Genomic DNA, 51,064 nt, shown 5'->3' on the forward strand with positions numbered 1-51,064 from the left:
ATAAGTTATATCGCTTACAGGCAACATTTCTTCTCCTCTATTTTACTTACGGATACACCATTTGCAACTGCAAGTTTCGAAGTAGAGAATCTTGTGGAGGACGAAGAGATCGATACCGTTTACACCAAGACTTTTGCTTCCAGCATTCCTTTGGAACTAAAGGCTGGTGAACTTAATTACAATATGAACTGGTATTATGGTCCTTCAGATTACAAGATCCTGAATGATTATGATAGAAACCTGGATGAAATTATCCCACTAGGTTGGGGAATCTTTGGATGGATCAATAAATATCTATTCATTCCATTCTTTGCATTTTTAGGAGGCGTTCTTCCAAGTTACGGTCTGGCAATTATTGCCATGACGATCGTGGTTAGAATTGTTCTTTCTCCGGTGACTTATAAATCTTATTTATCACAGGCTAAGATGAAGATCTTAAGACCAGAGATCAATGAGCTAAATGAGAAGTACAAGGATAATGCGATGAAAAAGCAGCAGGAAACCATGAAGCTGTATAGCAAAGCAGGTGCCAGTCCTATGAGTGGATGTTTGCCAGCGCTTATGCAGATACCGGTATTCTACGCCTTGTTCCAGTTCTTCCCGAGTGCATTTCAGCTTAGACAGAAGAGTTTCTTATGGGCAGATGACCTTTCCAGCTATGATGTGATCGCAGAACTTCCATTCCATATCCCATTCTATGGAGATCATGTGAGTTTGTTCCCGATACTTGCTTCTGTTGCTATATTTATCTATATGATGATGACTACCGGGCAAAGCATGCAGGCGAATCAACAACCAGGCATGCCTAATATGAAGTTCCTTATGTATCTGTCTCCATTGTTTATGTTGGTATTCTTCAACAACTATGCGAGTGGACTTTCCTTATATTATTTTACTTCGAACCTTATTACGATTGGAATCATGTTAGTGATCAAATACGTGATCGTAGACGAAGATAAGATTCATGCTAAGATCCAGGAAAACAAGAAAAAACCTAAAAAACAGAATAAGTTCACCCGAAAGTTCCAGCAAATGATGGAGCAGGCTGAAGAGCAACAAAAGAAACAAAAGGGTAAATAATTTCTTCTGAAGTATATTTAATGAAAAAGCCTCCGTAAATGCGGAGGCTTTTTTTTTGTTTTGAGTTTCTATTATAGTGTAGGTAAAATAACAGTGTCTATTGCATGAATCACTCCATTTGTAGCCTGAACATCTGTAGCGATGATCGTTGATGTTCTTCCGTTTGCATCAGTAATGGTTGCAGTATCACCAAGATTTATAGTGAAATCCTCACCCTGAAGTGAAGTAACTACGATACCATCTTCAAGTTCATCTGAAGTTACATTCATATCTATTAGAACATGGTAGCTAAGCACTGTGGCCAGCGTATCAGCATCAAGATCTCCAAGTTCCTCAAGCTCAAGTTCAGTTAAAAGATCTCCAAAAGCTGTATTTGTAGGGGCAAAAACAGTAAAAGGCGCTGGAGAATCAGAAGCTTGTAGAGTGGATACAAAAGTATAAGAATCCTCTCTGGTCAATGCAGCAACTAAAGTATCAAAAGTAGGATCTGCAAGAGCAAAAGTTACCACATTAGGTAATCCAATTACATCGCTTACAGCATGTATGACACCGTTATCCACTTCAACATCTGCAGTTTCAACAGTACTCACCCCATTAATAACCACACCATTTTCAGTATTGATATACATACTTAAATTCTCACCATCAGGTCCGGCTGTAGACATACTTTCTATATAACCGGTAGATAGATCTGAAGACATAATCTCGCCCATTTGTACATGGTTCAAAAGAACCTGGGTAAGAACATCTGTTGGCACATCTTCCAGAGCATCAAATCCATTTTCATCAAGGAAAGCAGCAAATGCATCATTATCTGGAGCAAAAACAGTATAAACATCATCTCCAGTAAAAGTAGAGGTCAATCCAGTAGCCTCTAAAGCGGCTAAAAGTGAAGAGTAATTTTCATTAGCAACCACAAAATCTGCTATGGTATTTGATTCTACCACATCATCTGTTGGGTCGGGAGTTTCCATGACATCGTCTGAAGTCATGAAGTCATCGTCTTCATCACATGCTGTAAAACTGAAACAGATTGCCAGCAATAGAATACTAATTTTTGAGTTTTTGAAAATTGATTTCATATCATTTGAATTTTAGTTAAAATTTTTGATCAATTAAAGCTACTACTGAATTTTTAATGATTCTGTTTAATCTTTGTTAAATTTCATTAAACAGCTTAAATTCTGATGATCAAACACTTACATATTACATCATTCAATGAAATCGAAAAAACTTTCTCTATATTTGAAAAACTTAAATACCTATTTATGAAGAAGATTTTAATATTATTATTATTCACAGGAATCCTTGCTTCCTGTAGTGATGACGACGACGCAGGAGTGGATAATGGCGAATCGATCCTGGGAACATGGTTTCTTGTTGAAGCTAATAATGTGCCTGGTTTTTCGATTAATGAATGTTCCAGCCAGTCATATCTTAGTTTCATGGCCGATAACACTGCTGACTCAGAATTTTTCACAAATGCTGGTGGGGAATGTGAATCTGAAACTTCTACAGGAGACTGGAGCAGTTCTTCCAATTCACAATACACTTTTACAGTTCCCGGTTTTGGAGAACTTACTGGTAATGTATCATTTGATGGTGATCGTTTTACGTTTACCCCAAATGACCTTCCTACTTCATCGCTTACTTTTGAAAAATAATTTTCACCAAAATTTTATTGAAAAGGGTAGCTTTTGCTACCCTTTTTTATTTCGTAATTTTGCGGCTTCTTATCCGACTCTTATGTGAGTCAAAGAAAAGTTACGATACCTATGAAAAAAGTAGTGGTTGGTTTGTCCGGAGGTGTAGATTCCAGTGTTTCAGCATACCTGTTGAAAGAACAGGGATATGAAGTGATTGGTCTTTTTATGAAGAACTGGCATGATGATACGGTGACCATCTCAGATGAATGCCCGTGGCTGGATGATAGCAATGATGCGATGCTGGTGGCAGAAAAACTAGGTATCCCATTTCAAACCGTAGACCTAAGCGAACAATACAAGGAACGTATCGTTGACTATATGTTCAACGAATACGAAAAAGGTAGAACTCCAAATCCAGATGTACTATGTAATCGCGAAATTAAGTTCGATGTTTTTATGAAGATCGCACTGTCTCTAGGTGCTGACTACGTCGCTACTGGGCATTACTGCCGTAAATCTGAATTTGATAAGGATGGAGAAACTATTTACCAGCTTATGTCTGGAATGGATTCCAACAAAGATCAGTCTTATTTTCTCTGTCAGTTAACCCAGGAACAGCTTTCTAAAACCCTGTTTCCTATTGGAGAACTTCAGAAATCTGAAGTAAGAAAGATCGCTTCAGAACAGGATCTGGTAACTGCTGATAAAAAGGATTCTCAGGGACTTTGCTTTATTGGTAAAGTAAGACTTCCAGATTTTCTTCAGCAGAAATTAAAACCGAAAGAAGGAGTTATCGTAGAGGTTTCTTCCGAAGATGATATTTACAACGAGGAAGAATTAAGCTTTTCATCTAAAAAAGAGGAACTGCAGTTTCTATCTAAAAAATACAATTATCGCAAAGATCAGGGCAAAGTTGTAGGAAATCATCAAGGTGCACATTATTTCACAAAAGGACAACGAAAAGGTCTGGCTGTAGGTGGTACTCCGGAACCTTTATTCGTGATCGATACCGATGTAAATGAGAATGTGATCTATACGGGACAGGGCAAGAACCATCCCGGGATTTACAGGCAGGCTTTGTTCATTTCAAATGATGAAGTGCACTGGGTTCGCAAGGACCTGGCTATAGACCATGGAAAAGAGATGAAAGTTAAAGCTCGAATTCGATACCGCCAGCCTTTGCAGGAAGCAGTTTTACATCAAACTGAAAATGGCATGTATGTAGTTTTCGAAACACCACAAGCCTCTATTACCGAAGGTCAGTTTGTAGCCTGGTATAGTAAAGATGAACTGCTGGGTTCTGGGGTAATTTCGTAACTTACTTGCCTGCAGGCAGTTTGCTATGAAAAAAATATTCCTACTTATCTTTTTTATTTCCAGTTGTGCTTTCGCACAGGAACACGCTTTGGTTTATTTTACAGGCAAACCTAATGCAGTTGAAGCACTCGAAACTCCCGAAAATCTTTTTTCTGAAAGAGCTTACGAGCGCAAATTATTGAGAGGTACGACTATTAACTTTCTTGATGTACCGGTTCATGAAGCTTTTATTAGCGATCTTAAAACAAGATCTGGTTTCGAAATTAAGGCTAAATCCAAATGGTTTAATTGCGTTTACGTAATAGGTGAACGAAATTCAATTAAGATTTTAGAAAGTCTGGATCATGTTGCCAATGTCCAGTTCCTCGAAGAACTTTCTAACAGGAGTCAAAGCATTCCGCATAAAAGCAACGAGAATAAGCTTGAAACAGAAATAGATTTCAATTATGCTTCAACCGCTAACCAGGTCAGAATGCTTAATCTTCAGAATTTACATAAGCAGGATCTAACAGGAAATGGAATGATCATCGCCGTGATGGACTCCGGTTTTCCAAATGCAAATTCTCTGGTATCGTTTCAGAATTTAAGAAACAACAACAATCTACTGGGAGGATATGATTTCACGAATCGCTCCGCCAATTATACCGCAAGTACGCTGGATAACCATGGTACACTGGTACTTTCTACCATGGCTGCTTTTAGAGAGAATCTTTATGTAGGCACTGCGCCAGATGCTTCATTTTATCTTTTTGTTACCGAAGTTGCTGCTACCGAAACTCCAGTTGAAGAAGCCTATTGGGTGGAAGCAGCCGAGAGAGCTGATAGTCTGGGCGTCGATATTATCAACACTTCTCTGGGATACACTCTATATGATAATCCGGCATATAGTTACACTCCGGAAGATATGGATGGGCAGACAAGTTTTATTTCCAGAGGAGCTAATATGGCTATGCAAAAAGGAATGCTGGTGGTCACTTCAGCGGGAAATCGTGGAGACGAAAATTATTTTAATATCATTAGCGCTCCTGCAGATGCTAATGTGCTTGCCATTGGTGGAGTTGATCCTACAGAGAACTATGCACCATTTAGTTCTGTTGGGCCCACCGCAGACGGGAGAATTAAACCAGATGTGGTCGCTCAGGCTATTGAGGTCGCAGCAATCAACGAAGATGATAGGCTCGTTGGTGTGAATGGTACATCATTTTCCAGTCCGATCATGGCAGGAGCCATTACTTGCTTCTGGCAATTAAACCCGGAATGGACAAATTTCGAGGTGATGCAATTAATTAGAGATCTTGGGCATATTAGCAATTCTACTAATAATTTTCTGGGGTATGGAATTCCAGACTTTTCAACTACCGCGAATCCTGTAGCTCCTAATTCTTCGGAATTGATTTTATATCAAAACCCGGTAGAAGATTTTCTGAAATTTGCCGGACCAGAATCCAATTATAATATCCGCATTTTCAATACCGCAGGGAAAATGGTCTTGAACGAACGCAGCGTTTCCTCAGAAATTAATCTTTCCGGCTTTTCTCGTGGTATTTATATTGCTATGTTTGAATCTGAAAACACGACTGAAAAATTTCTTATCATCAAAAAGTAATGAGTTTTAAGCAAAATAGAATCACTGAACTTTTCAATATTGAATATCCATTAATACAAGCGGGAATGATCTGGGCAAGCGGCTGGAAATTAGCTAGTGCAGTCTCTAATGCCGGAGGCCTTGGTATTATTGGAGCGGGTTCCATGTATCCTGAGATCCTTAAGGAACATATTCAAAAATGCAAAAAAGCTACCGATCAACCTTTTGCGGTGAATGTACCGATGCTCTATCCCGATATTGACAAGATCATGGATATTATTATTGATGAGGGTGTAAAGATCGTATTTACTTCTGCCGGGAATCCTAAGACCTGGACTTCTCACCTACAAAGTCATGGAATTAAAGTAGTACATGTAGTAAGCAGTGTGAAATTTGCAGTGAAATCTCAGGAAGCTGGCGTAGATGCTATTGTTGCTGAAGGATTTGAAGCAGGTGGTCATAATGGCCGTGATGAAACTACCACTTTTACATTGATTCCTATGGTTCGAGAAAAGATCAATATTCCGCTAATAGCAGCGGGAGGAATTGGTAATGGAAAAGGAATGTTTGCCGCGATGGTTTTGGGAGCTGATGCTGTTCAAGTTGGGAGCAGGTTCGTAGCAACACCTGAGGCAAGTTCTCACCAGAATTTCAAGGAAATGGTAGTGAAAGCGAAAGAAGGCGACACTGTACTCACCCTGAAAGAACTTGCACCCGTCAGATTACTGAAGAATAAGTTTTTTAAAGATGTTCAGGAACTTTATACAAAATCTCCAAGCAAAGAAGATCTTACTACATTACTGGGTAGAGCCAGAGCAAAGAAAGGGATGTATGAAGGCGATCTGGAAGAAGGTGAACTTGAAATAGGTCAGATTTCAGGATTGATCAATGAGATCAAACCTGCTGCTGAAATTGTAAAGGAAATGATTACTGAATTTGAAGAAACTAAAGTCGCTTCACAACAATTTTAAAGCGCGTAAACTTCATATTCCGCTAATTGAGAAGCCACAAATTTTCTCCAACGTAACTCTGCTTCCTTATTTTCACTATGTGAAGTCTCTTTATCAAAACGATTCTGCATGGCGACTCTTTCAGCTTCCGTGATGTTATAGAGTTTTTTAAGATCCTGTCGTATCCTTCTACCTATTTCATATTCAGCAAGTCGCTTTCTCAGTTTGCGGGCATGTAATTCAGTTATATCAAAATGCAGTTGTTCATGAGCGAGTAGATATGCTGGATTATTCACATCCTTCACCCAGCTGAGATCCGGATAAAAATTACTTTTCACTTCATGGGTAAGCTCGGGCTTACCAGTACTCGTACTATAGTTCCAGGAATAGCTCATCCCGGAATTCGTGTTTGCTGAAAAATCTATATTATAATCTGGTGAAGCTTCAAAATTTTGCCAGTTAAGACGATCTATACTTGCCCATTCAATTTTTCTTTTTTCCTGTGAACAACCTATCTGGACAATTCCGAAGAGAAATAAGGCGAGAAGAAATTTCCTCACGAATACTTGAAATTTACCGGCTTTTCGATATCTGCATGCAAACTATGATAGACCGGGCAAGTAAGTGCCGCGTTCTCCAGGATCTTCTTCTCCTTCTCATCAAAGCTTCCCTTTATAACTATATTGATCTCAATTTTAGAGATCCTTCGTGGCTTATCGGTCATGACCTTGGTAACCTCAGCGGTAGTACCTTCAATTTCCATTTGATGATCACTGGCCTTAATACCCATAATGGTAAGCATGCAGGAAGCGAGTGCCGTTGCCACCGTATCTGTTGGTGAGAAAGCCTCGCCTTTTCCATGATTGTCCACAGGAGCATCGGTGATCATCTTCGATCCGCTTTGCAAATGTTCAGCTTCTGTTCTTAAATTTCCGAGGTATGTAACTTTAGAGGTCATTTGCTTCCGTTATAGTTAGATCTTCATTCAGGTTTAAAATATAGATCGCATCATTGATGTATCCACCTTCGGGCTTCATCAAATAATGAAATTTGCTCTCATAATATTCTGTATAACCTGGGTATTTTTCGAAGCTTTCGTATAGATCTTCCGCAGAAGCCAGTCTTAATAAGATATCCATTGTTAGATCATATCCACGCATCGCGTACTGATTTGGCTGAACTTTGAATTTCTTAGCGTAGTCTTTTACAAACTCATCATCCTGCTGGGTATCAAATTCTTTATCTACTGAAGGATAATGAAGTTTCAATTTTCCAAGATGATTGTTGGAGATCACATCGCTCTCATAACCATTATTCTTATTGGTAGTAAGTAACGTGATCTTATTATTTCTTGTTAACCTATTTAAAGCAGCAGCAACACTACTTATAAGGTTCATATTTTCAGACTCCAGAATTACCCAGTTTTCTCCTGAAGACATTACTTCTGCCAGTTTTGCTTCGGAAATAAAATTATCTGATGGGTTTACTGTTCTCGCTGAAGGTACCGCGCTCATCAACTCATTTTTGATGGCAAAAGATTTTGAATCGGCAATCACGATAACATTTTTCCCAGCCGCATTTCTAGCGATATAGTCAACCATTTTTGATCTTAGGAATTCCTCGCTTGGTCGGGACTGGAATAAGTTTCCGTAGCCTTTCATACTGCGATTACTAAGTGGATTGATCACAGGAATGTTCCTGTTCTCCAATGCTCCGGCCACAGTTTCTGTAACATCCTGAATAAGCGGACCTATCACAGCATCTACATTATCAAAATTATTCGTTCTTAAAATGTTTGAAGCTTCGCCAGTACTTCTTCTGGTATCATACACCTTAAGATTTGTAGAAATACCCATGCTTTTCGCTTTCTCCACAGCCATTAGAACACCACTATGGAAATCAAGGGAAATTCGTATCACTCTTTCATTAAGAATAGCGTTACGATAGGTAGGAATTGAATCGGCATCAACCTTATCCAAATGGAACGGCAGCATTAAAGCGATCTCCTTAGTATCGCGATTATCGATAAAAGTTTTTAGATCTACTTTAGACTGCGAACCTGCTTCCATACCAGTATACTGGTCATTCTCCTCATCTTCAGAATTTCCATCCTTTTTTGGAACCTTAAGTACCATCCCAAATTTCAATCCTTCAGTTAGTGCAGGATTCAATCTAATCAAAGAATCCTGAGATACCTCAAACTTTTTCGACAGTCTGTATAGTGTTTCCTGCGGTTTCACTTCATAAAACCGAAAACGATCATCCGTAATAATAACCGGTTCCTCATCCAATACAGCAGTACCAACGCGAATCATCATTCCAGGCTGTAATATTTCTACTTTCGGATTCATCTCGTCCAGCTCCTTAAGTGTCATCCCATACTTTCTCGCAATCCCATATTTGGTTTCCTGCGGAAGTACGATATGTTCTCTTGTCTTGAAATTTTGCGAACTACTGGAAACTTTAGTATTTACAGGTTTCTCGACCGGAGCTTCTTTTGACTGATTTTGTGATGCTGGTTGCGGAGTATTAGTTACCACCACATTTTGGGCAGGAATATTACCCACAGGAATTTGAATGGTTTCGCCTATCTGGAGCTTCTTGGAATATAACTGCTTATTGTACCTTTTAATATTATCGATACTAACGCCGTATTCCTTAGAAAGACTATAAAGTGTCTCCTTTTTCTTTACCTGGTGATCTTTAAATGAAACAGAGGTAGCTGAACTTTCAGTATTTGTAGCGACTTCAGTTTTGTTTTCAGAAATTGGAATAACGAGTTTTTCATCGATCCCTATCCCGTTCTTTGCTTCCGGGTTGTATTTATAGATATCCTCCTCTTCAATACTATAAGACTGGGAGATACTAAACACAGTTTCACCTTTTTTCACAGTATGATATTTATACGACTGCGCGTTTGCAGACATACTTATCACCTGGAAAAGGAAACATAACACAAATAGGTACTTCATTCTTTTATCTTTTTTGAGATTTTATTCCCACTCTATAGTTGCAGGTGGTTTGGAGCTAATATCATAAACTACTCTATTAACGCCCTTCACCCGGTTGATTATTGTATTCGAAGTCTTTTGCAAAAACTCGTAAGGTAAATTCACCCAGTCTGCAGTCATACCATCTGTGGATTCCACTGCTCTCAATGCTACGACCTGCTCGTAAGTCCTTTCATCACCCATGACTCCTACCGACTGTATAGGTAGTAAGATTGCTCCTGCCTGCCATACTTTGTCATACAACATCCAGTCTCTTAGTCCCTGTATAAAGATATGATCTACTTCCTGAAGTATTCGCACTTTTTCTGCCGTTATATCACCAAGAATTCTAATCGCAAGTCCCGGGCCTGGAAATGGATGTCTACCCAGTAATACTTTGTCTATCCCAAGTTCCTTTCCTACTCTTCTAACTTCATCTTTGAATAGCATTCTTAGCGGCTCTACCACTTTCAGCTTCATGAAATCGGGTAATCCTCCCACATTATGATGTGACTTGATCGTTACTGAAGGGCCATTAACTGAAACCGACTCGATCACATCTGGATAGATAGTTCCCTGTGCCAGGTAAACAACATCCTTGATCTCGTGAGCTTCATCATCGAAAACTTCAATAAAAGTATTCCCAATCGCTTTTCTCTTTTCTTCAGGATCTGATAGACCTTTCAATGCATCCAGAAATCGTGCCGAAGCATCCACTCCCTTTACATTGAGCCCCATGTCCTTGTACTGGTCCAGTACACTTTCGAATTCGTTCTTCCGAAGAAGACCATTATTAACGAAAATACAGTACAGGTTTTTGCCAATAGCCTGGTGTAATAAAACAGCAGCAACTGTAGAATCTACACCTCCACTAAGACCCAGAACTACCTTGTCTTCTCCAATCTTCTCCTGTAATTCTGAAACTGTTAGATCAACAAAAGCGCCAGGCGTCCAGCTTTGCTCAGTACCAGCGATCTTTACAAGAAAGTTCTCCAATAATTGTTTACCATCTGTGGAATGATAAACTTCTGGATGAAACTGGATTGCGTAAGTCTCTTCCCCTTCAATTCTGTAAGCTGCATTCAGCACATCTGAAGTACTCGCCAGTCTTACCGCATTTTTAGGAAGGTTTATAATAGAATCACTGTGACTCATCCAAACCTGTGAATTCTCTTTGATATCTTCAAACAACAATTCTGCATCCTTAATCACTGAAAGATTCGCTCTTCCAAATTCCCTGGTATCTGAAGGTTCTACTTTTCCACCGAAAAAGTGGGCAAGATATTGAGCTCCATAGCAAACTGCCAGCATAGGCAATTTACCTCTAATCTGTGAAAGATCTGGATGCGGGGCATCTTCTGCTCTTACAGAAAATGGACTTCCTGAAAGGATAACCGCTTTAAAACCTGATAAATCTTCTGGAATTTTCGAGTATGGATAGATCTCGCAATAAATGTTCAGTTCCCTTACACGCCTTGCGATAAGCTGTGTATACTGCGAACCAAAGTCTAGGATGAGTACGTTGTTTTGCATGCGCAAAAATAGGAATTTAGGTAAAAAAGCCGGCAAAGGAAGATGGAAAATTTCTATATTTAAAATGCATTAAGACTCTGCCAAATATGAAATATTTAAGTGCTATAATTTTTGCCATTGCGATCATGGTTGCAGCCTATTTTCTGGGTGATGCTTACGTTTCCAGAGCGAATCCCGATGGTGTCATTTCGGTGACGGGTTCGGGTAGTGAAAACTTTGTTTCAGATCTGATAGTGTGGGAAGGTAGATTCAGCAGAAATTCTCCAAATCTAGAAGCGGCTTATAATCAACTTGATCAGGATAAAAATATTGTCAGATCCTATCTCATAGGAAAAGGGATCAAGGATGAAAACATCGTCTTTAACTCGGTTCAAACTAATGAGCAACAAGAGAATCAGTATCAAAATGGTAATTATGTGGGTAGTATTTTCAAAGGTTACGAACTAATGCAACCGGTGAAAATTGAAAGTAGCAATGTAGAGCTCATCGAAAATGTGTCACGTGAGATCACAGAATTACTAAATAAAGGCGTCCAGTTCAATTCCTCTCCTCCCAGGTATTACTATACCAAAATAGCCGATCTCAAAATTGAAATGATCTCTAAAGCTACGGAGGATGCCAGACTACGTGCAGAGAAAATCGCAGCGAACAGCGGAGAAAATCTAGGCGATCTAAAAAGTGCCAATATGGGCGTGTTTCAGATCACGGGCCAGAATAGCGGCGAGGATTTTAGCTGGAGTGGTGCATATAACACGGCAGATAAAAACAAAACCGCATCGATAACAATGCGGCTTGAATATGAAATAGATTAGCTACTAGTCTAAAGTAGCCAAGATCTGCTCAATATCATCTTCAGTAGTATCAGGATTAATAAAGCAAAATCTCACAACACTTTCATCCTTCCACAGAGATGGGGTGACCAGTGCAAATCCTGAATTATGATTCTTGTAGGTCCAGTCTCGGTAATCTTCCGCAGACCAGCCTTTTCTCTTAAATAAGACTACAGATAAACTTGCCGGTCTTACCAAATCAAGCAAATCATTCTGTTCCACTTTGGAAGCGGCAATATTTGCAAGTTCTATCCCTCGTTCGATAGCTTCTTTATACTTGTTAGTTCCATGCATCGCCAGTGAAAACCATAATGGCATCCCTCGTAATCTACGGGTAAGCTGGATCTGGTAATCTGCAGGATTAAATCCTTGAGCTCCCTCATCCTTGAATATCTCAAGATAAGCGCCCTTTTGAGAATGCGCTTTTTTCGCAAGTTCCAGATTCTTATAGATCACTGCGCCACAATCGTAAGGAGAAAACAGCCATTTATGAGGATCTATAGTAATACTGTCTGCCTGCTCTATGCCTTTGAACAAATGTCTAACCGAATCTACCGCCAGTGCTCCACCTCCATAAGCACAATCTACATGTAACCAGATATTTTCTTCGGCACAAATATTTGCCACTCCTTCCAGATCATCTATGATCCCGGCATTGGTTGTTCCACCCGTTGCTACCACGGCGAAAAGTCTGTTTCTATCCTGTTCGCTTAAATTTTCCAATTCCTTCTGAAGTGCAGTTCCCGATAAAAATTCTTCATCTGACTTCACCAGATGAACATCTGCATCCATTACTTTCGCCATGGATTTTATTGAAGAATGTGCTCCTGTTGAAGTGATCAAAAGCGCTCTCTCTCTAGCGTGAGCTGGCCTTTGTTCTCTCCACTCCTCTCTTGCGGTAACTAATGCTGAAAGATTTGCAGCTGTACCACCACTTGTAAAAACACCAAAGGCAGTTTCCGGTAGACCGGTTAAACTTACCAGCCATTTCATCGCCTGGTTTTCACAAAATATCCCTCCAGCTCCTTCCATCCAGTATGAACCATGAATACTGGAAGCTGAAGTTACCAGGTCAAACATGATCGCAGCCCTCGTTGGTGCGGCAGGAACAAACGCCAGGTGCCTTGGATGATCGATAGGTACCGTTGCTTTGACCAGTACGTTCTTAAATAACTGGAATGCACTTTCACCTCCAATACCTTCAGGAGTTATAGTTTCTCCAACCAACCTTAAAAGTTCTTCCTCCTTCTTCGGTGCGCCAAGTTCCGGAGTTACATTAGATATACGATCAATGGCATACTTCATAACATCCAGCGTCATTTCAACCAGATCCATATCTATGGTATGCATTCTATTCTTTTCCAAAAGTGATAATTTTAAAGTTTGCGTCTAAAGGATCTAATTCTGCTAAAAGGCGCTCGATAAGTTCCTGACCGTATTCATCGTAATATTCAGAGAAATTTGTTTGCCGCTCCTGCAAACTTCTGTTTGGAAATAGATCATTCTGCAGCGCGGCGATTCGCTCTACTTCATCCTTTAGTTTTCTTCTTTGAGCTTGCAGGAGCCGGTTTTCGAGATTGTCAAGACCTTTAAGCTGCTTTACTTCCTGCGCTTTTACTGCACCAATAAAAGATTTATCGGTTTTCTCAGCCAGCTCATACATTTGTTGAAATTGCTGAATCAAATGCTCTTTCTGTTCTGAAAAATCAATGTTGATATTACTGATTTTCCGAACCTTGCGATTGATCAGTTCATGTTGTTTCAGAAATAATTCCTTCAGTGAAATATCGAGTTTTCTGCGTTTGGCATTTTGTTTAGCATTTTGCAGTAATGCTGAATTCCGAAGTAATAACATTGGAAAAACCACATCTTCAGCTTCAAAATAATTCTTTAGCTGCAACCAGTAAGCAAGTTCTCCTCCTCCACCTATATAGCAAAGATTTGGAAGCAGCACTTCCTGGTAGAGTGGTCGCATCATGACATTTGGACTAAAACGTTCCGGATGCGCATCTACTTCTGCAAGTATTTCTTCTTTGCTCCAGCTTATCTCTGTTTCATGAACGTAATACCGCCCATCTTTTTTAACGATACGTTCCCTGATCTCCTCGTTAAGATAAAATAAATTGATATCTCGCGGATTTACCTGTACTTTATAGTCCAATTCTGCCAGAGAATCTATGGCAGTTTGCGACGCTTTTGAGGAAGACTCCTCAAGTAATTCATTCTTAATATGGCTGGAAAAATGCTTTTTTAATCGGGAATCTCCAGCTGCGATGATGACCAGACCTTCTTTACTAAATAACCTGTTCGCCAGATAGCGCGTGGCATCGGTCAGGTTATTATGCTCCAGATATGCTTTCTGGAACATCTCCCTCAATTCTTTGGCATTTGTTCCTCCACCAATCTCAGCAGAAAATAGCTTAAAAACTTCCTCAAGTCCTTCCGTAGAAAGCTTACCAACAGCAGTCGCTCCTGCCCGCTTTTCGGCATTGTTCCATTTGAATTTTTTTCCGTGGAGATTAAAGAAATTGATCTCTTCAAAATCATGATCCTCTGTAGCCATCCAGTATACCGGCACAAAATTATTTTCCGGATGTTTTTCTTTCAACTTCCTGGTAAGACTGATCGTGGAAACTATCTTGTATAGAAAATAAAGCGGACCCGTAAAAAGATTAAGCTGATGACCAGTGACCACTGTAAATGTCTTTTCTGAAGATAAAAGATCGATGTTGCCAGATGTCATCTCAGAAACTTTAAGACCTGAATACTGCTCTTTTAGAACTTCCACCAGATCCTTACGAATATAATTGTTATAAGATTTGGATTTCTCATCAATCTGAGCCCTGAAATTTTCAATTTTAGGAAAACGATGATACAAATGTCCCAGACTTTCCTTTTCTGAAAGATAATCCAGGATTAATGGAGTAAAATAATTGGTATCGGGATAAGCTATATGATCTGTAGACATCAACCTGTTTATAATTGCCGTAAAGATAAAACCTTTTAAGAAGGAAACTAAATCGAGACCAGCCGCATATTTATTCTTTACGATTAACTTAACATCTATAAAGTTCATAAATTCCGGTTATCAATCAAAAACCAGTAGTTCATGATCTTAAAACGACTAATTTTCGCCCTTTTAATTATATTCTCATTTGCTTCCTGTTCAAGTGATGATGACGCTCCAACGACAGATCGCAGAAGCATTGAAGATCTCGAAGCAGATTTTCAGGCCTTGAACCTGCAACCAGGGATTAACGACGTATCGCTGGAAAACCTTAACGGGAGTTCATGGAATTTTAGAGTGATCATCCCGGAAAATGCTTCGTCTTCTGAAAGACCTCTTGTGCTAACTCTTCATGGTGCAGCAAGCGGAAATGCAAATGCTCATAAAAACACTGCCTGTTATGCCGAGCCTGGATTCGCAGCCTTGGATCCAATTATTGTAAGTCCCAATGGAGGAACGCAGCTTTGGAACAGTGCTTTTAACCAGGATCTCGTTATCGGTCTTATGTATCTAACTCAGAAATATTTGAATGTTGACAGAAATAAAACCGTGGTAACAGGTTACAGTAATGGTGGAAATGGTAGCTGGTTCTATGCTGAAGTTTATCCGGAAATCTTTACTGCATCTATCCCAATAGCCAGCAGTTACAGTACTTTCAGTTCTAACGGCAGTGTTAGGACCATAGAAACTCCACTCTATGTTATTCATGGGGAGAACGACGAATTATTTCCTGTTGCTGAAACTCAGGAATGGGTTGCTGCAACCAAGGAGGCTGGCACAAATGTAACTCTGGAAGTAGCTCCTGGTCTAACGCATTATGAGTCTTGTAATTATGTTCCATATCTGCAAAATGCTGCTAGTTGGCTACAGGATGAAGTTTGGGATTAAATCGCGATTTTTTTTACTTAATTTTGGATGCATTCACTTTTGAAAATCTAAAATTTTGAAAATCAGATTCTTTTTATTCTTTCTCATTGTAATTACTACAACAATAACTGGACAGGAGGTTCAAAGTCCGTCGCAGTTTCTTGGTTACAAATTGGGCTCTCAGTTTAGCAGGCACGCAGATATCGTGGACTATTTTGAGCATGTAGCTGAAAATTCTGATCTGGTAAATTACCAGCAGTACGGCCTTACCAACGAACGTCGACCACTTACTTATGCCATTATTTCTTCGGAAGAAAATATACAGGACATGGAGTCCATCAAGCGGAAGCATTTTGCGAATGCCGGGCTAACCGATGCTAATGAAACTTCTGATAAAGCGATCGTATGGCTAAGCTACAATGTACATGGTAACGAAGCCTCCAGTACCGAGGCTGCAATGAAAACTCTATACGAGCTCGTTACTGGAAAGAAAGAACTTTTGGAAAATACAGTGGTAATCATTGACCCTTGTGTCAATCCCGATGGTCGTGACCGTTATGCAAACTGGTACAACCAGGTAAAAGCAACTCCTTATAATACTAGTCAGTTTTCTGCTGAGCATGACGAGCCATGGCCCGGAGGAAGACCTAATCATTATCTTTTTGATTTAAATCGTGACTGGGCCTGGGCAACGCAGGTAGAAACAAGACAACGTTTGAAAATTTACAATCAATGGATGCCGCATATCCATGTAGATTTCCACGAACAGGATATCAACGACCCTTATTATTTCGCTCCTGCTGCTGAACCATTTCATGAGATCATTACCGACTTTCAGCGTGATTTTCAGACAAGAATTGGAAAAAATCATGCGAAATATTTCGATGATAATGGCTGGTTATATTTTACAGGAGAACAATTTGACCTGCTATACCCAAGCTACGGAGATACGTATCCAACCTATATGGGTGCCATTGGGATGACCTACGAACAGGCTGGTCATGGTCGTGCTGGTTTGGGGGTTCAAACCAACGAAGGTTATATGCTAACTTTAAAAGATCGCATTGAACATCATTTTACTACTGGAATTTCCACGGTGGAAATGGCTTCAGAAAATGCTACTGAACTGGTTTCAGAATTTGCAGATTTTTTTACAGAAGGTAATTCAGAATTTAAAACCTATGCAATGAATGGCGAGAAGGATAAGATCAACGCTTTAACTGATCTGCTTGACAGGCACGAGATCAAATATAGTTTTGCCAATTCAGGAAATATTAAAGGTTATTCTTATCAGGATTCAAAAAGTGGAAATCTTGAATCTTCTGAAAAAACGTTATTGGTATCTGCGAATCAGCCAAAATCGAAAATGATCAAAGTGCTTTTCGAACCTAAAGCCAAACTTGTGGATTCTCTTACGTATGATATTACCGCCTGGAGCTTGCCTTATACTTACGGACTGGAGACCGTTGCCAGTTCGAAAACCATTGATGGTAATCCTAATAATCCTGAAACCTTCAAGCAAAATACAGCGAACGCTAAAGCTACAGCATTCCTTTCAAAATGGAATAGCATGGAAGATGCGAGATTTCTGGCTGAACTTATTAGAAATGACATCAAGGTTCGATTCAGCGAAAAACAATTTAGAAATTCCGGAGCAGATTTTAATCCCGGCAGCCTTATCATTTCTAAAAGTGATAATTCAGCTATTGAAAATTTTCAGCAGAAGGTGGTAGAGATCGCCAATAACATGCAACGAAAACTCGTAGCCACTAATACAGGTTTTTCAGATAAGGGACCCGATTTTGGTTCAGGTAATATAAAGATCATTAATAAGCAAAAAGTTGGACTCCTTAGAGGTGAGCAGGTTTCTTCGCTTAATTTTGGAGAGATCTGGTACTTTTTCGAACAGGATTTGAAGTATCCGGTAATTCCATTGGAAACGGGTAATCTTTCTTCCAGTATACTGGACGAACTAAATGTGCTGGTGATACCTTCAGGGAATTACTCCAGTTTTCTTGATGAGGATACTTTAAAAATGCTTGAGAACTGGGTTCGTGGTGGGGGAAAAATCATTGCGATTGGGGATGCTGTTTCTGCATTTGCAGGTAAAGACAATTTTGGGATCGAAGCAAAAGAATCTAAAAAGGATACACTAAAAACTGCCGATAAACTTATTCCCTATTCACAGCGAGAAAGAGAATATGTGAAGAATATGATCACCGGTAGTATCGTAAAAACTTCGGTAGATCCAAGTCACCCATTGGCATTTGGGTATGACGATACTTACTTCAGCTTAAAACTTAGCGGTGATAGTTATGAGCTTCTAAATTCAGGCTATAACGTGGCTTACATTCAGAAACCTGAAATCGTTTCAGGATTTGCCGGTAGCGAAGCTCAGAAAAAGCTTGAGAACTCACTTATTTTCGGTGAAGAAAATATAGGTAGAGGTAGTATTATTTATATGGTGGACAATCCACTATTCAGAGCTTTCTGGGAAAACGGAAAGTTATTTTTTACCAATGCATTATTCCTAACAAATAATAGAGGATATGATTACTAATATGAAAATGAGACAATTTTTATCTGCTTTATGCTTTTTTCTGGTGGCGAATACCATGGTTGTTGCCCAGGGAGGAACGAATCAGTTTTCGGTGGACTTCGAAACTTTCACCCTTGAAAACGGACTAAAGGTGATACTGCACGAAGATAAATCAGACCCTGTCGTAGCAGTAGCTCTTACCGCTCACGTAGGTAGTGCCCGGGAAAAAGAAGGCAGAACAGGATTTGCGCATTTATTTGAACATCTTCTGTTTCTGGAATCTGAGAACCTTGGAAAAGGTGGACTGGACAAACTCTCCGCCAGAATTGGTGGTAGCGGTGCCAATGGCTCTACAAGTCGTGATCGCACCAATTATTTCCAGACCGTACCAAAAGATGCGTTGGAAAAAATGATCTGGGCAGAAGCAGACAAACTTGGATACTTTATCAATACGGTTACAGAACCGGTTCTTGCCAAGGAAAAGCAGGTTGTTAAAAATGAAAAGCGCCAGGGAGTAGATAACAGGCCTTATGGACATACTTTTTATGTGATCGACAAAAACCTGTATCCAGAAAATCATCCCTACAACTGGCAGGTGATTGGAAGTCTGGATGATCTTCAGAACGCAACCTTGCAGGATGTCAAGGATTTTTATAACAAGTGGTATACTCCTAACAATGTAACCCTAACCATCGCTGGCGATTTTAATAAAGACCAGGCAAAGGAATGGGTCCACAAATACTTTGATGAGATCCCGCGTGGAGAGAAGATCGAAGAACAGGAAAAGCAGCTTGTTAGTCTCGATAACACTAAAAAAGTATACCACGAAGACAATTTCGCGAAACTGCCTGAGCTTACACTAGCCTGGCCTTCAGTATACTCGTACCATCCAGATAGCTTTGCATTGGAAATATTGACCAGCTACCTGGCTGATGGTAAAAATGCTCCTTTGTATAAGAAGATTGTGGAAGAAGCCAAACTTTCTGGTAATGTGAGTATGTTCAATTACACTTCTGAACTTTCGGGGCAGTTATTGCTTCAGGTTCGGGCATATGACGGAAAGGACCTTGACTCTGTTCAGTCTGTAATCGAGGAAGGACTTGCCGAATTCGATAAAAATGGCATTCCGCAGAAAGACCTTAAGAGAATTAAAGCCGGTTTAGAGACAAATTTCTACAACTCCATTTCAAGTGTTCTTGGAAAAGGTTTTCAATTAGCACAGTATGATATTTTTGCAAATGATCCCAATTTCATCAACAAAGAGATCGAAAAATTACTGGCGGTTTCTTCGGAAGATGTTATGAGAGTCTTCAGAAAATATATAAAAGACCAGCATTATGTTGCCACCAGTTTTGTTCCAAAAGATCAATTGGATCTTGCTCTGGAAAATTCAGAAAAAGCTGAAGTAGTAGAAGAAAAGATCGTGGAAGGTGCTGAAGATGATTTCGATGCAAAGCAGGCAGTAGATTATCCAAAAACAGCCTCTAGCTTTGATCGAACCATTGAACCTCCATATTCAGCAAAACCTGAACTGGAAATTCCGGAGATCTGGAAAACGACAATGCCAAGCGGACTAAAAGTGATGGGTATTACTAATACAGAAGTCCCACTCGTACAGTTTAGCCTTGAAATTAAAAGCGGACAGTTGCTGGAATCTATGGAGAAAGCAGGAGTAGCAAATCTTCTGGCGAACTTGATGAATCGTGGTACCGCAAAAAAAACTCCGGCAGAGCTGGAGGAAGCAATCGAACTTTTGGGAGCGCGTATCTATGTAAGTTCTTCGGAAGAAAAAATTAGTATCACTGGAAATACACTGGCAAAGAATTACGCCGAGACGATGAAACTTGTAGATGAGATGCTGCTTCAACCACGTTGGGATGAGTCAGAGTTCGAACTTATTAAACAACAAACCCTTAGCAGGATCAAACAGCAGGAAGGAGATCCTAACAATATTGCTTCGAATGAATTTCGAAAACTTGTGTATGGTGAAAACAGTATTCTTTCCATGAATGAAATGGGAACTACAGAAAGTGTGGAGAATATCACGCTGAACGATCTAAAAGCTTATTATTCTGAAAATCTTTCACCCTTAAATGCTACCTATCTTGTAGTAGGTGATCTGGATCTCGAAAAGGCGAAGAATTCACTAAAAGCAATTTCGGCTTCCTGGCCTCCAAAAACTGTAGATTTCCCGGAGATTCCAGAATTTGAAGCACCTGAAAAATCTCAGATTTACTTTTATGATGTTCCGGGTGCGAAACAATCTGTTCTAACATTCGGTGCTCCGGCATTGAGCGCTAGTGATAAGGATTTTTATGCAGCAGAGGTGATGAATTACAGACTTGGTGGTGGAAGTTTCGCATCCAGGCTTACGCAGGAACTTAGAGAAGGAAAAGGCTATACCTATGGAATTCGTTCCAGGTTCGAAGATAGATCTTACATTGGCCCTTTCCTTATTTCCAGTGGTGTTCGATCCAATATAACCTATGAAGCAACTGAATTGATCCGCGACATTCTTACAGATTATGCCGATACTTTTACTCAGGATGATCTTGAGGTTACTAAAAGCTATATGACTAAAAGCAACACCAGGAAATTTGAAACTCTGGGCGCAAAATTAAATATGCTCAAAGAAATTAGCGATTATGATTATAACGACGATTATGTTGCTGAACAACAGCAGCAGGTAGAGGAAATGACGGTGATGGATATTCAGGAGCTGGCGAAGAAATATATTGATCCTAAAAAAATGTATTTCCTTATTGTTGGTGATGCTGAAACTCAGTTAGAGAAACTGAAGGATCTTGGATATGGTGATCCAGTTTTGCTAAACGAGGACGAATAGTAAATAATAAGATATATAAAAAAAGCAGGAACTTCCGTTCCTGCTTTTTTATGGTAATCGTCAGGAATTTTAGAATAACAGCACATGGAGTTATCTATAGCAAAATATCTGCCGATGGTATCTTTTTCTTAATTTCAGACCGAAGAGATAATTGAATATAATGCCCGCTGCTTTTTTACTCCGAAAATGATCATTAATTGTCTGATTCAGTTTTATTTTCACAGCGAAGAAAACCGGCTACATATTATCAAATTTCCCTCTTAGTTTAGCTATATCTTCTTCAGAATATCCCTTAAGCGAAGCCATAGTTCCCTGCGCATTTTGAGCTTTGATGATTAGATTCTCTCGGGTTACTGTTACATTAATAAGGCTACTTAACTTAAAAGAATAAAATTTTCCGAAGTTTTGCTGGTAATTCAAAACAGTATCGTTCCACTCTATAAACTCTCCCTTTTTGTGTCCATATCGGTAGTTTTGATAAAAATAGAGCAGCCCAATGATGAGATATCCAAAACTCATAAAATAATTGAAAGTACCGTCTTCCTCTACTAATATTTGAGAGACCAGGTAAAAAATGCTCATTAAAGTCCAGAAAGCACCAAATAATAAGAACTGGTTCCTTCTAAAAAAACTTAGCTTTCTGCTTATACGCTGCATCAGGCGGAGTGTTTTAGGTTTGTAAATTCGGGATAGGCAGATCTCAGTTTCGCTATATCGGTTTGTGAAAATTCTCTGATCTCGAAATAAACACCATCAGCAGGGCCAGATTTGATGAGCAGGTTTTCTTCACTAATTATAAAGTCATCCACCGCTGTCCAGGAATACGATTTCTTACCATTGATTTGATCCTGAAGCACGATCTTCTTACTGTCCCACTTGATAAATTCCTTTCTATTCTCTCTTCGGAAATAACCAACTACAGCGGCTATAATTCCTAATGGTAAATAAGAAAGATAAAATGAATCACCTATACTGAAGTATGCTGCGATACCCATAAGGACATAGAAACCACCAAGAAAATATGGCATATTCCCTCTAAGAAAATGTGGAGTTTTCTCTATTTTATTCAAATCTAGGTTTTTAAATTAGACTGTGCGGATCTTAAGTTCTTTACGAACAGGCTTCCTGGTCTCTACGTTAATTGGCTTTGCGTAAAGATCAAAGTCGGCAGCATCTGTAATTTCAACTTCGTAAAAATCACCGGTCTTCAAATATACTGTCGTGGCATCTATCAAAACCTCATTATCAACATCTGGGGAATCTGCTTCAGTTCTACCAATAAAGTAATTGCCTTCTTTTCTGTCTATGATGACGTTAAAAATCTTCCCGATCTTTTGCTGATTAAGTTCCCAAGAGATCTGTGACTGAATTTCCATGATCTCGTTTGCACGCTCCTGCTTCACTTCCTGTGGAACATCGTCTACAAGATTAAATGCATGAGTGTTCTCTTCATGAGAATAAGTAAAACAACCAAGTCTTTCAAAACGCATTTCCTGGACCCATTCTTTCAATTCCTGGAAATTTTCTTCAGTTTCACCCGGATAACCAACGATTAGTGTAGTTCTAATCGCCATTTCTGGAACAGTTGCTCTAAATTTCTTAAGCAAATTAGTGGTTTTATCATGAGTGGTTCCTCGACGCATGGACTTCAGAAGATCATCATTAATATGCTGTAGAGGAATGTCAAGATAATTACAAACTTTAGGTTCTCGGTTCATTACATCGAGAACATCCATTGGGAACCCCGTTGGAAAAGCATAATGCAAACGAATCCACTCAATACCTTCGACCTTTACGAGATTCTCGAGCAATTCCGCCAGATTTCTCTTTTTATATAGATCCAGACCGTAATAGGTAAGATCCTGAGCGATCAAAATAAGTTCCTTCACCCCGTTCGCAGCAAGTTTCTCCGCCTCTATCACAAGGTTTTCGATTGGTGTCGACTTATGTCCACCACGCATTAATGGAATAGCACAAAATGAACATGGACGGTCACAACCTTCAGCAATCTTGAGGTATGCGTAATTTTTTGGTGTAGTAGTTAGACGCTCGCCAATAAGTTCATGCTTGTAATCGGCTTCCAGAGCAGAAAGCAGTCCTGGCAGTTCAGTAGTTCCAAAATATTGATCCACATCTGGAATTTCCTTCTGAAGGTCTGGTTTGTATCGCTCACTTAAACAACCAGTTACAAACACTTTATCTACAGAACCTTCCTGCTTTTTCTCAACGAATTCCAGAATTGTATTAACCGACTGTTCCTTTGCGTTATCAATAAAACCACAGGTATTTATCACTACGATATTACCTTCGCCTTCATGAACCACATCTTTATCATTCGCCTGAAGCTGCCCCATCAAAACTTCTGAATCGTAAACATTCTTGCTACAACCCAGAGTTACTACATTAATTCTATTCTTTTTAAGCGATTTCGTCCTCATAATATATTGCTTTCTAAATGCTTAACAGATCTGAATCCAGAAATCTAAGCGGGTGCAAAGATAAGGTGTAAAATTTATACACCTAATTTTAAGCTGAATAAACTAATTGGGATTAATTCAGGTTTCTATAGGTCGCGAGTGGCCTAAACTTTCTGCTAAGATCCAGAGTAGAAAATATTGATTTAGTGCTTTGACTATCAAAAACGTTCCTGCAGCTGAAGCATCCACTCTACTTCGTAATAGCGTACGATACTTATTAAGATAACTCCGGCAATTACATATGCCCAGTGATACTTGTTATATTTTACCATATAACCGCCAACCAGTCCAAAAACTAGATAGGGCAGAGATAAAATTAAATTTGGAATCACCCAAGCCCCCTGAAACATCGAAATGACTTTCATCACCACGAAAAAGATGCTGTAAAAAAATATGATTTTAGAAATTAGGACCAGGTATCTGTCTGCTTTTTCACTCATTGTATTCCTTCGGTGTTTTTCTACGTTTGGAAGTCTTTTCAAATGCGTATGCAAATTCCAGCAATTGCTTTTCTGAAAAAGGTTCACTTATAAAGGTTACTCCCATTGGCTGATTTTCTTCAGTGTATCCCATAGGAACCGTGATCGCCGGATATTTCGCTACCGCAGCATAACCAGCATGATAATTATTAATAGAGATAATCGCATCCAGATTATGCTCTTTGATTGGTTTGCTCAGGAATCGCGTACCGTTGGTTTTTAAAGTATCCTTGATCGCTGCAAATTCCTCTGTACTGGCTGAATCTTCCAAGATTCCCAGAAATAAAGCTTGCCCGTAAGGAGCTCTTTTTACTGAATCCATGGCATTATAATCCACGACATCCTGAACATTTTTGAAATCAACTTCTCCACCATATTTCTGAAAATATTCTGGAAGATCTTTTTGCATATCCAGGTTCAGTAATCTTAAAAAATTTGGAAGATCGATCTCTTCCGCTTCATATTCTATAATAGTCGCGCCGGCTTTTTCAAGATCGGCCACTGCCCTCATGTACAGTGAATCTGACTTTAAACTTTTGATTACTCCAAATCGTTTTCCTTTAAGACTGGAGTTTTTAAGATCCTTGTAAAGATTCGAAAGTTGTTTTGCTGCAGAAGAAGCAGGATCTTCTGAATCGACTCCGGTCATAGCAGAAAGTAAGATCGCATTATCGATCACAGATCTGGTCATAGGACCTGGAGTATCCAAGGTGCTTGAAATTGGTACAATTCCGCCGCGGCTTAACAAACCAATAGTCGGCTTCATTCCAACAATGGAATTTGAACTTGATGGTGATAAGATAGAACCGGATGTTTCAGATCCTACAGCTACGGGAGCGAGATTGGCAGCTACCGCTACTCCGCTACCAGAACTTGATCCGCCAGTATCATGAATTTTCCTACCATAAGGATTCAGGGTTTGTCCTCCAACTGCCGAATATCCGCTTGGACACTCACCACAGAAGAAATAAGCCCATTCACTGAGATTGGCCTTGCCTAGTATAAGTGCACCATTCTTTTTAAGTCGCTCCACTATAAACGCATCACCCGTTTGATTACCTTTCAAGGCTTCAGCACCAGCCGTAGTTGGCATAGCCTTCGTATTGATATTATCCTTCAGTAGTACCGGAATCCCGTAAATAGGATGATTGTTGTTTGAGTTCTTCAGTTGCTCATCTTTTTTCCTTGCTTCAGTAATAAGATCAGGATTCAGAGAAATCACCGAATTTAGAGAAAGCTCGTTTTCACGGTCATATTCTCTGATTCTGGTTAAATAAAACAAAGATAGTTCTTCGTAAGTGAGTTTTCCTGCGGCTATAGATTCCTGAATTTCCGGAATAGATTTTTCAAAAACCAAAGCTTTTACTTCCTCATAAACTTCGGAAGTAAATTCATCTAAATCTATTTCAAATGGCACCCATAAACTGTCTGCCGTAATATATTCTGAATCCAGAACTTTAAATTCCCGCTCTTCCGAAGTAACCGAAGTAGAATCCTCAGCATTTTGAACTTCTTCTGAATTTTCTGGATCATTTTTACAGGAAGTCAACAGAGTTCCCAGCACTAAAAGGAGAAATAATTGTTTCATTATTTAAAGAATGAGTCTACAAATTCATATTTATTGAAAACCTGCAAATCCTCCACTCTTTCTCCTACTCCAATATATTTTACAGGAATTTGAAATTGATCACTAATCCCGATCACCACACCACCTTTCGCCGTACCATCCAATTTAGTAACAGCAAGTGAAGTTACCTCTGTAGCCGCAGTAAACTGCTTAGCCTGCTCAAAAGCATTCTGCCCGGTAGAACCATCCAACACCAGCATCACTTCGTGAGGTGCCTCTGGAATGGTTTTTTGCATTACTCTTTTGATCTTGGTAAGTTCCTTCATCAGGTTCACCTTGTTATGCAATCTTCCGGCAGTATCAATAAGAACCACATCTGCACCCAGCTTCACAGCGCTTTGCACGGTATCAAATGCAACTGAAGCGGGATCACTTCCCATTTTCTGCTTAATGATTGGTACATCTGTACGATCAGCCCAGATTTGTAACTGGTCTATAGCGGCGGCACGAAAAGTATCTGCCGCGCCAAGTACTACCTTTTTACCTGAATTTTTGAATTGATTGGCAAGTTTCCCAATAGTGGTGGTTTTACCAACACCATTTACACCTACTACCATAATTACATATGGCCTTTTCCCTTCAGGAAGGCTAATTTCTGAACCTTCACCTTTATTGGTTTCAGAAAGTAATGCTGCGATCTCTTCCCGTAGAATTTTATTCAGCTCATCTGTACCAAGGTATTTATCCCGGGCAACGCGCTCTTCAATTCTATTAATGATCTTAATGGTAGTTGCAACTCCCACATCGCTACTTACAAGTACATTTTCCAGATCGTCCAAAACCTCTTCATCAACTTTGGTCTTTCCGGCAACTGCCTTGCTCATTTTATCAAAAAAACTGGCTTTGGATTTTTCCAGTCCCTTGTCAAGGTTTTCTTTTTTCTCTTTAGAAAATATCTTTTTAAATAAACTCATTTTATTCTGGCAGGTTAATATGTAAAAGAAGCCATTCAGCCCCTTTTTTAAGGCAATAAAGATACATAAAAAGAAAAAGCCGTCCAGAATAAATCCAGGACGGCTTTTTATGATTATTTAAAATCGTTTGTGAACGATACTTACTTCTTCAAGAAGTCGTTAACGTCTTCCGGAGCCATGATTTGTTCTACAAATGTGTAGGCACCGGTTTTCTCAGATTTAACCATTTTTATTGCTTTGGTTAATCTTTTAGATCCTGTTTGAATAGATGCTACTGATTTCTTTGCCATGACTCAATTATTTAATTTCTTTATGAACCGTCATTTTCTTAAGAATAGGATTGAATTTCTTCAACTCCATTCTATCCGGTGTATTTTTCTTATTTTTTGTAGTAATATATCTTGAAGTACCTGGTTGTCCAGTTGCTTTATGCTCTGTACACTCTAGAATTACCTGAACTCTGTTACCTTTCTTTGCCATTGTGAAATATTTTTAGGTGCTGCTTGGGATTATTTCTGAAGAAATCCTTTTGCTTTAGCTTCCTTAATTACGGCAGAAATGCCTTTTTTATTGATATCTTTTAATGCAGATGTACACACTTTTAAAGTGATCCATCTATCTTCTTCAGGAAGGAAAAAACGTTTTTTAACCAGATTGGCGTTAAATTTACGTTTAGTCTTGTTCATGGCGTGAGAAACATTATTCCCAACCATTGCTTTTTTCCCGGTAAGTTCACAAACTCTTGACATTGCTCTATACTTTTCTCGTTATTTCAAAACAGGCTGCAAATTAACGATTTTTTTACCTAACAGACAACAAAATGAAAAAAAATATTTTACTCCGAAAATATTCTTCTTGAATCGCCATTAAGTACCGCCATTAAGCCTGAGCGGGTGCAAAAATACATTTTTTTAATGATAATGATCAAAGGATCAAATACCAATTTTTAAAAAAGTTTAAGATATTAGATTGAGTTTCAATCTGTAGCCTGAAGTTTTAGTATTTGTTCAAGTAAGATCTGTAGGCTTTTGTTCACTGTTTTACCTATCACCTTCTCCCGGTGATTGCTAAACATGAATTCAAATGCATGTGTTTCCCCGGGAGTAGCCAGTCCAATAAAAACAGTACCGACTTCTGCATTGCTATCACCTTTCTCGGGTCCGGCATTGCCTGTAGTAGACACCGCAATATCTGTATCAAACTTTTTACGAGCACCTTCTGCCATAGCTTTGGCAACTTCAGCACTTACGACAGACTTTTCTTTTATTAGCTTTTCCGGAACATCGAGTAGATCAATTTTGGATTGGGTTGCATAACATACTATACTTCCTTTGAAGGTCTTTGATGAACCTGGCGCTTCTGTAAACCTGGCAGCCAGTCGACCTCCTGTACAACTTTCCGCAGTAGAAAGCGTCCAGTTATTTTTTTCAAGCATCCTGGCAATGACCATTTCTACTGGATCATCATCTTCAAAACCATACATGATTTCTCCAATGAGCTTACGCAATTCAAAGATCTGTTCATCAATGGCGTCTTCAAGCTTCTTATGATCCGTCCCTCGTGCACTAAGCCTGAGTCTCACTCTACCCAGATTAGGCAAATAAGCAAGCTTAATATGTGCAGGTAATTGATTCTCCCAGGCTTCAATACGCTCAGCAATAGCGCTTTCTCCAAGCCCCAGGGTAATAACGGTTTTATGCAGAATAACCGGTCTGGAAAATTCAGACATTATTCGCGGAATGATTTCCTGCTCCATGAGTCCGCGCATTTCATATGGCACGCCCGGCATAGACACAAAGACCTGATCACCTTTTTTAAACCACATTCCTGCAGCGGTTCCATATTCGTTATGCAATGCAATTGCCTTGGACGGCAACATCGCCTGCTCCCGGTTTAGTTCTGAAATTGGAGTGTCTATATATTTCTCAAAAAGCTCTTCAATATGACGGAGAACTTTGTCGTTTTTTACAAGATTATCATCAAAAAATTCGCAGAGACATTTCTTAGTAATATCATCTTTAGTTGGGCCTAACCCACCAGTTATAATTATGATATCTGCTCGGGACGAAGCCTCTTTTAAGGTTTGCAAAATATGTTCGCGATCATCCTGGATAGAAGTGATCTGGTGAACGCTTACCCCAATTTTATTAAGTTGCTTGGAAATATAAACCGAGTTTGTATCCACGATCTGTCCAATTAGGATCTCATCACCAATGGTTACGATTTCAGCTTTCATCCTAAATTAAAATCTCTCTTTAAAGCTTCTGTAGCAACGTCAACCTTCTTAGTGATAATTTCTGAAGCTTGAGGCACCTCTTCTTTTCTTTGACCATGCTTAGACCAGGCTTCAATTACTTTAATCTGCTCCATCAGGTTTAGACCAAACATTTGCAGGTTCGGTTTCATTTTATGAGCATACTGGTAAGCCAGGGAAGGATTATCATTATCAATGGCTTCATTCATCGCAGCGACATCTGGCGGAATTTCCTCAAGAAAAGTCTGGACTACTACTAATAAAAATTCTTCATCGCCGCCAGCCATTTCCTTAACGTCGTCAAGATTATAGTTACTCATTTAAAATTATTTTACTTTGATAGAAAACATTTGTTGATTCTCCAGGTAACCCGTTAATCTGTCGTCTGTAGCGACTTTTCCTACTCCGGCAGGTGTTCCTGTAAAGATGATATCACCAATTTTAAGGGTGAAATACGACGAAATATAAGCAATTAATTCATCAATTTTCCAAAGCATATGAGCGGTTGATGAAGATTGTACTACTGCTTCATTTTTTTCGAGCCTGAAATTGAGTGCATCTACCGCAGGTAGTTCCTCTTTTTGCAACCACTTGTCTGAGATCACAGCAGCACCATCAAAAGCTTTGGATTTCTCCCAGGGCAGTCCTTTTTCTTTTAATTTATTTTGAAGATCCCTGGCCGTGAAGTCAATTCCCAGTCCTATTTCGTCATAATATTTGTGTGCAAATTTCTCCTGAATATGTTTCCCTATTTTCTTGATCTTCACCAAAACCTCTACTTCATAATGAATATCATTAGAAAAATCTGGGATAAAAAATGGCTGCTTTTTCAATACGATCGAAGTATCGGGCTTTTGAAATAACACAGGCTCCTCTGGCTTCTCATTTTTCAATTCTGAAATATGATCTGTATAATTTCTACCTACGCAAATAATTTTCATGCTAATTGGTGATTATAAGGTTCATTGCCGGTACCGGCATTTGCATTTTTTTCCATTCTCCTCTACTTAGGTAGTAAACCGGATCTTTTGATTCTACGGCCTTAAATGTAGGACCGTACCTTTTTAATTCTTTATACTTACCATTTTCAAGAAGCAACTTAGAAGTTCTTATATAATTCTGATCAATCTGCAAGCCTTCCACCCCTATCAGAAACCCATTCTCAGGAATTAGAATTCTTTCTTGCTCAAGATCTACAAGAATCTTTGATCCAGGCCTTCCCGTTAAAGTAATATTATCAATTAGATCATAACCTGGTTCATCATCTTCAGTAAGTCTCATGATTCGGATCCGGAAAATATAATTACGTTTGACACTACCTATACCTTTAAAAAGAAAGAATTCTGCAGAATTCAGGTAAGCCGCTTTATCTTTAAATTCAGATGGCTTAGGAAAATAGCGTAAAAATATGCGAGCTCCTTCATCATCTCCTGAATTTGAGATTCCTAACTTACCTTTTGATTTTGAGCCGTTTATTTTAATGGTTTTATCCTGTAAAGGAGCCTGAACAACTACTTCGTTTAGCTGTTCCTTATTTGAAGAAAGGAATATAGTATCCATATGTTTATTGACATAGGTGATATCTTTTGAATTGTAACCCACAAATCCAAAGCGAATACTCTGACCTGCATTAGGTTCCTTAAGCTGAAAATAACCATTTTCATTGCTTGTAGTTCCCAGAGTGGTATTTAACACATAGATATTAGCAAACGCCAAAGCCTCTTTGGTAACAGAATCGGCCACTACTCCATCAATTATTTCATTTTGAGCATTTGAAGAAATAGCTATAACCAGCAAAACCAAAATGGTGTAGAACCTTCTCATGCTAATTGGTGATTTTGATTTTAAATTCAGGAATTACATATTTACCTTCCCTGTCATCATACGTAATATTCCAGGTTCTAATATCAACCCAGCCTCCGGGTTCGAAAAAGTATACTTTAAAGTTGGATTCTTCAGGAGCGAACACACCTTTATAAACTGGTCCATAACGCTTATTTCTATAATCTTCTGCTACTAGCTCATTATTGATATAGTAATCCTTCACTTCGAAATACTCGTTCTCCTTAATGAAAAGATGTTCCAGACCTATATAAAAACCCTCTTCAGGAATCTGAATTTTCTGGTTTAGCAATTCGACATCAACCTTATTTTTACCTACTGGTTTGGTTACAACGAGGTCCTGGGTGATATCCTTTCCTGGAAGTCCGTTTTCGTTTACATTATACAAATGAATACGAAATTTCGGACTTAAACCATTTTGCTCTTCCGTAGCATAAAAATAAACGGTGATCTCTTTTATAAAAGCAGCTGCATCAAACTTTTCAGGTTTTGGGTAATAACGCGCTATGGTGGAAGGATAAAGCGCAGCATTCATATTTCCAATCCCAACAGTTTCAAAGCGCCAATCAGGCCTGTAAGTAAAAGACCTATTATCCTGAACAGGTGTGATCATCACCTCTCCCAGACCTTCGGTAAGTGCGTTCATTGGTACCAATCGCTGCTTTTCCAGATCAGAGATTCTCAGTAATTCCTGCTCGTAGCCAACATGAGTAAAAATGAGCATTTCATTCTTCAGGCTGTCTGCAATATTGAATGCAAACATGCCCTGTTCATCAGTGCTGGTTCCAAGCCTGTAATTCTCAAACATAATATGTGCGTAAGGCAGGGGTTGGCTAGTAGCACTATCTATTACTCTTCCCGCTATTCTTGAGTTTTGCGCTACACCAATGGCAGTAAATAGAAAAAAGTTAAAGAGTAAAGCAGAAGTTTTCAATCAGGATAGTTTGGTATTTAGCTTTCTCAATTTGATAGCCGTAAGCACTTTCTTAGTGTAAAGTGGAAAATCTGCATTTTGCATCCAGCCAAAATATCCCGGTTCATCCTCAAGCACCTGCTCTACCTGCTTCCCGCGATACTTCCCGAAAGAAAACACTTCTCTTCCTTTTTTATCGAAACTTATGAATCCGGCGAAATCTGCAAACTTCTTGCGGGAGCTGAAATCTGCCAGCCATTTCATATCATTTTCCAGATCGTTGTATCGATCCAACTGAGATTTTAATACTTCGTAAGTCGCTTCGGTATCTGCTTCTGCGCCATGTGCGCCTTCAAGTTCTTTTCCGCAGTAAAACTGGTAGGCAGCAGATAATGTACGCTGTTCTTTTTTATGGAAGATCGTTTGAACATCTACGGCAACAACATTCTTCATCTCAAAATCAATTCCCGCACGAAGCAATTCCTCAGCCAGTAATGGTATATCAAATCTATTGGAGTTATAGCCGGCAAGATCACATCCTTTGATAAGATCATGAACTTTCGTTGCCAGTTGCTGGAAGGTTGGCTCATTCGCCACTTTTTCATTATCGATGCCATGAATTGCGATCACCTCTTTTGGGATCTCACATTCTGGATTTACCAGCCAGGTATAGCTTTCTTTATTACCGTTTGGGTAGACTTTGAGTATTGCCATTTCCACAATACGGTCTTTGGAAATATTAGTTCCCGTAGTTTCGAGATCAAAAAAGCAAATAGGCCTGGTAAGTTTAAGTTCCATCGTCGAATTATTTTTGTAAAAATAGTATAATTTGATGCCGGGCCACAAAACCCGAACTGTTTTAAATAAAAAAAAGCCGGAACGACGTCCGGCTTTTCAAATATTATTCAGGATCTAAATTTCGCGATCCTTGTCGAATCCCTCAAGGTATTGAGCCACACGCTGAACGAACTGACCTCCAAGGGCGCCGTTCACCACACGGTGATCATAACTGTGAGAAAGTATCATCTTGTATCGTATTCCAATAAAATCACCATCAGGCGTTTCTATCACCGCTGGCATTTTACGAATTGCACCAAGAGCAAGAATTCCTACTTGTGGCTGGTTGATAATGGGAGTTCCCATGATACTTCCAAAAGTACCAACATTGGTTACCGTATAAGTACCTCCCTGGATATCATCTGGTTTCAATTTATTTTGTCTTGCGCGATTAGCCAGGTCATTTACTGCCTTCGCCATCCCAACAAGATTGAGCCTGTCTGCATTTTTGATCACTGGAACGATCAAATTACCATCTGGAAGCGCCGCAGCCATTCCAAGGTTAATATTCTTCTTCTTGATAATTTTAGTAGCATCTTCGTTCACAGAAATATTCACCATTGGGAAATCGCGAATTGCTTTTGCCACAGCTTCCATAAAGATTGGAGTGAAAGTTAGTTTCTCTCCTTCTTTCTTCTGAAATTCATTTTTATGCTTATTTCTCCAGTTCCAGATATTTGTAACATCTACTTCAATAAATGACTGTACATGTGCAGATTTCTGAACGCTGTCCACCATATGATGAGCGATCATTTTACCCATTCTGCTCATTTCGATGATCTCATCCTCCCCGCTAACTACAGGTTCTGGTTGGCTGGATACTTTCTGCTCAAGATCTTTAGATTCGGCAGCTTTAGGAGCTGACTCCGTCACTGCTGCATTTCCGCCTTTTTTTCTGTTCTCTACGTACTCTAAAATATCATTTTTGGTAACTCGCGAATCTTTTCCGGTTCCATTTATAGAATCAAGTTCAGAAAGTGAAATCCCTTCTTCCTTCGCGATATTCTTTACTAGTGGAGAATAGAATTTATCAGAATCTGAATAATCTACGCTAGTTTCTGCGGAAGCAGTTTCTTTGGCAGTTTCAACAGATTTAGAAACTTCTGCTGCTTCAGCCGGAGCTGCTTCTTCCTCTTGTTCTTCTGAAGAAGAATCCTCATCACCATCGGTTTCGATAATAGCGATCACCTGACCTACTTTTACCACATCATCAGCTTCGAAAAGTTTTTCCACAAGGGTCCCGTCAACTTCTGAAGGGACTTCACTATCAACTTTGTCTGTAGCGATCTCAAGTACCGGCTCATCCATTTCAATAGTATCTCCAACTTCCTTAAGCCAGCTTGTTATGGTTGCTTCTGCAACACTTTCACCCATTTTAGGTAACTTCAATTCAAATTTTGCCATATCGTTAAATCAGATGCGATTTTTATTATTCAGGTTGCGAATTTAATCAAATTAACACTCATTAAGTATTAAAAAATCAATAAAATTGAATTATACTGACATTCTTTCAAACAAGTATACTTATCAAACTCCCGCTAAAATTACAATTTCAACAACGTAATTGAAAAAGATTCGCATAAATTTATGCTACATGTTATTATTAGTTTCTACGCCAGTTCTAGCTTTTCAGGCTATTTTCAAAGGGAATTCTATTCGTAATACTTCTTCCTAAGGTCACCTCATCTGCATATTCCAGTTCATCTCCTACTGAAATTCCTCTGGCGATCGTAGAGGTTTTGATTCCGGTTCCTTCCAGTTGCTTGAAAATATAGAAATTCGTTGTATCACCTTCAAGCGTGCTGCTCAAGGCAAATATGATCTCCTCGATCTTCCCCTCTCGAACCTTTTCAATTAAAGCTTTTATTGTTAACTGCGAAGGTCCAATCCCATCCATAGGACTTATTTTTCCTCCAAGTACGTGATAATGCCCCCGATACTGTCCGGTATTTTCAATAGCCATCACGTCGCGAATATCTTCGACCACACATACAATTTCTGAAACGCGGTTAGGATTCGCACAGATCTCACAAAGCTCGGTATCGCTAATGTTGAAGCAATTACTACAAAGCTTAATATTCTCGCGTAGATCGAGCAGGGATTTTGACAGCCTGGAGGTCTGCTCCTCCGGTTGTTTCAGTAAATGAAGCACCAGTCTTAGCGCTGTTCGCTTTCCTATTCCCGGCAACTGAGACATTTCGTCTACTGCCTGCTCCAGTAATTTTGATGAAAAATCCATACGCGAATTTATGATTTTTTTGCCGTATGAAATTAGCTTCAGCTTAATTTGTAAATTGCCCGCTTTAAAGAAAAATTATGCAACCATACCAGGTACTTATTCTAATCGCCGCCTATTTTGCAGTACTTATTCTTATCTCCTATTTCACGGGAAGAGGAGGCAGTAATGCTGAATTTTTTAAAGCGAATAAACAGGCTCCCTGGTACCTGGTGGCTTTTGGAATGATTGGTGCCTCGCTGAGTGGGATCACCTTTATCTCCATCCCCGGCACCGTTGAAACCGACTCTTTTAGTTACTTCCAGGTCGTACTTGGATATACAATTGGATACGCGGTGATCGGGCAGGTTTTACTTCCACTCTATTATAAGCTTAACCTTACCTCCATATATACATATTTAGAGTCCCGATTTGGGAATGCTTCGTATAAAACAGGAGCTTCTTTTTTCCTGCTAAGCCGTGTTGTTGGTGCAAGTTTCAGGCTTTTCCTGGTGGCAAATGTGTTACAGCTTATCGTATTTGATGCGTTAGGTGTTCCATATTACATCACGGTTTCTATCACCATCCTGCTTATCTGGCTGTATACCTTTAAAAGTGGGATTAAGACCATCGTCTGGACAGATACCCTGCAAACCTTCTTTATGCTGCTTGCACTTGGGATTACCATCTATTTTATTTCTGAAGATCTCGGCTTCTCTGTAGCAAATCTCATGAATTATTTAGCTGAAAGTGAGCATTCCCAGATCTTCTTTTTCGAAGACTGGAAAAGCAAAGATCACTTTGTGAAACAATTCCTCTCAGGAGCATTCATCGCTATCGTTATGACCGGTCTGGATCAGGATATGATGCAGAAAAACCTTACCTGCAGAAGCCTGAAAGATGCGCAGAAAAATATGTTCTGGTTTACCATCGTATTGGTTTTCGTAAACTTCCTGTTTCTGGCTTTAGGAGTACTTTTAACCGATTATGCCGATCTTAATGGTATTACCGAAACGAAGGATGAATTATTTCCGGCAATAGCCGCCAGCGGTAATCTTGGTTTTGCCGTAGCAGTTTTCTTTATCCTGGGACTTATCGCTGCAGCCTATTCCAGTGCTGACAGCGCTCTTACCAGTCTGACAACATCCTTTAGTATCGATATCCTGGATATTGAAAAAAAATATGATGATAAAAGACAAATCAGGATCAGAAAGCAAATTCATATTGCGATCTCCATATTATTAATCCTGGTGATGCTTGCCTTTAAATATGCGATCGCAGATAAAAGTGTGATCAACAAATTGTTTCAGTTCGCTGGTTACACTTATGGGCCATTACTTGGTCTGTATGCATTTGGACTTTTTACGAAGTGGCAGGTAAAAGATAAAATAGTGCCGCTCATTGCCATTCTGGCTCCGGTTCTTTCCTACATCATCAGCGTAAACAGTCTTACCTGGTTTGGATTCGAATTTGGATTCTTTATCCTGATTCTGAATGGTTTTCTAACTTTCTTGGGATTAATATTGCTGAGAAGAAAGTAGTACCAACGTACAGGCATTTTCGAAGTAAATATTATTCTTCCGAAGCAATGTGTATAGCTCAGGGTTTTCAGTTCCAGGGTTGAAGATCACTCTTTTTGGGTCCAGAGAAATGATGTAGTCGTAATATTCTTCCTGCCTTTTCGCGTTAAGATATAAGGTAATGGTATCTATACCTTCAAAATCTTCCAATTCTGTATGGATCTTCACTCCATCCACCGTTCCCTCTCTAAGACCAATTGCCACAGTAGGTTGTTTAAATCTTACAAGCTTATTAATGGCAAGATGGGAATATCTATTGGGTTTTAAGGAAGCACCCAGAACCAGTGTTTTCTTCTTCATAATGGTAAAGTAAATAAATTTTACTGTAACAATCTCTAGATAGATCAGTCTTTAAATTGAGGAGCGCCCTTTGTGGTATCATAGATTTAATTATGATGGTTAGTGTTAATGACCATGATATCACAAACCTGCGTTGATCTTCTTGATGAACGCAGGTTATTTTTAAATAATTGTAACAAGAGAATTTTTTAGTCGTCTTATAGGTAGTATCATCACATTTTGTAATACATAGCTTCATCTATTATGTATTGCAAGGTAATATGTTATAATTAATCATCTAATCAATCAAAAAATGAAACAGTTAATTCTATGCTTATTCTTAAGCTTTATTTCAATTGCAAGTGCTAAAACCGATCCCAATGGAAACGTCTCCGGAACCATCATGGATGCCGAACTTCGGGAGGCGATTCCTTATGCCACGATCATCATTAATAATACGGAAGGTGAACTTGTTACCGGTATTACTTCAGCTGAAGACGGCAGCTTTATCGTAGAAAATCTTAAGGCCGGAACCTATGAATTAAAGGTGCAATTCATAGGCTACAAGACTTTCCGTAGAGACATTGTGATCGAACAGCGAAGAACCAATATCGAAATCGGGATTCTTTACCTGGAACCCGATGTGGCCATGCTCGATGAAACTCTAGTAGTTGCTGAAAGGACTACCATCGAACAGCGAGTGGATCGCAAAGTGATCAATATCGGGAAAGATCTTATGACAACTGGTGCCAGTGCTTCAGAAATCATGGTGAACATACCTTCTGTGAATGTAGACCAGGATGGAAACATTTCTCTTCGCGGGAATTCCAACGTGCGAATTCTGGTGGACGGCAAGCCTACCAACATGGATCCTGCGCAACTACTAAAGCAAATTCCCTCCACCTCCATTAAAAGTATAGAGCTTATCACAAATCCTTCAGCAAAATACAATCCTGAAGGCATGAGTGGAATCATTAATATTGTACTGCATAAAAATGCAAATAATGGCTTTAACGGCAATTTAAATTCCGGTCTTACCTACGGTGAAAACCTGAGACTTAATGGGTCACTCGACATGAATTATCGTAAGGGCAAGTTCAATTTCTTCGGAAACCTGGGAAGCAATTTTGGAGATCGCGAAAACGGCGGGACTATATTTCTTCCCGAATCTCAAAGTCTACAGGAGTTTGAAGTTGAAAACCGGAATAATTCCTATTTATACAAAATTGGCGTTGACTTCTATGTCGATGACAATAATACCTTTAGTATTTATACCAATCAGAACCTTTATGATGGCGGACCAATTGGAGCATTAAGTTTTACAGATTTTGATAATCCCTCAAGAAACTTCCGTCAGTTTCTGGATGTAAATTACGATAACAGCAATGCCAGCTATAATTTTCTATATGATCACAATTTTGAAAAAGATGGTCATGAGATTCAGTTTGAAGCAGATTTCAACGATTATAACGGAGATGAAGTTGCAGATATTGATTTCGCGGAAAATGAACTTCAGTTAATTCCTTATATCGATCGGGTATTTGAAGACCGTAGAAATTTTATTTCCAATATCGACTATACCAATCCTTTAAATGATGTTTCCCGTCTGGAACTTGGTGCAGAAGCCAGGTTGCTAAAAACTGAAAACGATTATAACACTACCAATCCGCAGTTTACAAATGCAGACTATATTTATGATCGTGATATCCTGAGCTTATATTCGACTTTCGGTCAGAATTTTGAAAAATGGAGCTACCAGGTTGGTGCCAGGCTGGAGAGCTATCAGGTGACAGCAGATTTCCAGGGTGAACGTGTCTATGAAGATGACTATCTTACGGTCTACCCTACAGGTTTTCTAAACTTTACTCCAGATGAAAAGAATACCTACAATTTAAGTTATAGCAGGAGAGTCGATAGACCAGGTTTCAGCCAGATCAATCCAATTCGGGAAGTGTCGTCACCAAGACTTATCGTTGCTGGAAACCCTGAGCTGGATCCACAATTTACCAATTCATTCGAATTTAATTATACCCGTAAAATCGAGCGCAAAGGAAGCCTTAGCGCAGGTGTTTTCTTCCGAAGAACGGTAGATGAGATTAATCAGATTTTCACGGAGCTTGATAATGAACCTGGCTCTCTGTTTCTAACTTTTCAGAATTCTGGAGATGCAGATATGTATGGTTTGGAATTCTCGAGTAACTACAAATTTAAAAAATGGTGGAGTACCAACTCCGGTTTTGAGCTTTATGAACAAACCTTTAGCGGTCTGGTAGGTACTGAATTTACTGAAATAGATAATACTGCCTTTACCTTTAGAACCAGCCATAATTTTAAAGCCACAGAGACTCTTTCCTTCTCTGCTTTTGGCTTTTACCGAAGCAAAATGAAATCACTTCAATACGACATTGACCATATGTATTTTATGAATCTTGGAGCCCGTTACAACTTCCTCGATGATAACCGTGCTACTGTAAGTCTCAATTTCAATGATGTTTTTGACACTCAGGAATTCAATATCCTGGCCGGCAGACCTTTTGATCAGGTTGGACGATTTAAAGGAGAAACTCAAACCGTATACCTGGGAGTCTCTTATAGATTTGGCGGTGGAAAGAACCGTAGCCTTCAGCGTAAGGACCGTGATAAGGATAATGACGGGGGCGGGATGTTTTAAATTTGTTTAGCCAAAAAAAAGCCTGAAGGATTCTTCAGGCTTTTTCTATATGTTCGAGTTGTACTAGGCTTTTACCGCATACATTTTCTCTCGTTGTTCTTTAATAGTTTTGTCGTTCATATATTCATCAAAACTTAGATACCTGTCAATAACTCCTCCAGGAGTCAATTCGATCACACGGTTTGCAAGTGTTTGAGCAAATTCATGATCGTGTGTTGTAAACATCACTGTACCTTTAAAGTTCTTAAGCGAGTTATTAAAAGCAGTAATAGATTCCAGGTCAAGGTGGTTGGTAGGCTCATCAAGCATAAGAACGTTTGCTCTTATCATCATCATCCTACTCAGCATACATCTTACTTTTTCTCCTCCAGAAAGAACTTTACAGGTTTTCAGGGCTTCTTCACCACTAAATAACATCTTTCCAAGGAATCCACGTATGTAAACCTCTTCACGTTCTTCTTCTGTTTTCACCCATTGTCTCAACCAGTCTACCAATGTAAGATCTGATTCAAAATATTCTGAATTATCTGCTGGTAAGTAGCTTTGAGAAGTGGTCACACCCCACTGAAATTTCCCTGCAACAGCATCCTGCTTTCCATTGATGATCTCGTAGAAGGCTGAAGTAGCTCTGGAGTCCTTAGAGTAAATCACCACTTTATCTCCTTTCGCAAGGTTGATATTAATATTCTTGAAAAGAGTTTCTCCTTCTAGACTAGCTTCTAAACCTTCAATATTCAGGATTTGATCTCCAGCTTCACGCTCTCTTTCGAAAATGATAGCAGGATACCTTCTACTGGAAGGCTTGATCTCATCAATATTAAGCTTATCGATCATTTTCTTTCTGGAAGTTGCCTGCTTACTCTTCGCCACGTTGGCAGAAAATCGCTGAATAAACTCCTGAAGTTCTTTCTTCTTTTCTTCAGATTTTTTATTCTGCTGTGCTCTCTGTCTTGCAGCAAGTTGAGAAGACTCATACCAGAATGTATAGTTTCCTGAAAAGTGATTGATTTTTCCGAAGTCAATATCAGAAATATGCGTACAAACCGAATCAAGGAAGTGACGGTCGTGAGAAACCACGATCACCGTATTATCATAGTTCGCAAGAAAATTTTCCAACCATGTGATCGTCTCATAATCCAGGTCGTTGGTGGGCTCATCCATGATCAGCACATCAGGACTTCCAAAAAGTGCCTGTGCTAAAAGTACACGTACCTTTTGAGTACCATCAAGATCCTTCATTTGTGCATAATGCATATCTGTCTTGATCCCAAGATTCGAAAGCATGGAAGCCGCATTACTCTCAGCGTTCCATCCATCCATTTCTTCAAAAGAAACCTGTAATTCACCAATTCTATCTGCATTTTCATCAGAATAATCGGCATATAAAGCATCCATTTCAGTTTTCACTGCAAATAGAGGCTTATTACCACGCATTACTGTTTCCAGTACCGGGTAATCATCGTATACGTTGTGATCTTGTTCCAGAACAGACATTCTCTTCCCTGGTTCCAAATGAACATGACCGGAAGTAGGTTCAGATTTACCAGATAATATCTTTAAAAAAGTAGATTTACCGGCACCGTTGGCACCAATGATTCCGTAACAGTTTCCCTGGGTGAAAGTAGTATTCACCTCGTCAAACAAAACTCTTTTTCCAAACTGTACAGAAAGGTTTGATACTGAAAGCATAAACTATAAAAATTAATTTTTTGCAAAAGTAGCTATTATGGAGCTTACTAAGAAAGATTAACGTTTTAAAAATACGTTTTAACGCACACTTAACACAGCTCCGCAGGTGCACAGAATATATTTGTTAAAAAATGAAGTGACCGAAAAGCTTCATACCAATACACGGAATGAAATACTTTTATTTTCTTTCACTTTGTTGCGCGCTTATTTTCAGTGGATGTACAAATGATTCCAATGAGAATGGTACAATTTATCTCGGCGGTCAGATCAATAACCCGGAAACTGACTTTGTGGTGATCTCAAAAGAGAACAAGATCATAGACACCTTATTTCTGGATGCAAAGAATCAGTTTGGAAAGAATTATCCTAAACTGGAAGCTGGAATTTACACTTTTAACCACCCGCCTGAAAGTCAGATCATGTATATGGAGCCTGGCGACAGTGTTCTAATTTACCTGAATACACTTTCTTTCGATGAGTCTTTGAATTTTAGCGGCGCCGGTGCTGAGAAAAGTAATTTTCTGCTGGACATGTTTCTTAAGAATGAGCAGAATAATGACCTTATTCTTACTTACTACAAGATAGCACCTTCAGAGTTTGCCCGAATTACTGATTCCATCAGGCAGCAAAGAATTAATAAGCTGAATACACTTTCAGAAGACAGGGAATTTTCAGAAGAATTCCTTGAAGTGGCTCGAGCAAGTATAGATTACGAATATTTTGATCTTAGAGAACGATATACTTTTCTAATCAATAAATATCGTAGAGATTACAGAGACCAGATTCCAGAAGACTTTAATAATTACCGTAAGGAGATAGATTTTAATAATCGTGAACTACAGGATTATTACGTGTATACAAATTTTATTGATGACTACCTGAGATCAAAAGCGATCGAATACTGTACGAGAACGCATAACGAACACAAGGATTGCTATAATATCAATTCCTATAAGAATATTGAAAGAAGAATGATCTTAATTGATTCTCTTTCTAATATTGAATCACTGAAAAATGAATTTTTAGACAGACTTGCTACGCTCGCGATCGTTAATTCTGAAAAAGTTAGTAGGATAGACTCTATATTACAATTACTAAAGGATATAGAGTACACACATATCGAAGAAGCTCGTGACCTTGCTGAAATTCAAAAAGTTTATTTAAATGGCCAATCACTTGCAGATCTATGGGCTGTCAACACTTCAGGGAAAGAGTTGAAATATGGTGAAATAATCAACAAACCTACAGTCACTTACGCCTGGTCTCTTTATGCTCCTGCGCATCATCGCTGGCAACATAATATTATTAGTTCGTTAAGAGATAAGTATCCGCAAGTGGACTTTATAGGGGTGAATGTAGACATCAACGAGCGGGAAGAATGGCTTAGAACATTGGAAACCTTTGGCTATGATAAATCTTTTGAATATCAGATAGCGCGAAGACAGATTACCAAAGATTCCTATCGTAGATATTTAAATAAATTGTTCTTCGTAAATAAAGATGCTATTATCGTTAAAGGCGATATACAGTTTGGCAATACCGATTTTGAAGAGGAATTAGAAAAATTCATCGCTAAATAAAAAAAGGCCACCTCCCGGTAGCCTTTTGTAAGATATAACTTAAGTCTATTTATTTCCTTTGTTATAATCTGCAAGAAATTTCTCAAGACCAATATCGGTCAAAGGATGTTTTAATAAACCTTCAATAGAGGAAATCGGACCAGTCATCACATCTGCTCCAATTTTTGCACATTCCAGAACGTGCATAGTATGTCTTACTGAAGCAGCCAGGATCTGTGTTTCAAAACCATAATTATCATATATAAGTCTGATATCTGCAATAAGGTTCAAACCATCTGTAGAGATATCATCAAGTCTTCCAATGAATGGAGAAACATAAGTAGCCCCAGCTTTCGCAGCTAAAAGCGCCTGCCCTGCTGAAAACACTAAAGTACAATTTGTCTTGATTCCCTGGTCACTAAAGTATTTCAATGCTTTTACACCTTCTTTGATCATTGGAATTTTAACCACGATCTGGTCGTGCAGTTTCGCCAACTCCTCCCCTTCCCTGATCATTCCATCAAGATCGGTTGAAATTACTTCTGCACTTACATCACCATCCACGAGCTCACAGATCTTTTTGTAATGCTCGATAATATTGTCTTTTCCGGTAATACCTTCCTTAGCCATGAGCGAAGGATTGGTGGTTACACCATCCAGCACACCTAAAGCCTGTGCTTCTTTGATTTGATCCAGATTCGCTGTATCAATAAAAAATTTCATAGTTGTATAGAATTAATTGTGTTGTTTAATTTTTAAGAGCTCCTCAAAATTACAATTTATAATGCTTCATGAGCATTTTCTCGTAAAGTTTGTCTGGCAGTAATGCCTTTAGCTTGATAGACACTTTTTGTAACATTTCTCCTACCCGATAGTGTACTTTTGGATCTGGATCTTTTATGATCTTTAAAATAGCCTTAGCCATGAGTTCTGGATCCTGTCCTGCACTAACATGCTGATTCATAAGATCTAGTGTGTCACCATATATTTTTTTATAGGGTGAATTTGACAAGACGGGAGCGTGATATCTTCCAGAAGCGATATTCGTAGCAAAATCTCCAGGAGCTACATTGGTCATTCGAATTCCGAATTGGGCAATTTCCATACGATAAGCCTCGGCAGTAATTTCCAAAGCACCCTTAGTCGCAGAATATATTCCACGATAAGGTAAGCCCATATAACCAGCAATACTTGTTACATTGATGATAAGACCAGATTGGCGATCACGCATGTATGGCAAAACACTTTTGATCATTCGAAGCGGACCATAGTAATTAGTCTCAAATGCTTTCTTGATCTCTTCTTCCGGAGTTTCTTCCAAAGGTCCGGTAATACCGACTCCGGCATTATTAATCAAAATATCCAGTCTGCCTTCTCTGGCAATAATATCTTCAACAGCCAGCTTAATAGTATTTTCTCTGGTTACGTCTAATTGTAAAAATGTAAAATTTTCACCCGCAGATTTCTGAGGCGAACGTGAGGTTCCATAAACTTTATAATTGTGCCGACTAAGATAATTTGCTATAGACTTACCAATTCCTGAGGAAGCGCCGGTGATAAGTACGATTTTTTCTGAAGAATTCCCATTTTTCATACCGCACAAATATGCAATAAATTTAAGGACTTTGTAGAAACAAAAAATGGCAAGCGACCCACATCACACCGCTACGACCGCCTACCCTTGCTGCGTTCCCGCCCTGGGGGATTCAGCAGGAGCTGGTTGTGTGGGACTTGCCGGTGCAAATATACAATCTTTGTAACTTTTCGCAAGCTTTTTTTATCCTGAATTGGTTAATTTAGCTCAGTATTCAAGCCTATTTTGACATGAAAAAATTTAACTTCCTGTTACTCTTTATTTTAAGCATATTTATTTTTTCCTGCGGCAGCAATAATGGAAATAAAAAATCTGATTTTTCTCTGAATATTTCTGAAAAGAAGAAGGAATTCAGCCAGAATGAAACTCTAAAAGCGAGTATTACCGGCAAGGAAAATAAGACCTTTGATTCGGTCGCTTATTTTATAGGTACAAAGCGTCTTGCATCTGGTAACACTTCAGATCTGTCAATTGAACTAAATTCAGCTTTACTGGGAAACCAGCATCTTATTGCTGTGGTTTATTATGATTCAACACAAGACACTCTTCAGAAGTCGATAAAAATAATGAGCGCAAACGCTCCAAAAGTTTATACCTACGAGATCGTAAACACGTATCCGCATCAAACTGATGCGTACACACAGGGACTTGAATTTCACAATGATACTCTTTACGAAAGCGTTGGACAGTACGGTAAATCAAAATTGCGTAAAACCGAACTGGAAACTGGTGTGGTGCATAAAGAGATAAGCCTGGAAGATGAATATTTTGCAGAAGGTATTACTATTTTAGATGACCGTCTACTATTACTAACCTGGCAGGAAGGTCAGGGATTTATTTATGATCCAAACACCTTCGAAAGGCAAGGCACATTTGCCTATAATTCCAGTAAAGAAGGATGGGGTTTATGTAACAACGAGGAGAAAATATATAAGAGTGATGGATCTGAGAAGATCTGGATCCTGGATCCAGAAACTTTGGCCGAAAAAAGCTTTATCCAGCCAACTACCAATACTGCTATTAAATCAAAGTTTAATGAGCTAGAATGGGTGGATGGACTCATCTACGCAAACACTTATCAATTCCCAAGTGTTGCAATGATCAACCCTGAAAACGGTGCTATTGAAGGGATTATCAATTTTAAAGGACTTCAGGACAAACTAGGCAATAAAGGTTCTCTGGATCCCAATAACGATGTCCTAAACGGGATCGCCTACAATGCTGCTACTGGGAAACTTTATGTTACTGGTAAAAAGTGGGATACGTTGTTTGAAGTAAAAATTATAGAGAAATAATGTCTGCAAACTCCGAATTATATCAAAAGCACATCTATGTTTCAGAAGATGATCTGGACGACCAGGAACATGTTAATAACGTGCGTTATGTGCAGTGGATTCAGGATGTAGCACAGGAGCACTGGGAAACCAGAGCTTCCGAAGAGCAGAAAGCAGGCTTAGCATGGGTCGTGGTAAGACACGAGATCGATTACAAGATGGAAGCTCTTCTCAATGATGAAATCCTGCTAGAAACAAGAATTATCGATACTACGCATGTGACTTCATTGCGGGAAGTCGTTATCAAGAATAATAATTCCGGAAAACTACTGGCGAAAGCAAAAACAACATGGTGCCTACTAGATCAAAAAACAAAAAAACCGCAACGTATTTCTGATGAACTTAAGCAGATATTCCAGTAAACACTTATAAAAGGTTAATTTTCTTGTCATTTAACTTTATTCCTTCTTAAACTTTGTTTAATCTTTTCTATTTATAGATAAACATCTCTATATTGCTAAAAAACAATATCATGGAGATCGTCAAAATAATATTACAGGTAATCGTTGGACTTGGAATTCTTAATGTCTGGCTACTTAGATTTAATAGCAAAACCAGTTACAGAGGTGGTAACGCCGGGAATATGAAGGAAGAATTTCAGGCTTATGGCCTGCCGGAAATGATGGTGTACATCGTAGGCTTTATTAAAGTTGTACTGGCCATTGCCCTGCTCGCCGGAATCTGGCTGGATTACCTGGTGGATCCTGCAGCGATTGGACTGTCTGTAATGATGCTGGGCGCAATCATCATGCACCTAAAGATAAGCGATCCTTTCAGTAAAAATATACCTGCAATCATTGTGCTGCTCATGTGCATCGCTATATATTTTCTATAAATTAAAAAAGCCATTCGTGAGAATGGCTTTTATTTTATCTGAATCCCAAAGATCTTACATTTTGAATAATGGAAGATCTTTCATCATTGTGTTTACTTCGCTTTTAACTTTAGCTAATTCTTCATCACTCTCAATATTAGTGATGACTCTATCGATAAAATCAACAATTTTTAGCATATCCTTCTCTACAAGACCACGTGTGGTCACTGCCGGAGTTCCAATTCTAATCCCTGAGGTTACAAAAGGTGATTTATCATCGAAAGGCACCATATTCTTATTCACGGTAATATCTGCTTTACTAAGCGCCTCTTCTGCTTCCTTACCACTTACACCTTTATTTCTAAGATCGATAAGCATCATATGATTATCTGTTCCTCCTGAAATTACCTTGTAATCTTTATCGACGAAAGCTTTCGCCAGCTCTTTTGCGTTTTTCTTTACCTGTACCGTATAGTGAAGAAATTCATCTGTAAGAGCTTCTCCAAATGCTACCGCTTTCGCAGCAATGATATGTTCCAAAGGTCCACCTTGATTTCCTGGGAAAATCCCTGAATTCAGCAGAGCAGACATCTTCTTTAGATTTCCGTTTTTAAGCTTCTCTCCAAAAGGATTATCGAAATCTTTCCCCATCATAATGATTCCTCCACGAGGACCACGAAGCGTCTTATGCGTAGTAGAAGTCACAATATGACAATGTTCTATAGGATCTGAGATCAAACCTTTAGCGATTAATCCAGCCGGGTGCGCGATATCTGCAAGTAGAATTGCATCAACACTATCAGCTATTTCCCTGAATCTCTTATAATCTATTTCACGACTGTAAGCAGATGCTCCGGCAATGATCATTTTTGGCTTCTCCTTCTTTGCTATTTTTGCAACTGCATCATAATCGATCAATCCGGTTTCCTTATCTACCCCGTAAAAAACAGGATCATATAATTTTCCGGAGAAGTTCACCGGAGAACCATGCGTTAAATGCCCACCATGTGAAAGATCAAAACCAAGAAACTTGTCTCCAGGTTTTAGACAGGCATGGAACACTGCTGTATTTGCCTGCGAACCAGAATGGGGTTGCACGTTGGCATATTCAGCATTGAACAATTCTTTTAATCTGTCGATAGCAAGTTGCTCTACCTGATCTACGATCTCACAGCCACCATAATATCTCTTTCCCGGATAGCCTTCAGCATACTTATTTGTAAGTACAGATCCTGCTGCTTCCAGCACGGCGTCACTTACAAAATTTTCACTCGCAATTAGTTCCAAACCATTCAACTGGCGATCCTTTTCCTTCGCAATTAAATCAAATATCTGGGTGTCTTTTTGCATCACAAATTTTTAAGTTAAATATTCGGTAAAAGTAAGAAATACATTCGGTTAATTACAGGAAAATAATATATTTGAGACAACTAGATTTTAACAAAAAACCAACATTTTTTATGTCAATTACCGCTAATGATCCAAATAGAAAAACCTGGTTGGATATTCCTGGCGATACCGATTTCCCTATTCAAAATATTCCGTTTGGAGTGTTCCTCACTCGTGATGATATCATCACCATTGGAACCAGAATTGGTGATTACGCTATAGACCTTGGTGCTCTGCATCAACTGGGATATTTTGAAGGTATACCGTTGACAGACGATATATTCCTGCAGGATACTCTAAACGATTTTATTTCTGACGGAAAGAAAACCTGGAGACTGGTTAGAAACCGAATTGCTGATATTTTCGACGCTGAGAATACTAAGCTGAAGGATAACCAGGACCATAGAAATACTGTTCTATTTACGTTGGATGAAATTGAAATGCAAATGCCTGTACAGGTAGGTGATTATACAGATTTCTACAGCTCTAAAGAACATGCAACCAATATTGGTACTATGTTCCGTGATCCAGACAATGCATTGCTTCCAAACTGGTTGCATATTCCCGTTGGATACCATGGAAGAAGTTCTTCTATTATTCCTTCGGAAATTCCTGTACACAGACCACAGGGACAAACAAAACCAGCAGATTCAGACGAACCTGTATTCGGACCATCTCAACGTGTGGATTTCGAATTGGAAATGGCTTTTATCACAACAGATGCGAATCACCTTGGAGAACCAATTCCGGTTGATGAAGCTGAAGAATACATCTTTGGAATGGTATTGTTCAACGACTGGAGCGCAAGAGATATACAGAAGTGGGAATACGTTCCCTTAGGACCGTTTCTAGCTAAGAACTTCGCATCTTCCATTTCACCATGGATCGTTACTATGGACGCATTGGAGCCATTTAGGACGGCAAGCCCGGAACCTGAAAAAGAATTATTACCATATTTAAAATATACCGGAGAAAAGAGTTTTGATATAAATTTAGAAGTTTCCCTGCAGCCTGAAGGTGGAGAGGAGAATTCCTTATCAAAATCAAACTTCAAGTACCTATACTGGAATATGAGTCAGCAACTCGCGCACCACACGGTAAATGGATGCCCTGTGAATTCCGGTGATATGATGGCTTCCGGAACTATTTCTGGAGCTTCTGAAGATTCTTTTGGATCTATGCTGGAACTTTCCTGGAGTGGTAGTAAACCTATCAAACTAAAAGATGGTTCAGAACGTAAATTTGTGGAAGATCACGATACAGTGATCATGCGTGGATATTGCCAGAACGAAACCTCCAGAATTGGATTTGGTGAAGTTCGAAGTAAACTATTACCGGTTTACGAACCAAAGAAAAAATAAGATAAAATCTTATAGCATAAGAAAAGCCCGAAGATAAATCTTCGGGCTTTTTATTTTCAAAGTAACTCGCTACTAAGCCAGTTCTTTTAATTTGTCTACTGAAATTGCCTGGTGAGAAGAATGATGTACAACTTCCCTGTTCTTTAACACCACCATTTGCGGACTCTCGTGTCTAACAGAAAATTTCTCTGCGATTCCATTGGAAATATCCCGGTGAGCTTTTAAGTCAAGAAAATAAAGATCCACAGAGTCATTTAATTGCTGCTCATAGTCTGCTTCAAAGTTCTTCAATACCATCCTGCTTATACCACAAGTTGTAGAATGCTTGAAAATAGTAACGGTTTTATCTTCAGATAGTTTTTCTAACTCATCCAATTGAGAAATTTCAGTAAGAGCGTTCCAGGGCACATTGCTTTCTTTCTTTTCAGAAGTGCCTTTTTCTCCACCAAATACTTTATCGAATAATCCCATAATCTTCTTTTTTACAAAAGTAAATCTATCTAATTTTAATAAAATCAAATTCAGGTTAATTTTATTTCAGTCAAACTGCCTTTTTGTCGCTAATATTTGTATTTAAACTGCCTTAATGTCGGTTTTCGTGTTTGGTATATTGATTGACCTACTCTGAAAAACATTTAAGATGAACTTCAATAATTTTACTATAAAATCACAAGAGGCTATCCAGCAAGCTCAGCAGCTTGCTCAGGAATTGGGCCACCAACAGATAGAAAATGAACACCTTTTCAAGGCGATCACTATGGTCGACGAAAACGTAACTCCATTTTTACTGAAAAAACTAAATATTAATATTTCTCTCTTCGGGCAGATACTGGAGAAAAGTCTCGAGAGCTTTCCGAAGGTAAGTGGCGGAGATATCATGCTATCCAGGGATGCGGGGAAGACTGTGAATGAAGCTACCAGCATTGCCAAAAAGATGGAAGATGAATATGTTTCTATTGAGCATTTGATTCTTGCTATCTTCAAATCTTCCAGTAAAGTTGCTCAAATGCTGAAAGATCAGGGAGCTACCGAGAAAGGCTTAAAAGCTGCAATTGATGAACTGAGACAAGGAGACAAAGTAACTTCTCAAAGTGCTGAAGAAACCTATCAATCTTTAGATAAGTACGCAAGAAACCTCAACAAATTTGCTGAGGAAGGAAAGCTGGATCCGGTGATTGGTCGGGACGAGGAAATTCGTAGAATTCTACAGATCCTATCTCGAAGAACCAAGAACAATCCAATGCTGGTTGGGGAACCAGGAACTGGAAAAACGGCGATAGCAGAAGGACTTGCCCATAGAATTGTAGATGGTGATGTCCCCGAAAACCTTAAGAATAAACTCATTTACTCCCTGGATATGGGAGCGCTTATTGCGGGTGCAAAATATAAGGGTGAATTTGAGGAAAGACTTAAAGCGGTGATAAAGGAAGTGACTTCGAGCGATGGCAACATTGTATTATTTATTGATGAAATACATACGCTTGTAGGTGCAGGTGGTGGTCAGGGTGCCATGGATGCTGCCAACATTCTTAAACCGGCTCTCGCTCGAGGTGAACTAAGAGCAATTGGTGCCACTACTCTTGATGAATACCAGAAATACTTCGAGAAAGACAAAGCGCTGGAACGAAGATTTCAAAAGGTATACGTAGAAGAGCCAGACATTGAAAGCGCGATCTCCATATTACGTGGGATCAAGGAAAAATACGAGACTCACCATAAGGTTCGAATTAAGGATGAAGCGATCATCGCGGCGGTGGAATTATCTCAGCGCTATATCACGAACAGGTTCCTTCCAGACAAGGCTATTGACCTAATGGATGAAGCTGCTTCTAAATTACGTATGGAGATCAACTCCAAGCCGGAAGAACTTGATGTGCTGGATAGAAAGATCATGCAGCTGGAGATCGAGATCGAGGCAATTAAGCGTGAGAAAGATGAAGTGAAACTTAAAACGCTGAGAGCAGATCTCGCAAATCTCAAAGAAGAAAGAAATGATCTTCACGCCAGGTGGATGAGCGAAAAAGATGTAGTGGACAATATTCAAACA

The 51,064-nt window shown here is 39.1% G+C and carries 47 protein-coding genes and 1 other RNA gene; 17 read left to right on the plus strand and 31 right to left on the minus strand.

The genetic code is table 11. The annotated features are described in order from the left end of the window. Nucleotides 1–1,080: membrane protein insertase YidC (yidC, locus tag ACNI3T_RS02260; protein WP_418226453.1), on the plus strand; the 1,080-nt coding region annotated here is incomplete at its 5' end. A gap of 71 nt (nucleotides 1,081–1,151) precedes the next feature. Here yidC and ACNI3T_RS02265 read toward each other — a convergent pair. After that, nucleotides 1,152–2,162, minus strand: a complete 1,011-nt coding sequence (locus tag ACNI3T_RS02265) for a fasciclin domain-containing protein (RefSeq protein WP_418226454.1) — start codon at nucleotides 2,160–2,162, stop codon at nucleotides 1,152–1,154. A 186-nt stretch (nucleotides 2,163–2,348) separates the two neighbouring features. On the opposite strand from ACNI3T_RS02265, the gene ACNI3T_RS02270 reads away from it, so the two are divergent. The 4 genes from ACNI3T_RS02270 to ACNI3T_RS02285 all read left to right on the plus strand — a co-directional run bounded on the left by ACNI3T_RS02270 (nucleotide 2,349) and on the right by ACNI3T_RS02285 (nucleotide 6,599). Further along, complete coding sequence (locus ACNI3T_RS02270) at nucleotides 2,349–2,744, plus strand: lipocalin-like domain-containing protein (protein WP_418226455.1); 396 nt, start codon at nucleotides 2,349–2,351, stop codon at nucleotides 2,742–2,744. A 111-nt stretch (nucleotides 2,745–2,855) separates the two neighbouring features. Beyond that, nucleotides 2,856–4,043 carry a tRNA 2-thiouridine(34) synthase MnmA gene (mnmA, locus tag ACNI3T_RS02275; RefSeq protein WP_418226456.1) on the plus strand — a complete coding sequence of 396 codons (1,188 nt, stop codon included), beginning with the start codon at nucleotides 2,856–2,858 and terminating at the stop codon, nucleotides 4,041–4,043. A gap of 25 nt (nucleotides 4,044–4,068) precedes the next feature. Next, nucleotides 4,069–5,649, plus strand: a complete 1,581-nt coding sequence (locus tag ACNI3T_RS02280) for a S8 family serine peptidase (RefSeq protein WP_418226457.1) — start codon at nucleotides 4,069–4,071, stop codon at nucleotides 5,647–5,649. After that, nucleotides 5,649–6,599 carry an NAD(P)H-dependent flavin oxidoreductase gene (locus ACNI3T_RS02285; RefSeq protein ID WP_418226458.1) on the plus strand — a complete coding sequence of 317 codons (951 nt, stop codon included), beginning with the start codon at nucleotides 5,649–5,651 and terminating at the stop codon, nucleotides 6,597–6,599. Before ACNI3T_RS02280 ends, ACNI3T_RS02285 begins: the two co-directional genes overlap by 1 nt. Here the strand turns inward: ACNI3T_RS02285 and ACNI3T_RS02290 are convergent. Genes ACNI3T_RS02290 through guaA form a run of 4 tightly spaced genes read right to left on the minus strand, consistent with a single transcriptional unit; the run spans nucleotide 6,596 to nucleotide 11,101 of the window. Next, the gene (locus ACNI3T_RS02290) at nucleotides 6,596–7,138 is read right to left on the minus strand and encodes a DUF922 domain-containing protein (RefSeq protein WP_418226459.1); all 543 of its coding nucleotides are present in this window, start codon (nucleotides 7,136–7,138) and stop codon (nucleotides 6,596–6,598) included. The genes ACNI3T_RS02285 and ACNI3T_RS02290 overlap by 4 nt on opposite strands. Next, nucleotides 7,135–7,536: an OsmC family protein gene (locus ACNI3T_RS02295; RefSeq protein WP_418226460.1), complete on the minus strand. Its 402-nt coding sequence runs from the start codon at nucleotides 7,534–7,536 to the stop codon at nucleotides 7,135–7,137. The genes ACNI3T_RS02290 and ACNI3T_RS02295 overlap by 4 nt, the downstream gene beginning before the upstream one ends. After that, a complete protein-coding gene (locus ACNI3T_RS02300) occupies nucleotides 7,526–9,550 on the minus strand; it encodes a LysM peptidoglycan-binding domain-containing protein (RefSeq protein ID WP_418226461.1) in 2,025 nt (674 codons plus the stop codon). The genes ACNI3T_RS02295 and ACNI3T_RS02300 overlap by 11 nt, the downstream gene beginning before the upstream one ends. A gap of 21 nt (nucleotides 9,551–9,571) precedes the next feature. Beyond that, complete coding sequence (gene guaA, locus ACNI3T_RS02305) at nucleotides 9,572–11,101, minus strand: glutamine-hydrolyzing GMP synthase (RefSeq protein ID WP_418226462.1); 1,530 nt, start codon at nucleotides 11,099–11,101, stop codon at nucleotides 9,572–9,574. Between the two features lie 86 nt (nucleotides 11,102–11,187). Between guaA and ACNI3T_RS02310 the strand changes: the two genes are divergently transcribed. Next, nucleotides 11,188–11,913: an SIMPL domain-containing protein gene (locus tag ACNI3T_RS02310; protein ID WP_418226463.1), complete on the plus strand. Its 726-nt coding sequence runs from the start codon at nucleotides 11,188–11,190 to the stop codon at nucleotides 11,911–11,913. A 3-nt stretch (nucleotides 11,914–11,916) separates the two neighbouring features. Here the strand turns inward: ACNI3T_RS02310 and ACNI3T_RS02315 are convergent, their stop codons facing one another. Next, entirely contained in the window at nucleotides 11,917–13,281 is a 1,365-nt protein-coding gene (locus ACNI3T_RS02315; protein WP_418226846.1) for a pyridoxal phosphate-dependent decarboxylase family protein, read from the minus strand. 1 nt (nucleotide 13,282) lies between these two features. After that, nucleotides 13,283–14,899, minus strand: coding sequence for a bacillithiol biosynthesis cysteine-adding enzyme BshC (gene bshC / locus ACNI3T_RS02320; protein ID WP_418226847.1), 1,617 nt, complete (start codon nucleotides 14,897–14,899; stop codon nucleotides 13,283–13,285). A 141-nt stretch (nucleotides 14,900–15,040) separates the two neighbouring features. Between bshC and ACNI3T_RS02325 the strand changes: the two genes are divergently transcribed. Genes ACNI3T_RS02325 through ACNI3T_RS02335 form a run of 3 tightly spaced genes read left to right on the plus strand, consistent with a single transcriptional unit; the run spans nucleotide 15,041 to nucleotide 21,189 of the window. Beyond that, nucleotides 15,041–15,826, plus strand: coding sequence for a carboxylesterase family protein (locus tag ACNI3T_RS02325; protein ID WP_418226464.1), 786 nt, complete (start codon nucleotides 15,041–15,043; stop codon nucleotides 15,824–15,826). 55 nt (nucleotides 15,827–15,881) lie between these two features. Continuing rightward, complete coding sequence (locus ACNI3T_RS02330) at nucleotides 15,882–18,365, plus strand: M14 family metallopeptidase (protein ID WP_418226465.1); 2,484 nt, start codon at nucleotides 15,882–15,884, stop codon at nucleotides 18,363–18,365. After that, nucleotides 18,355–21,189 (plus strand): M16 family metallopeptidase, encoded by a 2,835-nt coding sequence (locus tag ACNI3T_RS02335; protein WP_418226466.1) that lies wholly within the window; start codon nucleotides 18,355–18,357, stop codon nucleotides 21,187–21,189. The genes ACNI3T_RS02330 and ACNI3T_RS02335 overlap by 11 nt, the downstream gene beginning before the upstream one ends. A gap of 237 nt (nucleotides 21,190–21,426) precedes the next feature. On the opposite strand, the gene ACNI3T_RS02340 is transcribed toward ACNI3T_RS02335, so the two are convergent. The 17 genes from ACNI3T_RS02340 to recR all read right to left on the minus strand — a co-directional run bounded on the left by ACNI3T_RS02340 (nucleotide 21,427) and on the right by recR (nucleotide 34,771). Further along, nucleotides 21,427–21,846 carry a hypothetical protein gene (locus ACNI3T_RS02340; protein ID WP_418226467.1) on the minus strand — a complete coding sequence of 140 codons (420 nt, stop codon included), beginning with the start codon at nucleotides 21,844–21,846 and terminating at the stop codon, nucleotides 21,427–21,429. Continuing rightward, the gene (locus tag ACNI3T_RS02345; RefSeq protein WP_418226468.1) at nucleotides 21,846–22,259 is read right to left on the minus strand and encodes a hypothetical protein; all 414 of its coding nucleotides are present in this window, start codon (nucleotides 22,257–22,259) and stop codon (nucleotides 21,846–21,848) included. Before ACNI3T_RS02345 ends, ACNI3T_RS02340 begins: the two co-directional genes overlap by 1 nt. 15 nt (nucleotides 22,260–22,274) lie before the next feature. Then, entirely contained in the window at nucleotides 22,275–23,627 is a 1,353-nt protein-coding gene (rimO, locus tag ACNI3T_RS02350) for a 30S ribosomal protein S12 methylthiotransferase RimO (RefSeq protein WP_418226469.1), read from the minus strand. A gap of 197 nt (nucleotides 23,628–23,824) precedes the next feature. Continuing rightward, complete coding sequence (locus tag ACNI3T_RS02355; protein WP_299153575.1) at nucleotides 23,825–24,106, minus strand: hypothetical protein; 282 nt, start codon at nucleotides 24,104–24,106, stop codon at nucleotides 23,825–23,827. Beyond that, the gene (locus tag ACNI3T_RS02360; protein ID WP_418226470.1) at nucleotides 24,099–25,733 is read right to left on the minus strand and encodes an amidase family protein; all 1,635 of its coding nucleotides are present in this window, start codon (nucleotides 25,731–25,733) and stop codon (nucleotides 24,099–24,101) included. Before ACNI3T_RS02360 ends, ACNI3T_RS02355 begins: the two co-directional genes overlap by 8 nt. Then, complete coding sequence (gene ftsY / locus ACNI3T_RS02365) at nucleotides 25,733–26,686, minus strand: signal recognition particle-docking protein FtsY (RefSeq protein WP_322302269.1); 954 nt, start codon at nucleotides 26,684–26,686, stop codon at nucleotides 25,733–25,735. The genes ACNI3T_RS02360 and ftsY overlap by 1 nt, the downstream gene beginning before the upstream one ends. A 140-nt stretch (nucleotides 26,687–26,826) precedes the next feature. Continuing rightward, on the minus strand, nucleotides 26,827–26,976 hold the full coding sequence (locus ACNI3T_RS02370) for a DUF4295 domain-containing protein (protein WP_084509775.1): 150 nt from the start codon (nucleotides 26,974–26,976) through the stop codon (nucleotides 26,827–26,829). A gap of 7 nt (nucleotides 26,977–26,983) precedes the next feature. Next, nucleotides 26,984–27,166, minus strand: a complete 183-nt coding sequence (gene rpmG / locus ACNI3T_RS02375) for a 50S ribosomal protein L33 (RefSeq protein ID WP_057480125.1) — start codon at nucleotides 27,164–27,166, stop codon at nucleotides 26,984–26,986. A gap of 29 nt (nucleotides 27,167–27,195) precedes the next feature. Continuing rightward, nucleotides 27,196–27,435 carry a 50S ribosomal protein L28 gene (rpmB, locus tag ACNI3T_RS02380; RefSeq protein ID WP_026915534.1) on the minus strand — a complete coding sequence of 80 codons (240 nt, stop codon included), beginning with the start codon at nucleotides 27,433–27,435 and terminating at the stop codon, nucleotides 27,196–27,198. Nucleotides 27,436–27,662: 227 nt separating this feature from the next. Then, on the minus strand, nucleotides 27,663–28,922 hold the full coding sequence (locus ACNI3T_RS02385) for a competence/damage-inducible protein A (protein ID WP_418226471.1): 1,260 nt from the start codon (nucleotides 28,920–28,922) through the stop codon (nucleotides 27,663–27,665). Then, nucleotides 28,919–29,260, minus strand: coding sequence for an Hpt domain-containing protein (locus ACNI3T_RS02390; protein WP_418226472.1), 342 nt, complete (start codon nucleotides 29,258–29,260; stop codon nucleotides 28,919–28,921). The genes ACNI3T_RS02385 and ACNI3T_RS02390 overlap by 4 nt, the downstream gene beginning before the upstream one ends. 6 nt (nucleotides 29,261–29,266) lie before the next feature. After that, nucleotides 29,267–29,881 carry a fumarylacetoacetate hydrolase family protein gene (locus tag ACNI3T_RS02395; protein ID WP_418226473.1) on the minus strand — a complete coding sequence of 205 codons (615 nt, stop codon included), beginning with the start codon at nucleotides 29,879–29,881 and terminating at the stop codon, nucleotides 29,267–29,269. A 1-nt stretch (nucleotide 29,882) separates the two neighbouring features. Continuing rightward, nucleotides 29,883–30,764 carry a carboxypeptidase-like regulatory domain-containing protein gene (locus tag ACNI3T_RS02400; protein WP_418226474.1) on the minus strand — a complete coding sequence of 294 codons (882 nt, stop codon included), beginning with the start codon at nucleotides 30,762–30,764 and terminating at the stop codon, nucleotides 29,883–29,885. A gap of 1 nt (nucleotide 30,765) precedes the next feature. Further along, on the minus strand, nucleotides 30,766–31,716 hold the full coding sequence (locus ACNI3T_RS02405) for a carboxypeptidase-like regulatory domain-containing protein (RefSeq protein WP_418226475.1): 951 nt from the start codon (nucleotides 31,714–31,716) through the stop codon (nucleotides 30,766–30,768). Further along, nucleotides 31,717–32,493, minus strand: a complete 777-nt coding sequence (locus ACNI3T_RS02410; protein ID WP_322302263.1) for a 3'-5' exonuclease — start codon at nucleotides 32,491–32,493, stop codon at nucleotides 31,717–31,719. A 114-nt stretch (nucleotides 32,494–32,607) separates the two neighbouring features. After that, complete coding sequence (locus ACNI3T_RS02415; protein WP_418226476.1) at nucleotides 32,608–33,936, minus strand: dihydrolipoamide acetyltransferase family protein; 1,329 nt, start codon at nucleotides 33,934–33,936, stop codon at nucleotides 32,608–32,610. A 217-nt stretch (nucleotides 33,937–34,153) separates the two neighbouring features. Beyond that, nucleotides 34,154–34,771: a recombination mediator RecR gene (gene recR / locus ACNI3T_RS02420; protein WP_418226477.1), complete on the minus strand. Its 618-nt coding sequence runs from the start codon at nucleotides 34,769–34,771 to the stop codon at nucleotides 34,154–34,156. Between the two features lie 77 nt (nucleotides 34,772–34,848). On the opposite strand from recR, the gene ACNI3T_RS02425 reads away from it, so the two are divergent. Further along, entirely contained in the window at nucleotides 34,849–36,288 is a 1,440-nt protein-coding gene (locus tag ACNI3T_RS02425) for a sodium:solute symporter (RefSeq protein ID WP_418226478.1), read from the plus strand. Here ACNI3T_RS02425 and ACNI3T_RS02430 read toward each other — a convergent pair. Next, entirely contained in the window at nucleotides 36,265–36,627 is a 363-nt protein-coding gene (locus ACNI3T_RS02430; protein WP_418226479.1) for a CoA-binding protein, read from the minus strand. The two genes, ACNI3T_RS02425 and ACNI3T_RS02430, sit on opposite strands and share 24 nt — an antisense overlap. Before the next feature lie 292 nt (nucleotides 36,628–36,919). Between ACNI3T_RS02430 and ACNI3T_RS02435 the strand changes: the two genes are divergently transcribed. Next, nucleotides 36,920–39,277, plus strand: a complete 2,358-nt coding sequence (locus ACNI3T_RS02435; RefSeq protein ID WP_418226480.1) for a TonB-dependent receptor — start codon at nucleotides 36,920–36,922, stop codon at nucleotides 39,275–39,277. Nucleotides 39,278–39,340: 63 nt separating this feature from the next. On the opposite strand, the gene ACNI3T_RS02440 is transcribed toward ACNI3T_RS02435, so the two are convergent. Beyond that, nucleotides 39,341–40,966, minus strand: a complete 1,626-nt coding sequence (locus ACNI3T_RS02440; protein ID WP_418226481.1) for an ABC-F family ATP-binding cassette domain-containing protein — start codon at nucleotides 40,964–40,966, stop codon at nucleotides 39,341–39,343. A 167-nt stretch (nucleotides 40,967–41,133) separates the two neighbouring features. Between ACNI3T_RS02440 and ACNI3T_RS02445 the strand changes: the two genes are divergently transcribed. Next, nucleotides 41,134–42,546 (plus strand): TlpA family protein disulfide reductase, encoded by a 1,413-nt coding sequence (locus ACNI3T_RS02445; protein ID WP_418226482.1) that lies wholly within the window; start codon nucleotides 41,134–41,136, stop codon nucleotides 42,544–42,546. Between the two features lie 45 nt (nucleotides 42,547–42,591). On the opposite strand, the gene fsa is transcribed toward ACNI3T_RS02445, so the two are convergent. The 3 genes from fsa to ffs form a co-directional block, all read right to left on the minus strand. Beyond that, a complete protein-coding gene (fsa, locus tag ACNI3T_RS02450) occupies nucleotides 42,592–43,248 on the minus strand; it encodes a fructose-6-phosphate aldolase (protein WP_295178807.1) in 657 nt (218 codons plus the stop codon). A gap of 49 nt (nucleotides 43,249–43,297) precedes the next feature. Continuing rightward, on the minus strand, nucleotides 43,298–44,119 hold the full coding sequence (locus ACNI3T_RS02455) for an SDR family oxidoreductase (RefSeq protein WP_418226483.1): 822 nt from the start codon (nucleotides 44,117–44,119) through the stop codon (nucleotides 43,298–43,300). Between the two features lie 44 nt (nucleotides 44,120–44,163). Further along, nucleotides 44,164–44,262, minus strand: an RNA gene (gene ffs / locus ACNI3T_RS02460) — signal recognition particle sRNA small type. Nucleotides 44,263–44,349: 87 nt separating this feature from the next. Between ffs and ACNI3T_RS02465 the strand changes: the two genes are divergently transcribed. The 3 genes from ACNI3T_RS02465 (at nucleotide 44,350) to ACNI3T_RS02475 (ending at nucleotide 46,288) form a co-directional block, all read left to right on the plus strand. Next, nucleotides 44,350–45,414, plus strand: a complete 1,065-nt coding sequence (locus tag ACNI3T_RS02465) for a glutaminyl-peptide cyclotransferase (RefSeq protein WP_418226484.1) — start codon at nucleotides 44,350–44,352, stop codon at nucleotides 45,412–45,414. After that, complete coding sequence (locus ACNI3T_RS02470; protein WP_418226485.1) at nucleotides 45,414–45,815, plus strand: acyl-CoA thioesterase; 402 nt, start codon at nucleotides 45,414–45,416, stop codon at nucleotides 45,813–45,815. The genes ACNI3T_RS02465 and ACNI3T_RS02470 overlap by 1 nt, the downstream gene beginning before the upstream one ends. A gap of 110 nt (nucleotides 45,816–45,925) precedes the next feature. Next, nucleotides 45,926–46,288, plus strand: coding sequence for a DoxX family protein (locus tag ACNI3T_RS02475; protein WP_418226486.1), 363 nt, complete (start codon nucleotides 45,926–45,928; stop codon nucleotides 46,286–46,288). Nucleotides 46,289–46,342: 54 nt separating this feature from the next. On the opposite strand, the gene ACNI3T_RS02480 is transcribed toward ACNI3T_RS02475, so the two are convergent. Next, nucleotides 46,343–47,617: a serine hydroxymethyltransferase gene (locus tag ACNI3T_RS02480; RefSeq protein WP_418226487.1), complete on the minus strand. Its 1,275-nt coding sequence runs from the start codon at nucleotides 47,615–47,617 to the stop codon at nucleotides 46,343–46,345. Nucleotides 47,618–47,727: 110 nt separating this feature from the next. Between ACNI3T_RS02480 and fahA the strand changes: the two genes are divergently transcribed. Further along, a complete protein-coding gene (gene fahA, locus ACNI3T_RS02485) occupies nucleotides 47,728–49,017 on the plus strand; it encodes a fumarylacetoacetase (RefSeq protein ID WP_418226488.1) in 1,290 nt (429 codons plus the stop codon). A gap of 72 nt (nucleotides 49,018–49,089) precedes the next feature. Here the strand turns inward: fahA and ytxJ are convergent, their stop codons facing one another. Beyond that, on the minus strand, nucleotides 49,090–49,488 hold the full coding sequence (gene ytxJ, locus ACNI3T_RS02490; RefSeq protein ID WP_418226489.1) for a bacillithiol system redox-active protein YtxJ: 399 nt from the start codon (nucleotides 49,486–49,488) through the stop codon (nucleotides 49,090–49,092). 169 nt (nucleotides 49,489–49,657) lie between these two features. Between ytxJ and ACNI3T_RS02495 the strand changes: the two genes are divergently transcribed. Further along, a partial coding sequence (locus ACNI3T_RS02495; protein WP_418226490.1) for a Clp protease N-terminal domain-containing protein occupies nucleotides 49,658–51,064 on the plus strand: 1,407 nt, incomplete at its 3' end.

The organism is Christiangramia qingdaonensis (assembly GCF_048381525.1).
GTDB lineage: Bacteria > Bacteroidota > Bacteroidia > Flavobacteriales > Flavobacteriaceae > Christiangramia.

Excerpts from the sequence above, each read along its gene's own strand:
- ACNI3T_RS02445 (WP_418226482.1), top strand. The coding sequence starts at position 41,134 with ATGAAATACTTTTATTTTCTTTCACTTTGTTGCGCGCTTATTTTCAGT.
- ACNI3T_RS02430 (WP_418226479.1), bottom strand. The coding sequence starts at position 36,627 with ATGAAGAAGAAAACACTGGTTCTGGGTGCTTCCTTAAAACCCAATAGA.
- ytxJ (WP_418226489.1), bottom strand. The coding sequence starts at position 49,488 with ATGGGATTATTCGATAAAGTATTTGGTGGAGAAAAAGGCACTTCTGAA.
- ACNI3T_RS02480 (WP_418226487.1), bottom strand. The coding sequence starts at position 47,617 with ATGCAAAAAGACACCCAGATATTTGATTTAATTGCGAAGGAAAAGGAT.
- guaA (WP_418226462.1), bottom strand. The coding sequence starts at position 11,101 with ATGCAAAACAACGTACTCATCCTAGACTTTGGTTCGCAGTATACACAG.
- mnmA (WP_418226456.1), top strand. The coding sequence starts at position 2,856 with ATGAAAAAAGTAGTGGTTGGTTTGTCCGGAGGTGTAGATTCCAGTGTT.
- ACNI3T_RS02310 (WP_418226463.1), top strand. The coding sequence starts at position 11,188 with ATGAAATATTTAAGTGCTATAATTTTTGCCATTGCGATCATGGTTGCA.
- recR (WP_418226477.1), bottom strand. The coding sequence starts at position 34,771 with ATGGATTTTTCATCAAAATTACTGGAGCAGGCAGTAGACGAAATGTCT.
- ACNI3T_RS02410 (WP_322302263.1), bottom strand. The coding sequence starts at position 32,493 with ATGGAACTTAAACTTACCAGGCCTATTTGCTTTTTTGATCTCGAAACT.
- ACNI3T_RS02415 (WP_418226476.1), bottom strand. The coding sequence starts at position 33,936 with ATGGCAAAATTTGAATTGAAGTTACCTAAAATGGGTGAAAGTGTTGCA.
- ACNI3T_RS02400 (WP_418226474.1), bottom strand. The coding sequence starts at position 30,764 with ATGAGAAGGTTCTACACCATTTTGGTTTTGCTGGTTATAGCTATTTCT.
- ACNI3T_RS02335 (WP_418226466.1), top strand. The coding sequence starts at position 18,355 with ATGATTACTAATATGAAAATGAGACAATTTTTATCTGCTTTATGCTTT.
- ACNI3T_RS02300 (WP_418226461.1), bottom strand. The coding sequence starts at position 9,550 with ATGAAGTACCTATTTGTGTTATGTTTCCTTTTCCAGGTGATAAGTATG.
- rpmG (WP_057480125.1), bottom strand. The coding sequence starts at position 27,166 with ATGGCAAAGAAAGGTAACAGAGTTCAGGTAATTCTAGAGTGTACAGAG.
- ACNI3T_RS02390 (WP_418226472.1), bottom strand. The coding sequence starts at position 29,260 with ATGAGTAACTATAATCTTGACGACGTTAAGGAAATGGCTGGCGGCGAT.
- ftsY (WP_322302269.1), bottom strand. The coding sequence starts at position 26,686 with ATGAGTTTATTTAAAAAGATATTTTCTAAAGAGAAAAAAGAAAACCTT.
- ACNI3T_RS02270 (WP_418226455.1), top strand. The coding sequence starts at position 2,349 with ATGAAGAAGATTTTAATATTATTATTATTCACAGGAATCCTTGCTTCC.
- ACNI3T_RS02370 (WP_084509775.1), bottom strand. The coding sequence starts at position 26,976 with ATGGCAAAGAAATCAGTAGCATCTATTCAAACAGGATCTAAAAGATTA.
- ACNI3T_RS02265 (WP_418226454.1), bottom strand. The coding sequence starts at position 2,162 with ATGAAATCAATTTTCAAAAACTCAAAAATTAGTATTCTATTGCTGGCA.
- ACNI3T_RS02325 (WP_418226464.1), top strand. The coding sequence starts at position 15,041 with ATGATCTTAAAACGACTAATTTTCGCCCTTTTAATTATATTCTCATTT.
- ACNI3T_RS02385 (WP_418226471.1), bottom strand. The coding sequence starts at position 28,922 with ATGAAAGCTGAAATCGTAACCATTGGTGATGAGATCCTAATTGGACAG.
- ACNI3T_RS02465 (WP_418226484.1), top strand. The coding sequence starts at position 44,350 with ATGAAAAAATTTAACTTCCTGTTACTCTTTATTTTAAGCATATTTATT.
- ACNI3T_RS02470 (WP_418226485.1), top strand. The coding sequence starts at position 45,414 with ATGTCTGCAAACTCCGAATTATATCAAAAGCACATCTATGTTTCAGAA.
- ACNI3T_RS02280 (WP_418226457.1), top strand. The coding sequence starts at position 4,069 with ATGAAAAAAATATTCCTACTTATCTTTTTTATTTCCAGTTGTGCTTTC.
- fahA (WP_418226488.1), top strand. The coding sequence starts at position 47,728 with ATGTCAATTACCGCTAATGATCCAAATAGAAAAACCTGGTTGGATATT.
- ACNI3T_RS02395 (WP_418226473.1), bottom strand. The coding sequence starts at position 29,881 with ATGAAAATTATTTGCGTAGGTAGAAATTATACAGATCATATTTCAGAA.
- ACNI3T_RS02355 (WP_299153575.1), bottom strand. The coding sequence starts at position 24,106 with ATGAGTGAAAAAGCAGACAGATACCTGGTCCTAATTTCTAAAATCATA.
- rpmB (WP_026915534.1), bottom strand. The coding sequence starts at position 27,435 with ATGTCAAGAGTTTGTGAACTTACCGGGAAAAAAGCAATGGTTGGGAAT.
- ACNI3T_RS02425 (WP_418226478.1), top strand. The coding sequence starts at position 34,849 with ATGCAACCATACCAGGTACTTATTCTAATCGCCGCCTATTTTGCAGTA.
- ACNI3T_RS02475 (WP_418226486.1), top strand. The coding sequence starts at position 45,926 with ATGGAGATCGTCAAAATAATATTACAGGTAATCGTTGGACTTGGAATT.
- ACNI3T_RS02295 (WP_418226460.1), bottom strand. The coding sequence starts at position 7,536 with ATGACCTCTAAAGTTACATACCTCGGAAATTTAAGAACAGAAGCTGAA.
- ACNI3T_RS02285 (WP_418226458.1), top strand. The coding sequence starts at position 5,649 with ATGAGTTTTAAGCAAAATAGAATCACTGAACTTTTCAATATTGAATAT.
- fsa (WP_295178807.1), bottom strand. The coding sequence starts at position 43,248 with ATGAAATTTTTTATTGATACAGCGAATCTGGATCAAATCAAAGAAGCA.
- ACNI3T_RS02455 (WP_418226483.1), bottom strand. The coding sequence starts at position 44,119 with ATGAAAAATGGGAATTCTTCAGAAAAAATCGTACTTATCACCGGCGCT.
- rimO (WP_418226469.1), bottom strand. The coding sequence starts at position 23,627 with ATGAGGACGAAATCGCTTAAAAAGAATAGAATTAATGTAGTAACTCTG.
- ACNI3T_RS02435 (WP_418226480.1), top strand. The coding sequence starts at position 36,920 with ATGAAACAGTTAATTCTATGCTTATTCTTAAGCTTTATTTCAATTGCA.
- ACNI3T_RS02360 (WP_418226470.1), bottom strand. The coding sequence starts at position 25,733 with ATGAAACAATTATTTCTCCTTTTAGTGCTGGGAACTCTGTTGACTTCC.
- ACNI3T_RS02440 (WP_418226481.1), bottom strand. The coding sequence starts at position 40,966 with ATGCTTTCAGTATCAAACCTTTCTGTACAGTTTGGAAAAAGAGTTTTG.
- ACNI3T_RS02340 (WP_418226467.1), bottom strand. The coding sequence starts at position 21,846 with ATGCAGCGTATAAGCAGAAAGCTAAGTTTTTTTAGAAGGAACCAGTTC.
- ACNI3T_RS02315 (WP_418226846.1), bottom strand. The coding sequence starts at position 13,281 with ATGCATACCATAGATATGGATCTGGTTGAAATGACGCTGGATGTTATG.
- bshC (WP_418226847.1), bottom strand. The coding sequence starts at position 14,899 with ATGTCTACAGATCATATAGCTTATCCCGATACCAATTATTTTACTCCA.